The sequence below is a fragment of the Chryseobacterium viscerum genome (assembly GCF_002899945.2).
Lineage (GTDB): Bacteria > Bacteroidota > Bacteroidia > Flavobacteriales > Weeksellaceae > Chryseobacterium > Chryseobacterium viscerum.
This window is the reverse complement of the sequence record NZ_PPEG02000002.1, coordinates 57,672-115,342: the sequence shown is the minus strand read 5'-3', so window position 1 is coordinate 115,342 and position 57,671 is coordinate 57,672. Positions and strand designations below refer to the sequence as shown.

The following is a 57,671-nucleotide window of genomic DNA, read 5'->3' as shown; positions in this document are numbered from 1 at the left end:
TCTCAAAAAAATCAATTGCCTGTTTTTTGGAACGAAGAATAACAGTCTCCGTAACAGGGACTATGCTCTGTGTATCCAAAAGATTTTTCAGATAATTCACAGCCAGCAGCTCATCTTCTATAATGGCAATTTTCATAACGGTGCAAAAGTACAAAAAAACCGCTAAAACAATTAAGTTCAAGCGATTTCCTCTGTATTGAATTTGATATGAAGTCCTATAAATTGGGGTTATTCTTCTTCGCACTCATCGGATATTCAATGGTATATCTCGGATCATTCTGCTGAAGAATATATTCTTTGCCACTTATTGTATGGCTTATTTTTTTCTGATTTGCTCTTCTTAAGTCAAACCATCTTTGTCCTTCCAAAGCAAATTCTCTGAATCTTTCATCCATGATAAAGTTCATGAATGCTGTAGAATCCATTGAAGACACTGTATTTTGTACTGAAGTATACCCGTCCGGAGTATATCTGTTTTTCAACACTTTCAGAAGTGTTTCTTTAGCTTCAGTCAGTTTGTTCAGCTTTAATAATGCTTCAGATTTTATAAAGTACTGCTCTGCTGTTCTGAAGGATACTTTGAATTCTAAGCTTCCTCCTTTAATGACTTTATACTTACTTCCATTTTTTTCAAAATACATGCCAAACCTTTTATCTGCGGTAGTATTGTATGAAGAAATTAATTCCGGAGATGCAAAAGATAAGTTCTTTATAGAGTTATCCCAGGTATTGTCCAACGCCATGATAGATTCCGGGGAAGCATAATGGTTAGGTGGAGTACTTGCTGTATTCAAATTGCTCAAATCTCCTTTTACTGCTAATACCTGATCTGCATAGTTTACCGCTTTATTCCAGTCTCCTTCATAGAGAGCTGTTCTTGCTTCAAAAGCCAGCAATACTGTCTTTGAGAATCTGTAGCTTGTTCCTAATGCCTGCTTCTGCTCCACCATCAGATCTTCTGCTTTTTTAAGGTCTGAATGAACCTGATTGTATACTTCCTGCACGGAAGATGGCTTCAATACCTCCTCAAGATCAATTTCAAGATTGATTGGAACTCCTCTGTCTGTAGAAGCTGTAGCACTGTTGTATGGTTTCCCATATAAATTCACCATATCAAAATACAGGTAAGCACGAAGCGCATATGCTTCTGCTAGAATCTGATTCCTTTCCGGAGAATCCTGCATTGTTTTACTTCCTTCGTTGATAATTTGATTCAGGTAGAAATTCACGTTATAAAAGCTTAACCAAGGAAGCTCCGCAGAGTTAGAGTCATAATTCGAATCCTTCCACATCGCAATTTCACGATAAGAAATAAAATCTACTCCATTGTCATCAATACTTGTCTCATCGGTACGAAGGGCTACCAGCGATTTGTGAACAGGATATTTTGAATAGGCTGATGTAAGTACTTTTCGGTAGTCTTCAGCGGTAACAGGAATAACCTTTCCTTCCGGCTGAATATCTAAAAACCTATCACATCCGATACTGATAAAGCTGATTGCGGCAAGCGCTATGATTGTTGTAATTTTTCTCATTTTTCTCAAGTTTTAAAAAGAAACATTAAATCCTACAGTCACCGACTTGGTGATAGGCTGTGCATAAATATTACCATACGTTTCCGGATCGAAATATCCGCTATATCCATTACTGAATACAAACAGGTTACGCCCTTCAACGCTCAGTCTCAAACTGCTGATCCCCATAGGATTTGTAAACTCTTTAGGAAGTGTATACCCTAAACGGATGCTGCTGATTCTAATATAGCTGATCTCTTTTGCCCATACATCAAGCAGATTGTATGCGCTTGAGCGATTGCTGGCAAACCATTTATTCGCCATCCATCCGTCCGGGTTAGCATCCATATCAGGACTTGTAATTCCCGGAAGCGAGCCTCCTGCTTCATAGATATCTCTTGTATAGTTTCTTCCTCTATCCAGATCCATACCTCGGTAAGAAGGTGTTCTCATTACCGTCTGCTTCAGGTTGAATGTTGCAGAGATGGTAAGGTCAAAATCACTTATCTTAAATGTATTGATAATACCTCCGGTAAACTTCGGATCTCTATCTCCTACATAGGTAAACAGGCTTCTCAGCTCAGCGTTTGAAAGTTTCGTATCTACAAGCTGTCCTGGAAGAAAATCTGCATACACATCATATAATTTGAAGAACTCTGCTGCTGAAATCTTTTGGTCTCCTTTCCAGAATAATGGGTTTCCATGTTCATCCATTCCTGCCGTTTTCAAAGCAAAAACAGCATTCACAGGAAGACCTTCTCTTGAAGGAAGGAAAGAGTTGTCACGAGGCTGCTCGCTTAATACTCTACTCTTGTTATGTGCAAAGTTGATCGTAGTAGTCCATTTGAAATTATCATGATTGATGTTTCTGGTAGATATTGCCAATTCAAAACCTTTGTTGGTCAAGCTTCCCCAGTTCATCATCGTGTATTCAAACCCTGTTTCAAGAGGAGTTTCTCTCATACTGATCATATCTGTTCCTTTTCTGCTGTAAACATCAGCGGTAAGGCTAACACGGTTATTGAACAATCCTAAATCAAGACCAACGTTGGTGTTGGTCGTTTTTTCCCATCTCAATTTATCATTCGGTGGGCTGATCACATTGATGACTCCTTCTTTCATTCCCGGAAGAATCGTTGCATCATTGTATTCACCAATAAAGAATGGCGATGTATTTCTGTCGATATTTCCCTGAAGACCATAAGATGCTCTTAGTCTAAGGTTAGATACCGCAGAAACATTTTTCATGAAGTCTTCCTTCGTTACCAACCATGATCCTGAAAGGGCCCATATTGGAAGGTATTTATATTTTTTATTCACCCCGAACAGGTTCGTTCCATCATATCTCACACTTCCGAAGAATGTATATTTCTGATCGTAGGTGTAAGATGCCGTAGCAAACATAGAAGCATAAGCATTCTCTATAGGAGCTGCCTCACGGTATGTTTCATATCTTTTATCTGCCGCAAAACCTGAATTCGGGAAAACAATTGCCGTAGCTCTTCTGGTCTTTGGATCATACCCAAAAGCTCTTGTAATGGTCGTATTATCCTCTGTTTTACGGATTTCCGTTCCTGCCATCAAATCAATTTCATGTTTTGAGTTGATTTTCGTGCTGTACGCCGCCTGCAATTTCCAGTTGTACTGGAAGAAATCATTATCCCAGTTTTGTTTTACAGCACCAGCTGGTAGAAAGTAATTGTATTTACCGTCTTTGTAATAACGGGTATTTTCTCTCATTTTTCTGGTGAAGTAGGTATTCTCTGCAGCAAATTTCTCTGTTTTATTGGTATCATACTGAAGACCTAACTGAGAGGTAAATCTTAAACTTTTTGAAGCTTTATATTCTAAATCTAAAATCGCTTTCAAAGAGTTGTTTTTCAGTGAATAGTTTGTATTTTCTCTTTCTTCAAGGAAATTGAAAGGAACATAACGATCCTCATAACCATCCATATCTTTATCATAGTTGTAGCTTCCGTCTGCATTGAAAGGTTTCAGATAAGGATTGGCATTTCTTGAGTAATTAACAGGGTTTATTGAAGCATCAGCATCCGTTACAAAAGATGTACGTTCACTCTGCGTTCCAAAAATAGAGATTCCTGCATTTAACTTATCACTTAATTTATAATTGTTTTTTAAAGTCAGGTTGTAACGTTTAAAACCTGTACCGATAGTTGTTCCTTCTTCATCATAGTATCCCAGAGAGAAATAGTAATCTGCACGATCACTTCCTCCTGAAACACTTAATCCATATTGTTTGTTGATGGCATTTCTGTACAACAGTTTGCCCCAGTCTGCATTATTGTTTCTTAAACCGTTAATTTGCTGGCGTGTGAATGAGTTCAACGCATCAAAACCCCCGTTTCTGAAAGCATCAAGCTGACTGTTCTGAGTCAGAATTCTCATCACTTCTCCTTTATCTGCGCGGTAAGTAAGGTCTGCACGCTTAGCAAGCATAAGCTCCAGATCTACTTTTTCAGAAGCGTTCATAAGATTAAGTTTGCCAAAATCAGGACGTGATGTAATGAAAGTATCTGCTGAGAAGTTCAGTTTCAGGCTTCCTTTCTTTCCTTTTTTGGTAGTAATGGAGATTACTCCGTTCGCTGCTCTTGCCCCATAAATCGCTGTTGCTGCTGCATCTTTAAGGATGGTAATATCTTCAATATCGTTAGGGTTCAGCCCTGCAATAGAGAAGTTCTGAAGCTGGTCAATATTATCTTTATCGGTAAAATTCGGAACATCATTTCCTTCTAACGGAAGACCGTCAATTACCCATAGCGGATCCTGAGGACCAGAAAGAGAAGCTGTACCTCTGATTCTGATCTTCGCAGGACTTCCCGGAGCCCCTGTTTCAGGAGTTACTGCCACACCCGCAATCTGCCCTGCCAGCATCTGGTCTACACTGGCAACACCAGCCTGGCTGATATTATCCATTTTTACGGTAGAAACCGCTGAGGTCTGCTTACGTTTTTCAATTTTCTGATATCCGGTGATAATAACTTCCTGGATCTTATTTTTATCGGTAACTTCAGAAGTCAGTCTTATTGTATAATTGGTCTGCCCCTCATTAAGTTGAATCACTCGGGATTCATAGCCCGGGTAGCTTACCAATACAGATTTTGTATCTTCAGGGATTTCCAATATAAATTTTCCGTCCTTATCAGTTACTGTACCTACTGATACACTTTCGATAATTCCTTCCAATTCTGTTTTTGAAGAGACAGATTGAGTCTCTATTTTTATAGATGCACCGGTAATGATATGAGAAGTATTTCCATCTTCTATTTTCCCGGTGATTGTTTTCTTTTGCTGGGCCATTACAATATTAGCAGCCAAAAGAGGTAAAAGTATTAGAGTTTTTTTCATAGCTGTTTATTTGTTTAAAGCCTCTTGAATACGAATAATTAAATCTGTGTAATGCGCTCTGGAAGCATCATCACCTCTGTATCTTGTTCTGTTCAGTAAGTCCAGAACCTTCTGAAGTTCTGCTCTTTTGTAAGTAGTGACTTCAGATACTCTTTTCATGGATGAATAATTGATATTCCTCAAACTATGGTCATCTTCATGGAAGTTGCAGATGGTTGGGATATTCAGTGTATCATCTACTTTCAATCCTTTCACAGCCGTTTTTTCAAATAGTTTGTTTACCGAAACGATCAGAGCATCCACATAATTTTTCTGAGTCATCTTCTCAAGCATCGTCAGGCTTCCTTTTTTATTGAAAATAGCTGTTCTTACCTGATCAAATAGGTTTTCAACCGTGTAGATCTCTTCTTTAGAACCAGAAACCTGATGTTTCAGTTCATTTTCAAGCAATCTCAACAATCGGTCATCCATCAACAGAGAGTAGATATTCGCGTACTGCGTTCCTCTTGCAAGGGTATACGGTGTCTGCTCGAATGGTCCCATGGGTGAATCTTTAACCGGGTACGTTTTTTCTGTAATCGGGTTGAAGAATAACCATTCCGGAAGGTTGATCGCATTTTTAATAAGATAATCAACGGCTCTTCTCTGTATTTCTGCAGGAACTGCTTCGTAAGCTTTCTTCTTGTTACCAAAAACAGTATTGTTCAGATAGATCCCTCCCACATTAGCCATCACATGACCTGTATACAGATCCCACTGTCCGATAACTCCGAGATACAATTTTCCAGCATCCGTATATTCTTTACCATCTTCATACGTCCACTTTAAAAGGTTATTGATGACAACTTTCAGGTTTTTTATTCCGTACTCGCTGGCTTTCATCGCATCATCTCCTAAATCTTCTGACTGCGAACGCGGATCGATGGTTTCAAGGTAGCTCTGCTGCTCACCATAGAAATACATCGGATCATTCTCGTGTTTTTCAATTAAGCCTTTCAACGCTTTTTTCTCAGCAAACTCATCCGGATACCAACGGTACCCCCAATCTATTGCATACTTATCGTAAACCCCAATTTTCGGGGTAATCGCCGTCACACCATCTTCCGGCTGTGCCACATAATTGTAACGTGCATAATCCATAATGGAAGGTGCCGTACCCCCCATTTTGTCTGTAAATTCTTTTGAACGAAGCGATTCTACAGGAAAAGCAAAAGAAGCTCCCATATTGTGCTTCAATCCGAAAGTGTGACCTACCTCATGAGATGAAACAAAACGGATGGCTTCACCCATATGTTCATCACTGAATTTATTTCCTCTTGCTTTCGGGTCGATAGGTCCTGTCTGAATTCTCATCCAGTCATGAAGAGAAGTCATTACATTATGCCACCAGATGATATCTGCTTCGATAATTTCACCACTTCTCGGATCTACTACAGAGGGTCCCATCGCATTTGACTTTGGCGAAGCGGCATAGGTAATCACAGAATATCTTACATCATCAATATCAAAATCTTCATCTTTTTCATCCGGCATTTTCGCAATCACTGCATTTTTGAATCCTGCTTGCTCAAACGCCGCCTGCCAGTCATGTACTCCGGCAATGATTTTCTCACGCCATTGTTTGGGTGTTGCCGGGTCTATATAATAAATAATAGGTTTCTTAGGCTCTACTAATTCTCCTCTCAGATATTTTTCTTTGTCTTCATCTTTGGGTTCAAGATTCCATTTGGTAATGAAAAACTTTTCGTCCATTTTCTGCTGATTGTCATTGAATGACCAATGTTTTTCGGAGAAAAATCCTACTCTTGAATCAGCTACTCTTGGTTTCATCGGTATTTTAGAAAGCAATACAAGATTTGTCGTAACACCAAGTGTTACCGGCAGATCTACCCCACCTTCATTCACAGAAGTTGACAATTGAGACTTCACGACAAGATTCTTGGGGAAAGTCTTCACTCCTTCTATGTAAGAAAGGCTTGATTTCACAGATCCTCCCAAACCTACATTCGCCAAAACATCATTAAAGCTCTTTTGATTTCCATCAAAAACTTTGTTGACTTTAATGGCTACAGCTGTAGAGTCACTGTTTTGTGCTTCAATATCAAAGACTTCAATTACAGATTCTGAAAAGTTGTCTTTCACAGATCTTGTAATGGCATCATTTTTTGGGGATGATACTTTAGGAACCACCGTTTTTACCCATACCTTTTTAGCTACAGGGTCACGGTGGAAAGAGATGACCTTATTTTCATAATTCATTCCTTTGTTCAATCCTGCCTCATTGACCTGCATTGGCACCTGAGAAAGTTTGTTCACCACCAAAAACTGACGTCCCATCAAACTGTCAGGAATTTCAAAATAAATATCCGTTTTTACCTGGATCGTATTAAAAAGTCCCTTTTTATAGGTTCCTTTTTTAATCAGGTCTTCAATTTTTTTTGTTTTCTTTGATGAGGAAGCTTCTGTTTTATCAGTTTTGTCTTTATTGATCTTCACAGTATCTTTTTTCTGTGCCATTGCCATTGGTGAGGCCACAGCAAGACCTAAATACAGTGCCAGTCTGTAATTCTTCATTAAAATAGTCCGATTCATTCCAAATAGTAAATATCTTAGTTTCAGCTAGCAAAGCTATAGGTATAGTGAATTATATAAATAATGTTAGGGAGTGAACGGTGATTATTCGGGAGTGAATGGATTTTTATTTTCACTTCATTAACGGTAAAAAACATATGAAATATTCACCATCTACAGAAATATGAAGAAGATTATTCTTAAAATACTCATAAACCTGATTCAAATAATCAATTCCGAATTTCTCTCCCTGCACCGGTTCAGTTTTTAGCTGCCAGGTGTTCTTTACTGTGATCCCATCTGTATCAACAATAATAGTAATTTCCAGAGGCTGATCTATCGTGGCAATATTATGCTTGATAGCGTTCTCAGTAACAATCTGCAGTGATAAATACGGAATCCGTTTTTCCAGGCTTTCAGGATCATTAATAATCATTTCAAACCTTATCTCTTCATCAAACCTGCTTTTCAGAAGTTCCATATACTGCTGTATAAATTTAATTTCCTGCGAAACCGGAACAATATTTTCTTTTGGAGGCACAATAAGATACCTGTAGATCTTCGAGAGATTCATGGTAAATTTCTGTGCATTCTCTTTATTGATCCCGATCAGCATATAAAGGGAATTCAGAGAGTTGAAAAGGAAATGCGGATTGATGTTATTTTTAAGCTGCTGAAGCTGATTGATCACTTCGGCTTTGTGCATCTTTTCGTTCTCTACCAACAATAAATTCTTTTCAGACTGTATTTTTTCTTTTTCCTGATACGCCAGATTGGTTGCCCGCTGGAATAAAATGAAGACTGTGACAATAAGGAATAAGGCTGCCAGAAAAATATAAACGGTGTAGGTTTTTATCTTGCTGATATTTTCATCAATAATGAAATTAACATGGTTTACGACTGTGTATCCGTCAAAATTATCAGTCTTCAATGGTTTTATGAAACGGGTTACTTCCACTCCCAAATACTCTGAAACAGCTGCTCCTTTAGTATATCCCGCTTCAGTTTTGCTGGCCAGCGTATCATGAGGTTTAATATCTGTAAAATCAAAAATATTCTTCCCGATGTACTTTTTTTCAGGATGGGTAATGCAGATTCCTTCTTTGGTAAAGACATAGGCGTAGGTATTGGAACTCTTATCTACATTGATAAAATATTGATGGAGGTCATCCAGGCTTACGGTAGAGCCATAATACAGTTTGTTTTTATCAGGCAGCACCAAAGAATCATAGCTTATCCAGTACATACTGTCTTTTTTAGTAATCAAAAGATCTTTGAAATGCCCGGGACCATTATTTTTAATAACAATTGATTTTTCTTTATTCTCTATATTCTTGAAAATATCCGATAATGGATTGTTGCTCTCCGACTTTCCTGAAATAGTATTCTCGTAATAATACCAGCTGTAAGGCAGCAGATTTCTTTTTTTGTTTAAATCATTTAAAACTAAAGAATAGTCCTTATAGTTCTTCAGACCGTCTTTCTGGATCAATGCACGAAGCAGATATTGATAGTCCTCAATATTTCTGAACTCATGTTCTATCGACTCATATTTTCGGAAGAATGTTTTCTTCGCAAAATCATCCGTGTTTTTACGACTGTCTTCAGTGATCAGAAGACTCAAAACGGCAAATGCTGCCACTGCAATCAAGCAGGCAGACAAAGCGGTGATGTAAATGGATTTTTGGGATAAGGCGTGTTTAAAATTAATAATCAACTTTCTCTGAATTGTGGGTTCCTCTACATATAAATTATTCGTTTGCAAAGATATAACAAAGATTTCAGGACCGTAAAGTGAATTAAATTTAGATGTTGTCTTTTTTTAAAACAAGCAATATCACGCAATAATTGAGAGTCTTTTTAATGGAAACAACAGCTGTTTTTTCTATTATTGGCATATTTTCTTCTTTTTCAGGAAAGGAATACAATCGAAGTTTCATGTCTTTTTTAAGAATATAAAGCCATGATCAGGACCTTCATTCCTTAGCTGAAAAATGACAGTAATCACCTGACTAAGTCTTAAAGTTCGTTAATATCATCATTCTAACAACAGATTCAGCGTTCTATATTTTGAAAATTAATTATCTTCGCCTACAAATCTTATTTGAAAATGAAGAAGATCATCTCCGTGATATCTATTTTTTGTACCATCGCTATCTCAGCTCAGGAAACGATCCAGTTTCAGGAACTCCCTTATAAAGATATTATTGCCAAAGCCAAAAAAGAAAAGAAATTGGTTTTTATCGATGCATATGCTTCCTGGTGTGGCCCCTGCAAAATGATGGAGAAAAATGTTTTCACACAGAAATCGGTGAGTGATTATTACAATACCAACTTCATTAATGCAAGATTTGATATGGAAAAAGGAGAAGGTAGAGACATTGCTTCTCAATTTGGAGTACGATCTTATCCTACTTATCTTTTCCTAAATGGCGAAGGTGAGCTTGTTTCCAGGAATACAGGTTATATGGAAGAGAGTATGTTTGTAGCCATGGCACAGGATATCAATTCACCCGGAAACAAAAAAGGTTCTCTGAAAGATCGTTTTGCGAGTGGTGAAAAGGATCCGGAATTCCTGATCAACATCATGAAGCTGAACGCCAACACAGACTATGACTTTGCTAAAAAAGCTTCTGAAAGATATTTCCAGAACAAAAAGAAAACGGAAGAACTTACAAAAGACGAAATTGGCTTTCTTCTCTATTTTGTAAAATCATCCGAAGACACTAATTATAATATTTTTGCTTCCAGAAAAGCAGAGATCATTAAATTTCTTCCTGAAGAAACTTACAGAGAATTTGATGCACAGTTAAAACTAGGAAAAATAGTAGAACAATCTATTGATGATAAGAACAAAAAAATCAATGATGATTATTTCCTGAAAACTGCTGAACCATTGGTAGGAAAAGAAGCCGCTATAAAAAAGCTGAATCAGACTAAGCTTAGTTATTATGAGCAAAATACTAACTTCCCTGAGTATGAGAAAGCAGCTTTAGACTACTATAAAAACTCTGATACTTTTGACCCTAATGAGCTTTTGAGAGCTGCCTGGATATTTGCAGATCATGTGAAAACACCAGCTTCATTAAAGAAAGCAACTGAATGGGCAGAAAAGTCTGTGATGAGAGGGGAAACTTCTGAAAACACTTATATTCTTGCTAAGCTTTATTACCTTACCGGAAATAAGGAAACAGCAAAAAACTATGCTGAAATGTCTAAAAATATGGCAGCTCAGAGTAACAAAGATTCTCAACTAGCAGATGAATTATTAAAGCAAATAAAATAAACATTATATACCGGATGAAATATAAATTAGCAGCAGCAGGCATTTTAGCTTTCCTGTCAGTAAGTACATTGAATGCTCAGGAACAGGAACAAGGAGGACAGGATAAAAGTTTATACATAAAAGGAAATGCGGTATTTGCTCCGTTAGGAATCTTAAATGTAGGAGTAGAAAAACAAATCGCTCCAAGATATACGCTTCAGGGAGATGTTTTCATTTCACCTTGGAAATCTTTTTCAGGACACAAACTACAATTCTATTCTGTATCTGCAGAAGGAAGATACTACTTCAATGAAGCTTTCAAACATTGGTATGTAGGAGCCAACGTTGCTTTTGCTGCTTATAGTGCTTCGAAATGGAATTATTGGAATGACAAAACCTTTGAAAACTGGAATGGAGAAATCCTTACTAACTCCAATCTATACCAAAAAGGATACTCCGTCATGCTGGGGGTTACAGTAGGATATCAATTCCAGTTAGCTGAACGATGGAATCTTGACATTTATGCAACAGCAGGAACATCACAAGGTTTTTATAAAGGGTATGATAAGACTACGGGAAGACGCTATGACTCTGCTGAGAAATTTAATAAAAGTGGTGAAATTATTCCTTACAGAGGAGGTATAATGATTTCCTATAAATTAAAATAAGACAATGAAGCTATTCGGAAAAAATCATATTATCATTTTAGTGATCACTTTTGTGATCCTTTTTTTAATGAATTATATAGGGAATGATCTTCCTGATAAATTGCAAAGAGCTTTATTGACTGCTTTTGCAGGAGTTGTTGGATTAACGGTGGGGCTTTTTATATTAAATAAGGGCAAAAATGATAAAAATCCGCCCCAAAATTTTGATTAATTAATCTTCATACATTACATATTGGATTCTGATCTTTTCGAAGTTTTCCAACTCTTTTTTCCATGAATTTTTAATTTCCGGAATTGATTTTCCAGCGATGATCTGCTTTCTAAATTCATCAGTTCCGGATAAGGTATCAAACCACAGGTTTTTCAAAAAGAAATCCTGCTGAGGGTTTTTATAATTCTGATAGGCTTTGATCACCCATTCAAGATTGAGTTCTCTTAAATCTTTATGATAATTGGAGAGATTTTCGCCATAACATAATTTCCCGTTCAGGAAAGGATCTTTAGCTCCATAGCTTGGCTTTGGAGTAAACTGATAGGGCAGGTTTTCCGTCCATGGAGAACCATAAATCTGAAAAGGAAGATCTGTTCCTCTTCCTACTGAAACCTGAGTTCCTTCAAAAAAGCACAGACTTGGATATAAATTGATCGCTTTATCATTCGGTAAGTTAGGAGAAGGTTTATCAAGTATCGGATACCGCTGCTTCTTATGATAGTTTTTCATCGGGATAAGCGTGTATTTAACCTGCACTCCATTTTTTAGCCATTTTTCACCATTAACCATCTTTCCATACTCTCCTATGGTAAGCCCATATACTACAGGAACCTCATGCAGTCCTACAAAACTGGCCCATTTTTTTCTTAATACCGGCCCGTCAGTGTATCCGTCATGCGGATTGGGACGATCCAATACCATTACCTCAACGTTATTTTCAGCACCCGCTTCCATCAGATAAGACAAAGTGGAAATATAGGTGTAGAACCTCACCCCCACATCCTGAATATCGAAAACAACAATGTCAATCCCGGCAAGCTGTTCCGGCTTTGGCTTTTTATTATTGCCATAAAGAGAAACAATGGGAATCCCGGTTTTCACATCTACTCCGTTTTTCACTTTTGCACCTGCATCGGCATCTCCTCTGAAACCATGTTCAGGAGCAAAAATAGATTTGATCTTAATTCCGTTTTTTACCAGAAAATCTACCAAATAAGTCCTGTCACTCATCAAACCTGTCTGATTGGTAACGATCCCTATGGTCTTACCTTTTAATAATGGTAAATAAATTTCAGGTTGGTCTGCTCCGGTTTTGAAATCAGATTGAACTTGAGTCTGAGAATAATATTGATTGAATACTCCTAAAAAAATTAGGCAAATCAGAAGTAAATTTTTAATTTTGAAATCTAAATTCATAAGCTTGAAATTTCCTTTATATTTCTCTAGAAAAATAGCATTTTCCAAAGATAACAAAAATAACCTTTCAAGGGTTATCATCTTCATTGGCAGGCTTTCCGTAGCATTGGGGATTATTGTTTCTTTAATTACCGTCGCCACGGGTTTTGGTTCCAAGAAAGCTATCAAAGAGAGGCTGGCAGATTTCAGCGGACATATTACCATAAGATCTACCCGATCCAATTCATCCTATAACACCTCAGTACTTGATAATCAGGGACTAAATATTGCAAAAATCAAAGAACTTCCTGATGTAGAAAGTACCCAAAAATATGTAATGGTTACCGGGATTATGCGTAATAAGCACAATTTTGCAGGAATTATATTTAAAGGAATCGGAAAAGATTTTGACAGTTTAAGATTTAAAAAATTCCTGATTGCCGGTACAACTCCGAAAGTGACTGAGAAAGGCTTCAACAATGATGTTGCTGTTTCACAAAAAATAGCGAATGACCTTCATCTTAAAGTAAATGACAGCATTGTTACTGTATTTTTAAAGACCGATCAAAAACCACTTTACCGTAAATTCAGAATCATCGGTATCTATAGAACTGATATTAAACTGATCGACGAGCAGTTTGTTATCGGCGGGATCAATCATGCAAGAAAAATTCAGGATATGAAACCTGATGAAATTGGCGGAATAGATGTTTTCTTCAAAAATGTAAATGACATCGACAAAGATTTTCCTGAAATTGAAAAACTGATTGGCTATAAAAACTACGCTGAAAAAGCCACTGAAAAGTTTCCGCAAATTACCGACTGGATCAGTATTTTTGACACCAATATCGCTTTGATTATCATTATTATGCTGATTGTAGTGGTCATCAATATCATTATGGTTCTTCTGATTCTTATTATCGAAAGAACCAATTCTATTGGTCTTCTTAAAACTTTAGGAGCAAGCAATTCACAGATAAGAGCAACCTTCATCAATTATACCCTGATCATTATGATTCCGGGACTTTTATACGGAAATGCTATCGGATTGGGACTTATTTTAATCCAGAAATTCTTTGGTGTGATAAAGCTTAACCCGGAAAACTATTACGTAAGTACCGTTCCGGTAGACCTTAATCCTGTAGCCATTATTTCTATCTCAGTGGGAATTCTTATTATTTCAGGCTTGGCATTAATTATTCCTAGCTACCTGATCAGTAAAATTTCTCCTGTGAAAGCTATTAAGTACAACTAAGTTGATCATTAATTATTGATAGGTTATGAGTTGTTTTTCAATTCATTCCAGTTTTATTCACAACTTATCCACACGTTATCCACAGCGCAGATAATTTTAAAAGCCTTATCTTTGCGCCGCATATAAACCATTTATGAAATACGCAAAAAATATCCTTGAAACGATAGGTAACACACCGCTGGTAAAGCTTAACAAAGTATTAGGTGAAGACTTCCCGGCATTAGTATTGGCAAAAGTAGAGACTTTCAATCCTGGAAATTCAGTAAAGGACAGAATGGCTCTTAGAATGATAGAAGATGCCGAAAAAGACGGCAGACTAAAACCTGGAGGCACCATTATCGAAGGGACTTCCGGAAATACAGGAATGGGACTGGCATTGGCTGCGATCATCAAAGGCTACAAATGTATTTTTGTAACCAATTCTAAGCAATCAAAAGAAAAATGCGACATCCTTCGTGCTGTAGGTGCTGAAGTAATCGTTTGTCCTACAGATGTAAAACCTACTGACCCTCGTTCTTATTATTCAGTTTCCAAAAGACTGGCAAAAGAAACAGAAAACGGATGGTACGTGAATCAATATGATAACTTATCCAACAGAGCTGCTCATTATGAATCTACAGCTCCTGAGATCTGGGAACAGACTGAAGGAAAACTGACTCACTTTGTTGCAGGAGCAGGAACAGGAGGCACTATTACAGGATGCGGAACGTTCTTCAAAGAAAAAAATGCTGATATCAAAGTAATTGGGGTTGATACTTACGGTTCTATTTTGAAGGAATTCCACGAAACTGGAGAATTACATTACGACCACGCCTATACTTATATTACAGAAGGTATTGGAGAGGATATCATTCCTGAGAATTATGATATGTCTGTGATTGATCACTTTGAAAAAGTAACTGATAAAGATGGTGCCATCTATGCAAGAAAACTGGCTAAAGAAGAAGGTATTTTCTGTGGATATTCTGCCGGAAGTGCAATCGCTTCATTGATTCAAATGAAAGATCAGTTCACAAAAGATGATGTAATTGTTGTTCTACTTCACGACCATGGTTCAAGATATGTAGGAAAAATCTACAATGATGAGTGGATGAAGGAAATGGGCTGGCTGGAAGAAAACAAAGAAGGCTAATAAAGCAGAGACGATAAATTGGCATACCTGTTAAAAGACAAAAATGCTAATTTTCAGATAAAAAAAACGGAGTAAAATTATTTACTCCGTTTTTTTATTTATTGATATTCTCTTTCAATACATTTTTGAGAAAGCTGTACTCTCTCTCAGTCATTGCTTTTCTTGGAAACATATAATTGTATTTTCCTTCAAGAGAAATAAATTCATTATTACTGTCAAAATATTCAAAATCTTTCCATTCGCTGGTTTCTTTTTCTCCATCAATATTTACAATGAAAAAATTCTTATCAAATCTGATGTCGTATACTTTACACTTTTCCAGCCCATTTAAATAATGATTCACCTGCTTCTTCCATCTTGACACTTTATTGACGCTTACGGATAGAAAAACAGCACATAGTAAAAATATAAAACTCAGAAAGTACAAAATACCTGCATTTTCTTTACTCAGACTATCTTTTAAAAGAAATACAATGAAAACGATCACTGCAGCTACAATGGTGGTAATTGTTTTACTTTTCGTTGTAGGTGAAAAAAGCAGGCTGCCCTGATTACCGCTAAAATAAATATCTTCAAAAATCTTTCTGTCCGATTTTAGTGTAATCACCTTTTCTTCATTCATAATTATAGAGTTTGCTTTAAAAAGCTACAAAACTAAACTAAATATCTTCATATTGATCACTTATTGCAGAAAGTTTGTTCATCAGTTCTCTGTTTCTGCGGTTCAGCGCATCCAGCTTTTTCAGCATATTATGAATCACTTCAAGACCCGGAAGATTAACTTCGAGATCATAATGCCAGTTGGCAAATTTTTCCAGATCAGGCAGGTCTTCATACATCAGATAATGAACATTCTCTTCAATCTGTATATTCAATAGCCCATAGTCTACAAGCTCATCAAAAAAAGTGATTTCTATGTTATAGATTCTTACGAGTTCTTCCCGTGATATTCTTTCACTCATAGCTTAGGAATTTTTTAGTTGTTCAAAAAGTTCTTTCTGCTTTTCAGTAAGATTGGTTGGCAGTTTCACTTCATACGTTACAAAAAGATCTCCATGTTGTCCCTCTTTTTTATAAACAGGAAAGCCTTTCCCTTTAAGTCTTACGGTGGCTCCGCTTTGGGTTTCAGGTTTTACTTTAAGATTAACGCTTCCGTCCAGTGTATTTACATTCACTTCTCCGCCTAAAACAGCAGTATACAGATCAATCGCTACTTTGGTTTTCAAGTCATTTCCAATTCTTTCAAAATCTGGATCTACAGGAATATTAAAAGTAATATATAAATCTCCGCCTGGACCTCCGTTTACTCCCGGATTTCCATGTCCTTTTAATTTGATCTGCTGTCCGTCATATACCCCTGCCGGAATTGTAATTCTGACTTTCTTCCCATTGATATCAAAAGTCTGCGGATGAGTTTTTGCAGCATCTCTTAAGTTCAGATTAAGCTCAGCCTGTATATCCTTTCCTTTGAATTTTCCGGAAGCTCTTCCTCTTGAGTTCCTGCCGAAGCCGCCTTCTGCCCCACCGAACATGCTTTGGAAGAAATCTGAAAAATCTTCTCCTTCACCAAAGTCTGCCCCGGAATTTCCTCTGCTGTTGCTTTGCTGTTGATATTGTCTTTGCTGTTGCTGTTGAGCCTTTTCATATTCTTCACCATGTTTCCAATTCTCACCGTACTTATCATACTTAGACCGGTTTTCAGAATTGCTGAGCACTTCATTGGCTTCGTTCAGTTCTTTGAATTTCTTTTCTGCTTCCTTGTCATCAGGATTAAGATCGGGATGAAGTTTCCTGGCCAATTTCCGGTAGGCCTTTTTGATATCATCCTGGGTTGCGCTTTTATCTACGCCTAAAGTTTTATAGTAATCTATATAAGCCATAGAAATGAGGTTTACTCAAATTTATGAAATTTAGGTCTGAAAATTGTATAACAGAGTGTTAAAAATAAACTTATCTTTGATAAAAAGCGCTACATGAAAGAGGTATTAAAAAACTACTCCGGGATCATATTTTTACTTTTGGGAATAACAATCGGAAGCATCATAGGAATCGTTGCTCCAGGTTTTGTGGAGTACATTAAGCCTCTGGGAGATATTTTTCTTAATCTTCTTTTTGTAAGTGTGGTTCCTTTGGTATTTTTTGCAGTATCCAACTCTATTGCCTCTTTAGAGCAGCAGTCTAAATTTGGGAAGATCATCTTTGTGATGGCTCTTACTTTTTTATTCTTTATTCTTACCGCAGCTGTTTTTACGATCTGTGCTGTATACCTGTTTCCGGTTTCTGGAGTTTCAGGAAGTTCTGATATGATTACAGAAGCAGCTAATGATGATACTTGGGGCAACAGAATTGTAAGCTTCTTTACGGTAGGAGAATTCACAGAGCTTTTTTCGAGACGAAATATGCTGGCACTTTTAGTATTTGCATTTATGACAGGATTTGCTGCCAGAAAAACAGGAGAACAAGGACAGCCTTTCAGGGCTTTTATTGCTTCGGGTTATGAAGTCATGAAAGAGCTTCTTTTGCTGGTTATGAAACTCGCTCCAATTGGTCTGGGAGCTTATTTTGCGTATCAGGTAGCCACTTTAGGACCACAGCTTTTCGGATTTTATGCTAAACCTTTGGGGCTTTATTATATCGCAGGAATTATTTACTTTTTGGTCTTCTTTTCCATTTATGCTTTTATGGCAAATGGAAGGAAAGGAGTGAAAAGCTTCTGGACCAACGCTATCTATCCTAGTTTAACAGCAATCAGTACCTGCAGCAGTTTTGCGACTATGCCAGCCAATTTACAGGCAGCCTCTAAAATCGGAATTCCAAATTCTATTGCTAATCTGGTGATTCCTATTGGGACTACGCTTCATAAAAATGGATCTTCCATGTCTTCTATCATTAAGATCTATGTAGCATTTTTAATCATTGGAAAGGATTTCTTTGATCCTGCCAACCTGCTATTAGCTTTGGGGATTACTGTTTTCGTCAGCATTGTGGCTGGCGGTATTCCTAATGGTGGATATATTGGGGAAATGCTGATGATCTCGGTATACAAATTACCTCAGGAAGCTATTCCGGCTGTCATGATCATCGGTACTCTGGTAGATCCTTTGGCTACAGTTCTGAATGCCGTAGGAGATATCGTCGCAGCCATGTTTGTCAACCGGTTTGTGAAGGTCTGACCAGTTTTAAATAAATTCTTTACAAAATTAAACTCAATATTACTCGCTTCGTTTCACCGGTTCCAGGTTTTCATATTCATCGGGTGTGAAAAGTCTGTAGTGAACTTTAAAGGTTTTGCCTAAAGGGGTTTCCAAAGAGAAGCCTCCGGGACCAAAACCATCTGTAACATCCAATGTGAAATGTGAGTATTTCCAGTATTCAAAAAGATCGCGGTCTATCCAGAACTCATATCCATTGATTGTTCCGATCATGGCATCATTCATTCTGGGAAAAAATCCTCCTTTTTCAAAACACTGTGGCTGCGTTCCTTCACAGCATCCTCCTGCCTGATAAAACATCAGAGGTCCATATTGGTCTTCAAGCTTTCGAACAACTTCAAGAGCCTGTTCTGTTGCAGAGAGTCTTGCTATTTTTGCTTCCATTGTTTTTGTTTGAGCTTATACAAACCTTATCATTATAAAAAGATCCCGGTACAATATATTCTAACCGGGATCAGCAACACATCATCAATTAATTTGATCCGGCAATATCCAAAACGATTCTGCCGTCAATTTGTCCTTTTTTCATTTTATCAAAGACGTCATTAATATCTTCCAGCTTTGCAGAAGTTACGGTGGCTTTCACCAAACCTTCATTAGCAAAATCCAATGCTTCCTGCAAGTCTTTTCGGGTTCCTACAATAGAACCTCTTACAGTGATTCTTTTTAAAACCGTTTCAAAAATAGGGAGTTCAAAAGATCCGGGAGGGAGTCCGTTGAGTGCAATGGTTCCTTTTCTTCTCAAAACATCTATTCCCTGTTTGAATGCGATGGGTGAAACTGCTGTAATCAATGCACCGTGCATTCCGCCAACTTCTTTATGCAGATATTCTCCGGGATCCGTATCTTTTGCATTGACTACAAGGTCTGCTCCCAATTTTTTCGCCAATTCAAGCTTATCATCTGCCACATCAATAGCTGCCACATGCATTCCCATTGCTTTTGCATATTGAACTGCGACGTGTCCCAGTCCACCAATTCCTGAGATAGCAACCCATTCTCCAGGTTTTGTTTCTGTTTCTTTCAATCCTTTATAAACAGTTACTCCGGCACATAATATAGGAGCAATTTCCAGGAAGTTTACATTTGATTTTAAATGTCCTACATATCTTGAGTCTGCAATCACATATTCTGCAAATCCTCCATCTACACTATACCCTCCGTTTTTCTGTGCTTCACAAAGGGTTTCCCACCCTGTGATACAGTAATCACAGCATCCGCAGGCACTGTACAACCATGGAACTCCTACTGCATCTCCTTCTTTTACAAAAGCTTCCGGTCCACAGGCTACCACAATCCCAACTCCTTCATGTCCAGGGATGAGAGGCATCTTTGGTTTTGCAGGCCAGTCGCCATCTATAGCATGTAAATCTGTGTGGCAAACTCCACATGCTATCACTTTGACAAGGACTTCATATCTTCCGGGGGCTCTTACGGGTACTTCTTCTATTTTCAGAGGCTGGCCGTAGCCTTGGACTACTGCCGCTTTCATAGTTTTTGGAATCATATTTTATTTTTTAGATTGAGTTATTGAGGGTTATTAGATTTTATCACGATGTCTGAACAGGTCAACTGTAAATGGTTGGGATTGCCTTTATAAAGTCAATAATTATATAGAATATTTATATCAAAAGACATATTTTTCCCTGCGTGAGGGATAGTAAGGGCGGCGAGGAACGAGCCGGTGCGGAATGAAATGGAGCACCGAAACGAAGTGCAGCCCTGCATAGCCCGACCGTTTTGCCCTGGGAAAAGCCAAGGCAATCGGGCACGTCCTAAATAATATTAAAAGAAACCTAACTTATTCTTGTTATAAGAAATCAGCATGTTTTTGGTTTGACGGTAATGGTCGAGCATCATTTTATGATTTTCTCTTCCTATTCCTGATTGTTTGTAGCCTCCGAAAGGAGCTCCTGCAGGATAAGAGTGATATTGGTTCACCCATACTCTTCCTGCTTCAATCTGGCGTGGAACATTATACAGCTGGTGGGCATCTCTTGTCCATACTCCAGCTCCAAGTCCGTAAATGGTATCATTGGCAATTTTCACGGCTTCTTCTTCATCTTTGAAGGTTGTGAACGCCAGCACAGGACCGAAAATTTCTTCCTGGAAAATTCTCATTCTGTTGTTTCCTTTGAAAATAGTAGGCTGAATATAGTATCCGTCTTCCAGGTCTTCACCCAAATGGTTTACCGCTCCTCCTACCAATACTTCGGCTCCTTCTTCTACTCCTAATTGGATATAGGAAAGGATTTTATCTTTCTGAATCTGTGAAGCCTGTGCTCCCATCATGACGGTTTTATCCAGTGGGTTTCCTACTTTGATGGCTTTTACTCTTTCGATCACCCTTTCAATAAAGGCATCTGCGATATCTTCCTGAACCAGCAATCTTGAAGGGCATGTACAGATCTCTCCCTGGTTAAGGGCAAAAAGAACAGCTCCTTCTATTGCTTTATCTAAAAATTCATCATCAGCATCCATCACAGAGCTGAAGAAAACGTTAGGTGACTTTCCTCCCAATTCCAGGGTTACAGGAATGATATTTTCTGTTGCATACTGCATCACCAGACGCCCTGTAGCTGTAGAACCTGTAAAGGCTGCTTTGGCTACTTTGGGATTGGTCACTAATGCTCTTCCAAGCTCAGCTCCAAATCCGTTAACAATATTGATAACGCCCGCAGGTAAAAGGTCTCCAATAAGCTCCATCAAAACCATGATGGAAACAGGGGTGCTTTCTGCTGGTTTCAACACCACGCAGTTTCCTGCTGCCAATGCCGGAGCCAGTTTCCAAACAGCCATTAGTATCGGGAAATTCCAGGGGATGATCTGCGCGATCACGCCAAGAGGTTCGTGAACAATCAGGGATACGGTATCTTTATCCAGCTCATTGTGCGATCCTTCGTCAGCACGGATTACGGAAGCAAAATATCTGAAATGATCAATGGCCAGTGGTAAGTCTGCTGCAAGCGTTTCTCTTACCGCTTTACCATTATCTATTGTTTCTACTATAGCCAGATATTCTAAGTTCTGTTCTATCCTGTCTGCAATTTTGTTCAGGATAATACTTCTTTCTGTAGACGAAGTGTTTTTCCAGGTACGAAATGCTTTTTCTGCAGCATCTACAGCCAGTTCCAAATCTTCTTTGGAAGAATGGGCAACCTGGGTAAAGTTTTTTCCATCCACCGGAGAGACGACATCAAAATATTGTCCTTTAACGGGTGGCGTGAACTTTCCATCAATATAGTTATCATATCTGCTTTTGAACTCTGGACGCTGTAAAAGTGTCGTTGATCTTGGTTCTGTAATAGTGCTCATATTAGTCTTGTTTTTATTTTTCGATACTGCCAAATTACACTGAGAAGCCCAAAAGAGTATAGCACAATCCTATAAAAAAAGTGTAAAATAGTGCAAGGGGTTCAATTTTAGTATTTTATTAACAGCAACGTACTCTCAAATTTTCTATATTTGAGTTACTCCCTTTTCAAAAAAATTTAGAAATGAATAACAATAGTAAGATTTTATTAAATACTCCTGAATTACGTAAGGAAAGCCAACTATTGAGTCTTGTTGAAAACCAGACGAAATTCAATCTAAACAATTGTGAGTTCAGTATTTATGAGACCCATAAGGCTGCTTTTGATGTAAAACTTCATTTTGAAAACATTGCATTTACAGCCATGCTGAGGGGCAAGAAACATATGAAACTGGATAAGAAGACGAGCTATTTTGATTATTATCCGGGGGAAAGTATTCTGGTAGCTCCGGGAGAAACCATGGTTATTGATTTTCCTGAGGCAGATGAAACTCCTACACAGTGTATTTCATTAAGCCTTAATCCGGATTTTATTGAGGATTCTCTCAACTACCTCAATTACCACCTTCCGAAAGTGGACGAAACTTCGCAATGGAATATTCAGCTGGATGAATATTTTCTGTTTAATAATAAAGCGCTTGCCTCTGCTACTAACAATATTATGAGAATTGCCATGGATGATAATTCACAAAAGGATATCATGGCAGATTTTGCACTCAAGGAGCTCCTCATAAGATTGATGCAGACCCAGGCAAGGAGTATGGTGGAAAAGAATATTGTTAAGAATAAATCCAGGATAGGTTTTGTGGTAGATTATATCAAAAGGAATCTACATCAGAAATTGTCTATTGACAGTATTGCCAAGCTGGCTTATGTAAGTAAGTCGAATTTCTTTAAAATGTTTAAAGATGAACTGGGAACTTCCCCCAATGATTTCATTTTGCAGGAAAGAATAAGCCGTGCAAAAGAATTGCTTGCCAGCCAGACCAGCATCAAGGAAACCGCTTTTCAGACCGGATTTTCAGATACGAACTATTTCACAAGGGTATTTAAGCAATTGGAAGGAGTAACTCCGAAAAGTTATCAGGACAGGATGCTTGTGAGGTAATTTTATTGACAGACTCAAGATAAGCTATAAAAAAAGAGCCCCATAAATGGGGCTCTTCTTAATAAATATATTAAAATTAAATCTTAATAATTATCATTCTGCTTAACGTTCGGGTTCGCAGAGATTTCCTTAATTGGAATAGGTAATGTATATCTGTAATCACCATTTGGAAGATTTTTCACATCGATAATATCATCAGTCTTATTTCTGTCCATAGATGCATTAGCTGCTACTGCAAGTCTCTTAAGGTCAATGAAACGGTGTCCTTCAAGTGCTAGTTCAACTCTACGCTCTTTCAAGATATCAGCATAAGCTACTTGTGTTGATCCATAAGTAGGTGTCACTGCTGCTCCCTGGAAGTTTCTCGCCACTCTCACTTGCTGAATTCTATCATGAGCTGCAGTAAGATTTCCTGCTGCTACTTCAGCTTCCGCTATAATGAAGTACATTTCTGACAATCTGAAAACTTTTACGTCATTTCTTGTAGCTGTACTTGTTTTACCAGGATATTTGTCGATAACCAATCCATCAGTTCTCGTATTTCCAGCTGTTGCAGAGGCATAATTAGCGTTTGGTTTTGATGAAGGATCTACATAAGCATATTTTCTAATATCTCCAGGAGTATTTTTAAATATGTTATATAAGTTTCTTCCCCAGAACCACATTGGCGCTCCACTAAGGTTAGACTGGTTTGTATTCCATTTTCCACCCATAGCAGCCCCAGCTCCTAATGGAAGTCTGTTAAGAGAGAAAATAGCTTCTCCATTATCAGTGTCAGCCCACATTCTTCTATATGGATTGAAAGACCCTCCTGCAATACCGTTTCCAGTGTTCTCATCAGTTGTCCCTCCATAGAACGCAATATTCCATTTAGGAGTAGGATCTTCAGTGAAAGGTCCAGATTGGAACACAGAACCATCAGCTTCAGTTACAGGAACTGCAGCATTGGCACCTGTAATAGGTGAAGCAACTGTAAGAGAAAGACCAGAACCGTTGATTACGAATTCTGCATTTTGCTTAGCTAATGCCATTTCACCTCTGTAAAGGTTAAAACGAGCAGCAACCGCGTTTACAAAATTCTTATCTACCTTATATCTTCTCGGAGTTGTAGAGTTTCCTAAGATCCCTCTCGCATAATCTAAATCAGCATTGATAAAATCATATACATCCTGATTTTTAGCTCTTGGCAATTGCGCTTCTGTAGAAGGAACATCCTTTAGAAGAATAACTCCCAAAGCGTTAGGATTTTTCATATCAGGAGAGAAATAAGCTTCCAGCTGTACATAGCAATATGCTCTGATCGCTCTTGCCTGCGCAAGAATAGCATTGTATGTATTCTTCTCGTCGGTAGTAGTAGGTGTAATATTTTTTGCTCCTTCAAGAAGTCTGTTAACTCTGTTGATTACTCTATAATTGTTTAACCAGATTCCATCGCTACCAACAGTACCTACGGTACCTCCTGCTATAATAGCACTAGACGGATCAAGGAAATGTCTGTGTAGAGAATATTCCTGTCCTCCACTACCAGATCCAGGTTTTACTTCGTCTGTAAATACAGCCGTAAAATAGATTTCATCAATTGGATCTAACTGAGCGTATACAGATCCGTTTAAAATTTCATTAAGGTTAGCAACACTTGTATACAGGTCTTGCCCTTCTAATTGTCCTGCCTGCTTTATATCTAGTGCATCCTGACAGCTGTTCAGCGTAAATACTGCAGATGAAAGGGTTGCTACAACTAATATTGTATTTATAATTCTTTTCATAATTCTTCTTTATTAAAAATCAACATTTAAACCTACAGATACGGTTTTTGGGTTAGGATAAACATTTAGTGAATATGAAGTAATCGGCTCCGGATCAAATCCTTTCCAATCTGTCCAAGTATAAAGGTTCTCTGCCTGAACAAATACTTTGATTCCTTTTACCGGCAGTTTACCTAATTGACTTTTGCTAAAGTTATATCCAATAGAAATATTCTTAAGTCTAATAAAATCAGATTTGTGTAAGAATCTGTCTGAAGAACCTAAGCTTAAGTTACTAGCTTTTAATGCAGGAACATCAGTATCTCTGTTATCAGGAGTCCAGGCGTTCAATAAATCAGCAGAAAGGTTTCTTGTTCCAGCTGCACTTGGGTCCATAATCCATGATTGTAAGTTATCATAGATCCATCCTCCTTGTTGGAAAGAGAATAAAGTATCAAGGAACCAACCTTTGTGCTGTACGTTGAATCCAAAACCTCCTGTAAACTTAGCATATCTTGATTTTCCTGTCAATACTCTGTCTGCAGATGTTGGAGCTTCAGTGACATTTCCGTTTTTATCAAGGAACTCTAAGTTTCCGTTATCACGATTTACACCTACATACGAATATAGCTGATATTGACCAGCAGGACCACCAATAGCATTTACCACATCCCCTGAAAGATTTTCACTTCCCATTGAAACAATCTTATTCGAGTTGTATGAACCGTTAACGAACACCGAGAATCTTGTATTTTCATTTCTGATCACGTTGTATTTGATCATTCCTTCAATACCTTTATTATCAAGAATCCCATCATTCCCTCTGAATGCATAAGTACCTGTAACAGCCGACAATTGAAGGTCATTAAACATTCTTGTTGTTCTTTTCTGGTAGTAATCAAAGCTACCTTCGATTAATCCTTTATAATTAAAATCCAATCCGATGTTGCTTTGTTTTACCTGTTCCCACTCCAGGGAAGGGTTTGACAAGTTTACAAAGTTATATCCTAGTAAATTCTGGTATCCTGAAACACCGTTATAAAGATTAAGGAAGTTATTTGGAAGAAGTGCTAATGGGTTTTGGTTATCACCAGCAATTCCTAAGTTTTGGTTACCTGTAGTACCGATTGAAGCTCTTAACTTAAGCAATCTGAATCCGGAATCAGCCATGAATTCTTCTTTATCAACATTCCATCTTGCCGCTACTGACCAGAAAGTCTCCCATCTGTTTGTTGGAAGGAAACGGTAAGAACCATCTCTTCTTACAACTCCACTTACTCCGTATTTATCTTTGTAATCGTAGTCTACTGTTGCAAAATAAGCTAATGTACCAGCAGTTACCTTCGTAGCACTGTTAGAAGGTCTGTAAATGTTTGGAGTATCTGGGTTAAATGGAATATAACCAGTTCCTGCACCAAATTCCCACTGTAATGGGTTCAGACCGTTTTGTCTTTGTGATGTTGAAGTTACATGAGCTTTAATATAATCCAAGTATGCAGCAGCACTAATCGTATGATCTCCAAAAGATTTATTGAATGAAATATTTGTAATACTGTTGAAAGTAAGATCTCTTGTTGTTGAGAAATCTTCGAATCCTCCATATGTAGATCCATCTCCTTTAGCAACACTGATAGCAAGGTATCCTAGTGGAGATCTTGCAAAATTTCTTTCGTATTGTTTGTACTCAATACCTGTTCTGTTTCCAACGCTTAAATAATCTGTAATTTTATAGTTTACGTTAGCATTGGCAGAGATACTTAGTTCAGTAAATCTGTTTCTGATTCCTCCATTGATGTTATCCTGAAGAATCCATTGTCTGTTGTTCGTTGCATCTCCTTTAATAGCATTATATAAATCCAGTCCATTTGCATATGGAGAAGGCGCAATATATGGTAATGAAAGGACACCTCCGAATAAAGGATTCTGAAGGGTATTGTTGGAAATACCTGTATTCGTTTCATCATCCAGCTGATTTCTTCTGGAATATCCTAACCCCATGATAGCACCGAAAGTCAGTTTCCCGTCTTTAGTCTTACCATTAAGGTTGTTTCTCATTGTAAATCTCTTAAAGTCTGTAGATCTTACAGTACCTTCACTATCAAGATATCCTAAAGAGAAAAAGTTATTGATGTTTTCTCCACCCCCTGTAATTGAAAGGTTGTGCTGCTGAGAAATACCAATATGGGTAAATTGCTTACTCCAGTCTGTATTAGTACCCCAATTGTTAATTCCGTCTTGTGTTAAAGTACCCCCTTTACCAGTTCCCAAAGTCTTTTGAATCTGTAAAAGTTGTCTAGCATCTGACATGTTATAGTCAGAAGTAGGTAATTTACTGAAAGAAGTTAATGCATCATAAGACACCTTCAGTCCAGAGTTAAATTTTCCTCCTTTAGTCGTAATTACAACAACCCCGTTCGCAGCTCTGTTACCATAGATCGCAGTTGCCTGAGCATCTTTCAGGATACTGAACGTATCAATGTCATAAGAGTTCAGGTTTCTAAACTGAGAACCGGAAGTAATTACCCCATCCACAACATACAAAGGATCTGTAGAACCATTAAGGGAACTTGTACCTCTGATCAAAATATTGAATTTTCCAGAACCTGGAGATCCAGATGCTGAATTCACTACAATCCCGGGAGCTGTACCCTGAATAGAGTTCAGTACCGAGATATTAGGTCTGTTTTCTAAGGTTTCAGCACCAACTGTTACTGAAGATGAAGTTGTTTTAGCTTTAGTAGCAGTCTTGCTATATCCTAAAACAACAACTTCCTCAAGTTTTGTCTCCTTGTCCTTACTGTTCTTAGAGTCCTTTTCCTGAGCTAATACAGTCTGTCCTGTAAAAAACAAAACACCGACTGTCAAAACGCTTAATTTCACATTCATATTAACAGATTTTAATATATTCAAGTGACAAATATGTCAATAAATATCTGTAACATCAATTCATTAAACTCTGAAAACGGGCTTCTGGAAAGGGCAGATTCACATCCATACTTAAAAAATGATGGAGAATCATTTTAATTATATTTAAAAAATTAACAAAAAATAAGTCAATTTTAATATTAACGGAATTTTAATAAATTTAAAAATTAAAATCAATTTTCATTTATTTAAAACAAATGATAAAAAAAATAAACCCAAACAATCAATATATAAGAAAAAAATAAAACAAACCAATTCTTAATTTGGGGCAAAATGGAGAAAAAAACACCTTATTTTCTTAATTTTTATATAAAAAATACACTCTTACAGGCAGAGAACCCCTGTTTTAAGAGAGTCTCGCTGAGATAAAAATTAAAAAACTATTAATATACTATATTCAGAATTCGGTTGAAGTCCCCAATATTTTCACTGTTATTCTCTGTATTTTTTTAACCTTTTCACCATTAAAATTAAAAATAATTCAACTTTAAAAATGATAAAAATTCACCCTGTTTTTACCTTGATAAAAAAGTAAAACACCCCAAAATATGAGGTGCTTTTTATATTAAATTCAGGATCATTTTACTTCTGAAAGCTATAATATCTGGCTCCGATCAAAACAGGATTTTCAGTCTCAATAGAAACAAGCCCGAAACCTTTATACGCTCTGTTTACAGATTCTTTCAGTTGTTTTCTGTGAAGTTTTTCATAAGTTTCAAAATCAACAGCTGTTCTTTGGTTCAGATTTTCGAATAAGTTCCATTTTTCTGCTACTTTTCTCCAATTGCCAGAAACCTTACCTGCAAAAACTTTTGATTTTGAACCACTTCCATAGCCTACAAAGCCAATTTCCTTTCCTGAAAGTTCTTCATTTTCATTAAAAGCTATTTGTAATGCGGAAAGAAATGCCATAAAGATGGACGCTGTATACATATTTCCTATTTCAGAAGAGGCTCTCTGGGTCTTTTCTATTTTATCATTGATTAATTTCAGATAATTTTCAGATTTTGCAACCGCCTTCTGTTCATCTGCAGTTTCATAGGAAAGATTATTTTCAAGACTATAAATTTCCGTAAACACTCTTTTTCCATGGAAAGCATATGGAAGATGGAAAATAATATACTTCCAGTTTTCATAAGGTTTTTCCTGTCCGGTTATTTCTTTATAATGATAATAAGCTTCTTTTATTCTATCCTGATAGCACTGATTAGAATATTGTCCATCAAAAACAGGTTCATCCGTAAAAATTTCAATTTTTTCAGGGTATGTTTCCGGCGCACCATTCAAGTTCTCTTTATTATACAATCTTCTCGGTTTGAAAAAATCAAAAACACTTTCAGAAGCTACTCCCCAGTTATTTTCAATTTCAAGAAGATCTGGTTTTGATGAAACCAAAAGAGATACAGCTCCTCCTCCCTGTGTATATTCTCCTGAAGAGGCTAACTCATATTTGGCGTAATCACTGGCAATTACTACTGCTTTTTTATCAGGATTCACTCTTACGAAATCCAATGCATTATGTAATGCATCTACCCCTCCTACACAAGCAAAGGTCATATCCAGAACATCACAGTTTTTGAAGCATCTTGCTCCAAACTCCTCTTCCAACACCTTTTCTACCATCTGTACCGCATAGGAAGCTGTAGGTTTTGCTGCATCCACAGCACTTTCTGTTCCAAGATATACTCTTGCTATTTCTTTAGGATTGATATCGTAATCTTGTATAAGCTTCAGTAATGCTTCTGCTGCAAAAGTTGCCGCGTCTTCATGAACATCAGAAAGTCCCATTTTATGAAGACCTAACCCTTTTTCCAATTTCGCTGGTTCTATTCCTCTTTTTTCTGCTAAATCCTTCATCTCCAAATATAAACCAGGCACATAATAGCCCGCTGCTTCAATTCCAAAACTCATAATTGTCTAAATTTTAAACGAATTTATGAAAGATAATGCAAAAAACAGTGGTAAAAAATGCTGATTTTTGTAATATTACTAAAAACAACATCCCTTACATTATATTTCAACAAACTGGTATTGATCCCGAATAAAAAGAAAGCCAGCAAAATCTGCCGGCTTATCTACTTATTTATAATTTTCAATTGCTTTATTGATGACATCAATCTGCTTGTTGATGCTTACTGCATTTTGTGGATTTTGTTTCAGTAACTCCATCTTTTTGCTTAAGCCATCTTTCAGAATCTGAACCATCATCATTTTTGCCTGTGGGTTATCTGCCATCTGGTTTTTGGCATATCCCGCAATTTTTGTGACGCTTTCAGTTGCTTTCAGGTTATCTGAAGTCATAATCCAATTGAATCCTTCTTCTGCTGCTTTTCCTAATTCCGGATTCTGGAATTTAATAAATGGATAAAATGTTGCAAGTGGTGTAATATTTTCCATTTGAGAAGTAATTTTATTCTTCACAATAATAGGAAGCAATTGTGCCTGTAGCTCATCCGAAGCTCCTTTCATATCAATTTTATCAGCCAGATTATTAGCTCTTGACGGATCGATTGAAAGAATGGCACTCATAGAACTTCCTTTCACCGCATTTGAAACAGCATTAACTCCTTTTTCAAATAATGGAATGTATTTCTTATCTTTTGTCTTTCCTAAAGCGGCAATAGCAGCAGCCTGAGTTAAGGTTTTAGGATCATTTGAAGCCAGTTTTTCAACATCAGCACCTAGTGCTTTCATCTGCTCAGGATTGGTAAGATCTATTAATCCTAATGCTTTTATTCTTATTCTAAAGAATGGATCTTTCAATGCGGCAGCTAATAACTTTACTGCAGCAGGACTTTTTCCAACCTGATCTTTTATTCCTGTTAAAGCATTATATCTATTTTTGAATTCCTTAGAGTTGGTAAACTGCATCAGGTTCTGCTCCGGGGTTTTAGTATCGGTAATATCTGCCAATAAAACTCCATCTGCATTAATGTTTACCAGATCCGGAGTCTTAGAAACATCAAAGTTGAATGTATTCTTTGCCTCTGCATTTACCCAGACATTGTATCTTTTTGGCTTTCCGTTGTCATATACATCTATTGCCAGAGGGAACTCAAACGGCTTTTCCTGAGTTTGATTAATAGTTACTGACACCTGCTTTTTCACAGGTTCAAATGTAGATGAGTAATTGATTTTTGGGTTTCCGCTTCCGAAATACCACTGATTAAAGAACCAGTTTAAATCTTTTCCCGAAACTTTTTCAAAAGACAGTCTCAGCTGATGTGCTTCTGCGTTCTGATATTCGTTGGTTTTCAGATAATCATTCATTCCGGCAAAGAAGGCATCATCTCCAAGATAGCTTCTCAACATATTGAGAATTCCTCCCCCTTTCTGATAGGTTACCAGGTCAAAAACATCTTCACGGGAATCATAATTGAACCTCACAAGGTTTTTATTGAAGTCGGATGGATTGTGAATATACTGATTCACGTCTGACATCAGGTGATAATCTGCCTGGTCTTTTCCGTACTTATATTCGTTCCAAAGGTATTCGGAATAGTTGGCAAAAGATTCATTGACGGTAAGATTACTCCAGCTTTCTGCAGTAACCAGGTCTCCAAACCAATGATGGAACAATTCGTGGGCAATGGTATCTTCCCATTTATTTTCATCAATAAGCTGTCCTGGTTTCTGAAGGATATCACTTCCGTGAAGGGTCGCTGTGGTATTTTCCATCGCTCCACTCACATAATCCCTGCCGGAAATCTGAGCGTATTTGGCCCATGGATAGTCATAGTTCAGTCTTTTAGAGAAAAAGTCGATCATTTCCGGAGTATTACCGTAGATCTGCTTGGCATAAGGCTCGTATTCTTTTTCGATGTAATAATCAACCGGAATATTTTTCCATTTGTCTTTTACAATAGCATATTCCCCTACCCCCATAAAGAAAAGATAGGTAGAATGCCTTTTATCCATCACCCAGTGATCAGTTCTCAGATTATTGGACTCCTTTTTAGAATCTTTCAGAATACCGTTGGAAAGGGTAACATATTTATCAGGAACGGTCATGTAGATTTCCTGTGTTGTCTTTTGATTCGGTTTATCGATAGTCGGAAACCATGCAGAAGAAGATTCCGTCTCTCCCTGAGTCCAGATCTGTGTCGGCATATCCGGATTTGTCCCCTGAGCATTGATGAAGTAAAGACCTTTCGCATCATTGATGGCCATACTTCCTTCCTGTTTTACTTCGTTCGGGCGGGATGTGTATTTGATATAAACTGTATAATCCTGATTTTTCTGGTATGTTTTATCCAGAGTAATTTTCAGGACATCACCTTTGTATTCATACTTTAGAGGAGATTTTTTGCCGTTATTATCAAGAGCTACTTCATGAATCAGCATTCCTTTTGCATCAAGTGTCAGTTCGTTTGAAGCATAAAAATAGGGTGAGGCAGTAAGCCATTCTTCTCCATTCATTTGTTCTTTCTGATAATCGAAATCTACTTTCAGCTTCGTGTGTTTGAGTTCTGTTACTTTGGTATGGGTAGCTCTGTACACTTTTTCCCTTCCTGAAGTTTCAGTTTGTGCTGATACATTTGCGGAAAATAAAATCCCAAGTATAGCAATTGATAAAATGGCCTTTCTCATCGGTCTACTTTATTATTTTTTAGATTTATTTTTTTATGATAATATCGAAAATATCATTGACTAAGGTTTCATAGTCTCCTTTTTTAAGTTGTTCCTTCGTTTTTGCAAAAGCTTTTTTCAGTTCACTTTCAGGATTTTCGTCGTCAACTATTTCTACTGAAGCGACTCCTTTCAACTGAAGTACTGCATTTTTCAGTGCTTCAATGTCCGCATTTTCTTCAATATCGATTTTTAAATACTTCATGATTTATTTTTAAGCATTTGAAATTTATGATCTACCCCCGGCCCATTTATCTTCTTTCACAAAGATTCAATAAGCAAGCTGGAGTTGTTCTTTCAAATGTAAGAAACAATTATTAAAGGAAAGCCTGATTACGTTTTTATATCAGGATAAATTGAAGCATAAGCTACTTCGTACGGATTATTTTCCCGTCTTTGTAAGAAAACCTTATAGTACAGTTTGATTCTCTTTCTATGCTGTAAACATGAATCTTTTGAGGATACAATAATGTTCCGGCCAGCAAATCAGGCACAGGTCTAACGGCCCTTATATTCCAGAACTTATGACAAAAGTAATATCTCCTATTAAAGTGAAAATAATAGAAGGATATTGATAAAAAGGATTAGATAGCTATAAAAGGATATCAAATGGCTACAGGAGCCTTAATCCCCGGATGCGGATCATAATTCTCCAAGATAAAGTCTTCAAAATCAAAATTAAAGATGTCTTTAACCTCTGGATTCAGCTTCATTGTCGGAAGTGATCTGGTTTCTCTAGCAAGCTGTCTGTTGACCTGTTCAAAGTGGTTGTTATAGATATGAACGTCTCCGAAGCTGTGAACATAGTCTCCTACTTCCAAATCACAAACCTGCGCTACCATCATCAACAGCAATGCATAGCTTGCAATATTGAACGGTACTCCAAGGAAAACATCAGCACTTCTCTGATAAAGCTGCAAGGATAATTTACCATCTGCTACATAAAACTGGAACAGTGCGTGACAAGGTGCCAATGCCATATTGGGTATTTCCGCCACATTCCATGCAGATACAATGAGTCTTCTGGAATCGGGGTTCTTTTTGATCTGGTCTATTACTTCTGTGATTTGGTCCACAATTTTTCCGTCTGCTCCATTCCAGCTTCTCCACTGTGCTCCGTACACGGGTCCCAAATCTCCATTTTCATTCGCCCATTCGTCCCAGATGCTTACTCCGTTATCTTTAAGGTATTTGATATTGGTATCTCCCTTCAGAAACCAAAGCAATTCATAAATAATAGACTTCAAATGCACTTTTTTAGTCGTCACCAATGGAAATCCTTTTGACAGATCGTATCTCAACTGATATCCGAAGACACTTCTTGTTCCAGTGCCCGTTCTGTCGGTTTTATCAGTTCCGTTATCTAAAATATGCTGTAAAAGATCCAGGTAGTTTTGCATTTTGAATGGGATTTTAAGTTTTCAAATTTAGTAAAAACCATCAAAAAAAGCACTCCTTTTTATGAATGCTTTTTATAGAGACTATCTCTATTTTCTATTAAACAGCTGTTTATCTGCGATCTAACATCTTATATTTTTACCATATATTTTCAATCGTCTGGCTAATGGTGTTTACAGTGAATGATTCTCCTGTTTTTTTACCATACATCACTTTTACCAAAGGAGATTCAGCCGAAACGGTCATGACTTTCTGATTGTCAACAGCAATTTCTCCCATTGAAACAGAGATATAAAACAATCCTTTATTGGTTTTCACCAATGCTCCGTTCTGAACTTTTTCTGAAGGGTCAGACGTTATTTTCTGCAAAACAGCCTGCTGGTTCAAAACTTCATTAAGCTGTCTCTGAAGATTATTAATTTCCTGCTGAAGCATTTCTCTTCCGGTTTCATATTTATCACCCATTGAGCTTTTCGTATCATTATTGGAAGCTCGTGTTTCTGCGATAAGGTTTTCAAAAGACTGGATTTTGTCCGTCGCTTTTGCTTTAATTATATTTATTATTTCTTGTTTGTTCATGGTAACGCTGGGATTTTTTATTATGAATGGTAGACCACCCCGTCAAAATCATAGATTTCGACACCCCTCCAGCGGAGTGGAATTGAGCACCGTTTAAAGACTATTCATTAAGATTTTACAATTTCAGCCAAAATTTTATGGCTTTCATTTTTGAAATACAGCGTATTCTGAAACCTGGAAACTGAAATCTTTTCCAGCATTGAAATCTCTTTTTGTTTTATCGAAAACATTTCCGAATGTTCCTGATACATGTTCGTCTTCAATTGAAAAGTTAACAGCTTCTTTCGACATATTCAGAACTACCAGTACTTCATCTTTTCCATTTTTTCTTACATACGCCAGAATCTTGTCATTGGCTGTAGTATTTAAAAGATAGGTAGTCACATTGGAATCTCCTCCTCTTAGTGCCGGATTGGAAGCTTTTAACTCCAGTAATGTTTTATAGAAATCTGCTGCCAGGTAAGTATTACTCCATTTGATAACATCTTTTTCGAAAAACTCCAGTCTTTTCATGTTGGGAAGTTCCTGACCTGAATATAATAACGGAACTCCATTCCATGTTGCTGAGAATACAGCCATAGGTTTTGTGATGACTCCATATTTTTCATATTCGGTTCCGTTCCATGAGTTTTCATCGTGATTTGTTGTAAACCAAGCTCTCATTGAAGCATCTCCAATATTAGAGTATTGTTTTAAAAGGTCTTTAAGTTCCTGAAGAGGTTCATTTTTTTTATAATAGTCGGCAGATTTGTGCATCCACTTCCAGGAATAACTGGCATCAAAAACTTTTCCATATTCGGGACTTTCCAACTCATCAAATTCCCCCAGCCAGAAAAGGGGTTTTATTTTTTCTACTTCAGGGCGTGCCTGTTCCCAAAAATCCACTTCTACCCATGAAGCAAGATCACATCTGAAACCGTCAATTCGGGTTTCCTGCACCCAAAATTTCATAGCATGTATCATCGCCTGGCGCATTTCCTGGTTTTTATAATCCAACTCAATGATATCATCCATTCCTGAAGCGATATGGAATTTACCGTCTGGATCTTTCAAATAAAATTCGGGATGTGTTTTGGTCCACACATGATCCCATCCGGTATGGTTGGCGACCCAGTCTATGATCACTTTGAATCCCAATCTGTGCGCCTCATTTACCATATCTTTAAAATCCTGCAGGGTACCGAATTCAGGATTAATGGAAGTATAATCTGCAGCGGCATATGGGCTTCCCATACTTCCTTTTTTATTCTGCTGGGCAATGGGGGTAATGGGCATAAACCAGAGTGTTTTTACTCCCATAGATTTCAGGCGGGGCATTTCTTTTGCAAATGCTTTGAAAGTTCCTTCCTGAGTATATTGTCTTATGTTTACTTCGTAAATATTCGTGTTATGTTTCCAATCTTTTGGCAGTTCTGTCATCTTCCGTGTATTTTTTTGAGTGGTACAGGAAACAATTCCCAGACCAATTACAGCTAACAAAATTAATTTTTTCATTAAACTATTTTTAACAAAAGTAAGGATTGTTTTTTGAGAAAAAGTAAAAGGGAAAGTGAAATCATTAAAAGGTTAATGGGTGAATTTGCGAATCGGCTTACTGGCACTAAGCAGATGAATAACTCTTTTTGATTTTTTTTTGCCATAAAAAAGCCCCGGATCAAAACCCAGGGCTCATTATATTGTGTTGACTATCTTTCTTCGTCATTGTCATCCTCATCATCAAAGACATCATCGTTGTAGTCTTCTTCTTCCTCATCATCGAAGCTATCATCATCTTCATCTGAAAAATTTCCTCCTGCTCCAAAATCATCATCAAAACCGAACTCATCATCTGCCAGAGGCATTGCTGATTTTCTTTTGGATCCTCCAGCAGTTCCATTTTTGCTAGGTGCTTTCAATGGAACATTTCCAAATCTGTATACTGTGATTGGATAGTTCACGCCTTTTGTTTCTTCAATGACTTCTACAAGCTCACAGAAGAATTCCCAAAGGTCTAGCAGCCCATACTGAAACTGTGCTTTGTCACCTGCATTTGCAAAGGCCTCATCAATGTAAACATCTGACATAATTTCGCCATCACCATCATCACTCATATCTTCCAATGGGACACTTTTTACGATCGTTCCGTCATCTTCTAACAGATTAAAAGTAGAAAGCTCATCTCCCTGCAGACTGAATGCACTTTTAATTCCTAAATGTAAGTTCCATAACGTTTGTTTTCCCTTAACTTCGATATCTCGGAAAATATCTTCTTTCGCATCTAATATTACGCGGATTTTGTAAACCATATCAGTTTCTTAAATTACTTTTTTGCCTTTATAATTATGATAAATCTCTGGTGCAAATATATAATAAATGACATGTGACAAAAAAATATTTCAGGATTTTTTAAAATATTTTTTTTTCTTACATTTTGCAGGAATTATTTACTTTTTTCGAGCATAAAACTGAATTTCGTTCCTTCAAGGTAGACACTTTCTACAGTAATATTTTCGTTATGAGCTTCAAGGATGTGTTTTACAATCGCCAATCCTAGTCCGGAACCGCCTTCTCTCCTGCTTCTGCTGGTTTCTACACGGTAAAATCTTTCGAAGATCCTTGGAAGAAGTTCAGATTTTATTCCCATTCCGTTGTCTATTACCTCTATCAGTACTTTATTTTTAAGGACACTGGTCTTTACAATGACTTTCGCTTCCTGCCTGTTGGCATAATGAATGGCATTGGAAATAAGGTTAATGAAAACCTGAGAAATTTTCTGTTTATCCGCTTCCACAAAAATCTGTGGATGAAGGGTCTGTATTTGTAAGGTGGTATTTCGTTTTTCAGCTTCAAGATCAAGCAGATCAAAGATTTCCTTGATCAGAAGATTGACATCAAATTTTGAAACGGTAAGGTTGATTTCGCCTGCTTCCAGCCTGTTGATCATATCCAGGTCTGTTACAATAGCAATAAGTCTTTCTACGGATTTGTCTATTCTTTCCAGATATTTATCCCGAATGGTAAGGTTGTCTACCCCACCGTCTCTTAAGGTTTCCACATATCCCTGGATAGAAAATAAAGGTGTTTTCAATTCGTGGGAAACATTTCCGATGTATTCTTTACGGTAGCTTTCCATCTCTTTCATCATATCAATTTCTGATACCTGCTGCTGATTGAGGTCTGAAAACCTTTCCCCTAATTCTTTGATCGTGATATTCTCATCGTGATTCTGAACTATTTCCTGCGGAAGAAATCCGGAAAGACCTTTTACCTGTTTTCTGCTGTAGTAATTGAAAAGAAGTTCCAGCACTACAGAGTTAATCAGAAAGATCAGGATAATACAGATCAAAAGACCCGTTTTGAACAAAGGGGTCTCATAATAGATATCTTTCAGTGAATCGAATACGACTACTAAAAGGAACATTACCAGTGTCAGCAGACAAGAGGCAACGAGGGTAAGTCTGTAAAATTTCAATTTTACAACATTTTAATGATTGAACGTAAAGGTAAGATTTCTAAATAATTAAACGATCAGTTTATATCCAATCCCTTTTAATGTCTGAATCGTATTGATTCCTAGTTTTTCTCTTAGCCTTCTGATATGAACATCGATTGTTCTTTCTCCTACAATCACATCATTACCCCAAACTTTTTCCAGAATCTCTTCTCTTTTGAAAACTTTCTCAGTGTTGGAAGCCAATAGGTAAAGCAAATCAAATTCTTTTTTAGGAAGAAGAAATTGCTGTCCGGCTTTGGAAACTCTGAAGTTATCTTTGTCGATAACAAGGTCTCCGATTTCAATTAGTTTTGCATTATCAGAAACCTGAGAGGTCAACTGTAATAATGCATTCACTTTAGAGATAAGGATTTTCGGTTTGATCAGTTTTACGATGTAATCATTGGCACCCGCCTGAAAACCTGCTAATTGAGAAAATTCTTCGCTTCTTGCAGAAAGGAACACGATAAGTGTTTTTTGAAGTTCTTTCACTTTACGAAGTTCCTGACAGGTTTCTATACCATCTTTCTCAGGCATCATGACATCTAGTAAGATAAGGTCCGGAACAATTTCCTTTGCTTTTTCTATACCTTCATTACCATTGGTCGCTGTATAGATATCATACCCTTCCTTTTCCAAATTGTAAGACAGAATCTCTAAAATGTCCAGTTCATCGTCTATTAAAAGAATTTTTTTGCTCATCTTCTAGTTTAAGAATTCCCACAAAATTAATTATTTCAATTGATTTTATCTATCCGTCAAATGTTAACTAATTATTAAAAAACAACATTTTAACTTAAAATTACAAAATCAATAAAAAAATTAAACATTAAATACACATAAATCAAATATACGAAACAATATTGAAAATTAAAACAAAAAATATAATTAAAAAAATTAAACATCAATAACCGCATGTACACCTCATTCGTTCATACAAACTTCACAATTAATTAAGATTATCCTAAAGTTTTCTTAAAAACTTAGCCCTTATTTTGCCCTTGAAAAAGAAGTAAAAGAAGTAAAATGAAAAAACAACTCCACAAGAGCATTATGCTACTTGCCTTGTTTTCTGCTGGCTATGCCTTTGCACAGAGTCAGATTCTGGAAGGTAGGGTATTGGATGAGAAAGACAACACTCCTATAGAAGGAGTAAAGGTAAAAGTAAATGGCCAGGAAGTAACCACTGACATTTCCGGATACTACTCTATCAACCTATCCCCTGGTGCCAATTACATTGTAACGGTAAGTTCCAATGGGTATAACAGAAAAGAGATCAGTGAGGTTATTATAAAGAATGAAGGTAATACTCATCTTGATATCGTTCTGGACAAGCCATCTACTAAGGAAAAAGAAATTGAGGGAGTTGTCATAAAATCAAACGCCAGGAAAGAAACTATAGCCTCTACAATCGGTTTACAGAAAAATGCCGGTGTAGTTTCTCAGGTTATTGGGGTTGAAGCTATTAAAAGAAGTCCGGACAGAAACACGGGTGAAGTTCTGAAAAGAGTTTCAGGGGTGAGTTTATCTGAAGGAAAATATATCGTAGTAAGAGGGTTGTCAGACCGTTACAACCAGGCGATGTTAAATGGTATTCAGTTATCCAGTACGGAACCAGACAGAAAGACCTTTTCTTTTGACCTTTTCCCGGCAAACGTTATTGAAACTCTTGTTATCAACAAAACTTTCATTCCTGAATATACCGGAGAATGGGGAGGAGCTTTGATTCAGGTAAATACAAAGGATATTCCCAATAAAAATTTCTTCAATGTTCAGGTAGGTGTAGGAGGAAACACAGCTACTATGGGACAGGAATTCCATATGCAGAAAGGTGGAAAATGGGACTTCTTAGGAATTGATGACGGTTACAGAAAGCTTCCTACTAATATGCCTGCAAAAAATGGATTCAGCATTCTCACTGAAGGTCAGAAAACAGATATTGGTAAAGGATATACAAAGAACCTAGGATACAACAGTATTGGATATCCTGAAAATTTAAGTTTACAACTTGACGGAGGTTTCAATACAAAGCTTTTCGGAAAAGATTTAGGGGTAATTGCAGTATTAAACTACAGTAACAATAAAAGAAGAACCGAATCTACCAACCGTTTCTTTACCATCAACGACCAGCTTGCTGACACCAACTTCGATTATTTCACAGAAAAATACAGCAATGATATTATTTTAGGAGGGATGTTGAATCTTTCTTTAAAATTAAACAACAACAATAAAATTTCCTTAAAGAACATCATCACCAACAATACGGTGAACCATATGTCTTTCAGAACAGGAAAAGATTTTGAATTTGATCCGATCAACGGAACAAATATTATGGCAAGGGAAATTGGATTTAAAGAAACTACTTTCTATAACTCAACCCTTACCGGTACTCATAAAATTGATGCTCTTGGCGGATTTACCGTAAACTGGTACGGAAGCTTCGGGATCCTGGACCAATATATTCCTTTGCTACAGCGTTTGCAGTATAACCAATACACAACCATGGAAGGAAGCCCTTATTTGGCATTGATTTCTAATGGTCTTTCTCAAAAATCAGGAAGTGTATTTTATTCTACTCTAAGCGATTATCTCTATAATGCAGGGGGTGATATTTCCAAGTCATTTACTCTATTTGGGCAAAAACAAACCATCAAAGGAGGTTATTTGTTCCAGGTAAAAGATAGAATATACAACTCAAGACCTTTCTCTGTAAAACTTGAAAACTTCAACCAGGGATTACTTTCTCAACCTTTCGAAACGATCTTCAATCCTGGTAATTTCGGAGGTAACGGAGGATTTACATTTGATGAAATTGCAGGAAATCAGTACAGATATATTGCCAATACCATCCTTAACGCAGGATATTTACAGTTTGACAACAACTTCACACCATGGCTAAGAGCGGTATGGGGATTAAGAGTTGAAAACTTTGACCAGTTGGTAGGAAGCACAAAAAGAAGTGATGACCGTTTTGTAAATACTCGTGTTACTGACTTTTTACCAGCCGTTAACTTGACATTCAAGGTAAACCCTAAAATGAATATCCGTCTTGCAGGTTCACAAACTGTTGTAAGACCGGAATTTAGAGAGGTTTCTCCTTTAGCATACTATGACTTTGATTTGGGAGCTACCGTAATCGGTAACAAGTCTATTGAAAGAACAAAAATAACGAGTGCTGACGTTCGTTGGGAATATTACCCAAGAAACGGAGAAATTATATCCGTAGCAGGTTTCTATAAAAACTTCAAAAAACCAATCGAGCTATACTTCAACCAATCAGGGGTAGGAACCAGTAACACCTTCAACTATCTTAACGTAGATAAAGCTGATGCTTATGGTGTGGAAGTAGAAGTAAGAAAAAAACTTGATTTTGTAAGTGCTCTTAAAAACTTCACGCTAGGTGGAAACGTAGCTTTAATTAAAAACAAAGTAACAGACGAGGCTACTAAGATAGACAGACCAATGCAGGGACAATCTCCATATACTGTCAACGTAAGTCTTCAGTATGATACTGAAAAATCAGGATGGTCTTCTACTGTACTATTCAACATGATCGGAAGAAGAATTCTTTATGTAGGAAACGATCAGGTACCACCAATCTGGGAAGCACCAAGACCTCTTTTAGATTTCCAGCTTGCTAAAAAAATATGGAGCAACAAAGGAGAGATCAAGCTTAATGTTTCAGATATCCTGAACCGTCGTGCTAAATTCTACCATGACCTGAACGATAACGGTAAGTATGACAGTAAGGATGCTCTTGCTATTGAAAGACTTACAGGAACCAATATCAGTTTAACACTGGGATACAATTTTTAATTCATTCAACAAATAATCTAATAAATAATTTAATTCTTTATAACATGAAAAAGTTCGTTTTATATTCTTTAATGCTTGGCGCTCTAGTATCTACTACCGCATGTAGAAATATAGAAGAAGATGGACCTACCATTATTCAAAATGGAGGTAACGGAAACGGAGAGACTGAAAACCTTATTCTTTCAGGAAAGATCACTTCCAGCCTTACGCTTAAAGCTAATAAAATCTATAAGCTAAGAGGGCTAGTATACGTAACTAACGGAGCTACTTTAACTATCGAGCCAGGTACAAAGATTGTAGGTGAAGCTGATAAAAACGGAGCTTTGATCATTACAAGAGGAAGTAAAATCATGGCAGAAGGTACTGCTGCCAACCCAATTATCTTCACTTCTGAAAAACCAAGTCCTAAAAGAGGAGACTGGGCAGGGGTAGTAATTTTAGGAAATGCTCCTACTAATGCTTCTTTCGGTGGAGCAAACGGAGTTGGAGAGATTGAAGGAGGTATCAACAACTCTGATGGTCTTGGACTTTACGGTGGAACTAATGCTGCTGATAACAGTGGTGTATTAAAATATGTAAGAATAGAATATGCTGGATATGCATTCTTACCAGATAAAGAGATCAACGGACTTACATTCGGAGGTGTTGGTAACGGAACTAAAGTAGATTACGTAGAAGTTGCTTACGCTAATGATGACAGTTTTGAATGGTTCGGAGGAACGGTAAACTGTTCTCACCTTATTTCTTACAAAGGTCTTGATGATGATTTCGATACAGATAACGGTTTCGCAGGAAATATCCAGTTTGGTATCGCAGTAAGAGATTCTCAGGTAGCTGACGTTTCAGGTTCTAACGCATTTGAATCTGATAATGATGCTAACGGTTCTACTTTGACACCTCAGACATCCGCTACATTCTCTAACATGACGATCATTGGCCCAATCAACTCTGCGGCTCCAGGAACGATCAACGCATTATTCCAGAATGCTTTACAGATCAGAAGAAACTCTTCGATCTCTGTATTCAACTCTGTATTTACAGGATTCCCAGTTGGTTTATTCGTTGATGCTACCAAAGGTGCTCCAACAGATAACAATATTGTAGGGAACAAATTATTCTTTGAAAACAACGTTTTAGCAGGAAATACAACTCCTTTAAAATTCGGACCATCTACATCTACTCCGACAACTTATACATTAAACGATCTTACGACTTGGTTTAATGCGAAAGGAAATACAATCCTTGCTTCTACAGCTGATGTAAAACTTGCTGGCGCATGGGCTCCTGCAGGAACTACACCAAACTTCACTCCTAGTGCTGGTTCTCCATTATTAACAGGTGGAGCATTTACTAACCCTAAATTAGCTGCTTGGTTTACACAGGTAACTTACAGAGGGGCAGTAAAAGATGCCAACGATACTTGGTATGCAGGATGGACAAACTTCAACCTATAACACAATATAGCAGTTAGATTCAATTTTTAAAAGCCTTCGGAAGTATTTTCCGAAGGCTTTTTTTTATCATTATTATCTGATTTCACTGAAGTCTGACGATTTCAACATTAAGGGGTGTTCATATTGTAAAAAGGAACATTCCAATTTGAACAGCTGTTTTTTCATCGAATCCCAGATTGTCACAGATTCCCATATATGTTTATTGAGAAGTTTTGGCTAAAGCCAGGAGAATTTATTTTTATTAAGTTTAAACGGGCTAAAGCCCATTCCTATTGAATATAAAAATTACGAAATTTATAATCCGAATTACGTATCTCGGATCTCTGATCTTGCCCCTCGCCCCCCCAACCCAGAAACTCATTCAAAAAAATGCCCTCAGGAAAAAATCCCGACGGCATTCACAAAAAAACAAGTGTATAAAAAATATATACTTCAATTAATTTCTCCAAAATAAATTCCCATCATTCATCAGGGCTTTTATTTCAGACATTCTGGAAACGGCTTCTGCAGAACATGAAGCATCTGTCAGAACAATCGCTGCTTCATCCCCTGTCTTAGGCCATTGCTGCTTCCCTTTTTCATCCAGAGGAAGAATACTTTGAGTGGCAAACTGCAGGGCTCTTGATAAGGCATATTCTGTTGCATAACCATACAATTCAGCAATCAGATTGGCTTTCTGAAGCATATTTCCGGACCCGAATGTACTCCAATAGTCTTGTACATTATCATTTCCGATGAGTACATTTACTCCATATTTCTTCAGGGTTGGGATAGGCATTACCGTTCCTTTAAAAGGTACAGAAGAAGCAATTCCCACTTTTCCTGCAGCCAGTCTTTCTGCAATCTGTTCTGTTTCTTTCGGGGAAAGGTGAGCCAAAGCAAATGCATGGCTTACAAATGTTTTCCCCTGAAGGTCCGGATTTTCGATCGCTTTATCAATCAGATAATTGATCGTTTTCATCCCGGACTCTCCTACTTCGTGCAGGTGAATATCAATTCCTTTATGATGGTCTAAAGCCAGCTGAACTGTAAAATCCATTACTTTTTCAATGCTTCCGTCAATGCTTAAAGGATCCAATCCACCGATGAAGCTTACGCTTTTCAGCTGCGCGGCTTCTTTCATTAAAGGAGCAGATTCTGTATAGTAAACCCCATGTTGCGGGAAAGCTACCAGTTCAGCTTTAAAAGAATCTTTCTTATTTTCAAGAGCCTGTTCAAGATGTTCAAGGGACTTCAATCCTGATGTAGGATCAATGTTGAAATGTGTTCTTGCAAAGTGAGTTCCGTAATGTTGCTGCAGACTGATCAGCTGTTCTGCTCTGCTTACGGAAGTTTTCAATAGCTCGGGAATGATTTCCTGTTCATAAGTAATCATGTCTTTCACCGTTCTTCTTTTTGGAGAAAGGGCCTGCCACGGAAGTCCGTATAATGTTTTATCCAAATGGATGTGCATATCTCTGAAAGCAGGAAGCATCAGATATCCTTTTGCATCTATTGCTGAAGATGTAGGATCGTTTGCTTTTATTGATTTGATCTTTCCCTCTTCAATTTCAATACTGAAAAGGTCAGTTTTTGTTCCGGTTACCTCTTCATTTTCGTATTCAAAACCTGTTTCCAGGCGGACATTTTTCAGGGAATAGTTTCCTTTTGCAGTTAATTGATAGGGAAATTGCATGATTTAAAATTTTAACAATACAAAATTAGCCCGGCTTCAGGATAAAACCGGTGTATCAATTATGTCTTGTTTTGTACAGATTATTCTTTGAATTGAGATGGCGTCATTCCCGTCTGTGCTTTAAAGAATTTTGAAAAGCTGGCATGATCGTAGAAGCCAAGATCATACACAATATCCTTCACCGACATTTCGGAAACTTTCAATAGCCTTTTTGCTTCCAGTAAAATACGATCCTGGATAAGAGATGAAGCGGGAGTATTGAGATTTTTCTTGCAGACGATATTCAGATAATTGGCAGAAATATTCAGTTTATCGGCATAAAAAGAAACAGACCTTTCTGTTTTGAAATGTTCATCAATAAGATTCAGAAACTTTGAAATAATAGGATTCGAATTATAGACCTCAAAATCTTTAAAAGCCCCTTCCACAGAGGTGCTCACCAGCAGACCGATCAGCTCACTTCTTTTTTGAATGAGTTCCCAAAATATTTTTTCTCCGTTCAGTTCTTTCTGAATGGCTTGAAATTCATACCGAAAAGTCGCAAAGACTTCTTTGGAAAGATTGATAACCGGATGATTCTGGTAATAAGATGCCGAAAATCGTAAGGAAGGCAGAAAGCTTTCATACCAATCCCTGCTGATCATCAACTGATATCCGATGGTTTCTTTTTCAATCACCCATTGATGCACCTGCTCTGGAAAAACCAAATGAATCTGAAGGTCTTTCACCTGATATTCTGTAAAATCTATCGTATGTGAGCCAAGTCCGTGCTCAAAAAGATTGATGATAAAAAAATCATGCTTATGGGGATCGTCAATAGAGCGTGCTCCGTTGAGTTCATTAAACAGCAGGTGACAACCAGACATCTGATTTTCACTAAATTCCTTAATTCCTAAAATAGGAAAATGATCTGTATGGTAACCCATTTTGCCTGATTTTCTCTTAAAATTAATAAAAATAATGAGAGAAAAAATTAAAATAGCCACAAAAAGAAAACCTATTCCTTTTGTGGCTCAAAAACACACTGACTAAATATATATTGATCTAAGATTATTACCTGTTTTTCATTTTGAATTAAAAAACAATATTTCCCTCATGTACTAGTGATTCTACCTCTGAAATTCTTGATACAGCCTCTGCTGAACAGCTTGCATTGATCAATACAAAGTCTGCTTTATCTCCTGCTTTTGGCCATTGCTGAGTGCCTTTATCATCTAGCGGCAGTATATTTCCTGTTGCCAGTTTTAAACTTCTCGACAGTAAAAGCTCTGTTGAATAGCCATATAATTGAGCCATTAAGTTGGCTTTTTGCAATACACTTCCTGTTCCGAAAGTATTCCAGTGATCTACGATACTGTCGTTTCCTGTCAGAACGGTTACATTATGCTTATAAAGGGTTGGTATTGGCATGATCATTCTACCAAAAGGGATTGTAGAAACAATTCCAATTTGAGCTTCTGCTAATTTTTCAGCGATTTCTTCCTGTTTTGCAGCTTCTAATTTAGCTAAGATAAAACAGTGGCTTAAATAGGTTTTCCCTTTCAGAGAAGGGTTTTCATTTACTTTTTTAATAAGGTATTCTACCGTTTTCAATCCGGAATCCCCGGTTTCATGCAGGTGAATATCTATTCCTTTTTTATGATCTACCGCAAGCTGAACAGTGAAATCCACCACTTTTTCAATGTTCCCATCTATGTTGAAAGGGTCTACCCCACCGATAAAATCAATATCCATCTTCGCCGCTTCTTTCAGATAAGGCGCAGAATCAGTATAAAATACTCCATGCTGTGGAAATGCTACCAGTTCGGCTCCAAAACCTTTCTTTTTATTTTCTAAAGCTTTCTGTAGATTTTTTAATGATTGAAGTTTTGAAGTCGGTTCAATATTTACATGACTTCTAGCATAGGAAGTTCCTTTTGACTGTAGCAGTTCAATCAGTTTTTCGGCCTTGAAGGTTGAATTTTTCAGCATTTCCGGAAGCATTTTCTGCTCCAGCTCTATCATTCCTTTGATCCCTCCGGTTCTTTTTCTAACGGCCTGCCATTGATCCCCATAAAAAGTTTTATCCAGATGAATATGCATGTCTTTAAAGGCGGGAAGCATCAATAATCCTTTTGCATCTACTGCTTTAGCATTAGGCTGATTTGTAGTAATCTTTGTAATTTTTCCGTTTTCAACTTCTACACAAAATAGATCTGTTTTGGTAGACGCTACTTCTCCTTCCTGATATTCAAAACCAGTTTCCAGACGAACATTTTTAAGGCTTATTTTTCCTTTTGCCAAAATATTGTTTTCATCAAAGAAAGGCGATGCCGTCATGATAGTAGGTATTAAAGTGAATCCCGCCACAGCCAGTGCTGAATTTCGGATAAAATCTTTGCGGGAGATGGTATTGTCAGAAGTCTTCATTTCCAATCTATTTATGACAAAATTAAAAAGAAGTCTCCTGAACGAGGTGTACGGTTTATTACAAAATCTGTATGATTTATGCTTTGTGAATATGCATGTTTCAGATAATCATTGTAAAATAAAATTCCCCGTCAGATTGAGGTTACATTTTTGCATAAAAAAACCGGATATAAAATCCGGTTCTATTTATATTTACTTATTGGAATATTCAAATTTTCTTACGGCTTCCAATGTCATATCAATCTCTTTATCTTTGATGGCATCACTGATGAAGTACGTTTCATAACCACTTGGTGGAAGATACACTCCATTCTGAAGCATCTGGTGGAAGAAGTTATTGAACAATGAATGATTAGCTTCCTGAGCCTCATCAAAGTTTGAAACCCTGTTGATATGGAAGAAAACAGACATCATAGAACCTTTTCTGTTGATCTTATGAGCAATTCCTTTTTCATTTAAAATTTTTCCAATTTCAAAATCTAAGGTTTCTGTTGTTTTATGGAGTCTGTTGAAAAATTCCGGATCATTTTTAATAAGCTGAAGGGTTTTTAATCCCGCTCTCATTGCCAAAGGATTTCCACTTAATGTTCCTGCCTGGTATACTCCTCCTTTTGGAGCCAGGTGATCCATAATTTCATTTCTTCCTGCAAAAGCACCCACTGGCAGTCCACCACCGATTACTTTTCCATAAGTCACCAAGTCTGCTTTTACATCGAAAAGCTCCTGAGCTCCTCCGAAAGCCAATCTGAAACCGGTCATCACTTCATCAAAAATTAACAAAGCTCCATTTTCATCACAGATCTTTCTCAGGTTTTGTAAGAAGTTGTTTTCGGGCAGTACACACCCCATATTTCCTGCAACCGGCTCTATAATTACGGCTGCAATCTCGCCCTGATTATGACGGAACAAATCTTCAACTTGTTCAAAATCATTATAACGGGCTAGTAATGTATCTTTAGCAGTACCGGCAGTTACTCCCGGAGAATTTGGGTTCCCGAAGGTAGCCGCACCGCTTCCTGCTTTAATTAGAAATGAGTCTGAATGTCCGTGGTAGCAGCCTTCAAATTTTACGATCTTATCTCTTCCTGTGTATCCTCTTGCCAGTCTTACTGCGCTCATACATGCTTCTGTTCCTGAAGAAACCATTCTGATCTGGTCAATGTTCGGAACATTTTCGACGATGAATTTTGCAATTTCTGTTTCCAGTTCTGTAGGAGCACCGAAAGAAAACCCTTTCTCTGCCTGGATTTTCAGTTCTTCCAATACTTCAGGATGTGTATGTCCTAAAATGGCTGGGCCCCATGAGTTGATATAATCGATGTAAGTATTCTCATCTGCATCGGTAAGGTACGCTCCTTTTGCCGATTTCATAAAAACAGGCACTCCTCCTACGGATTTGAATGCTCTTACCGGAGAGTTTACTCCTCCCGGAATGTATTTGTAGGCTTCATCAAATAAAGCCGAACTTCTTTGATACTTCATATATACTTGGTTGCTGTCGACAGCTGCTGGTTGGCATTTGACTGTCAACGGTAAACTCTCAACAAAAAATTAAATTAGTTTCGTGGTTTTTTGTCTATTAAATAAATCAGCTGTCCTGCAGAGGGCTGCTGTCCTTCATCCATTCTGTTTTTAGCGTATAATTTATGTAATTTGATTCCGAATTTCTGGGCAATATCATGCATATCTTCACCAGATTCTACTTTATAGGTCGCTGTATTTCCTGTAGAATTTTTCGATTCAAGGAAAACAATATCATTCTTTTTTAAAGTTTCATTTTCCAGTTCATTCCATTTCATCAGTCTGCTTTCGCTCACTTTGAATTTGTTGGCAATGAATTTCACATCGGTATCTTCAGGAATGACAATATATTTCAGCCCATCGTTCGGATGACTTTTGATAAGAATAGAATTCAGAATTTCAGCTTTCGTTTTGATTCTTTCTACTCTTTTTTGCTGTTGTGCGTAAGAAGTCTGTTTGTAAGGAACTTCTACCGTAACCGGTTCTTTAGCTTTTCTGGTTGCCTTTGAGGGCTCCAGCTGTGCCATGAAAGTTCTGTCGTCTTTCAGGTCCGGATACATTTTAAGAACAGCGTACAATACTTCATTGGAATTGGTATTGTCGTATTCGTATAACTTGTACTTTTCAATTTTGGTGATAAGAATGGAAGCATAACGTGGATTGGTAGCATACCCTGCTTTTTTTAACCCTGTCGCCCATGCTCTGTAATCTCTCATATCCAGTTTGAAAAGGTTGGTGTAATATTTTCTGGTGGATAAAAATATAGAATGGTCTTCATAAGACTGTTTGGGATCGTCATACACGCGGAAGCATTCGTTGGGTGCATCATCGGTATGTTTCATCGTTTTACCGGTCCAGTCTTCTTTACATTTTATTCCAAAATGGTTTTTACCTTCCTGTGCCAATCTGCTTTGCCCGCCTCCGGTTTCTAACAACCCTTGTGCAAGCGTAATAGAAGCTGGAATTTTATATTTTTCCATTTCTTCTACGGCATATTTAGCAAACTTCTGAATATACTGATCTTCGGTTGCCCAAGACTGGGCAGAAAATTTTGATAAAACTAAAAGGCTTATGGATAGGAAAAGTCTTTTCATCTTATAATTTTTATTGTTTTAAAATGAAAGATGGAACACTAAGTGTTTCATGTTTTTCAATTTTACTTATATAATTAAATTTCTGTTCTGTTTTTCTAAAAGCAGATTAGCCCCCTCAATTCCCTGCAATCCACCTGTGTGAAAGCATAAAATCCTGCTGTTCTCAGGAAAAAAATCTTTATCTATCAGTTCAAAAACTTTCTCCATCATTTTTCCTGTATAAATCGGTTCTAAAGGAATACCATATTTCTCTTTGAAATCATTGATAAAACGGATGTTTCCATCATTTATTTTACCGTAACCTCCAAAACATGAATCTATTAGATTAAAATTCTGTCTCAAAGTTAATTCAAAAATTTTATTTTCAAGTGAAGCATCATCTACCACCTTACATCCTATAACTTTCTGATTATCTTCACAAAATTTTGAAATTCCTGCAATGGTTCCTCCTGTTCCCACTGCGGTGCAAAGATAGTCAAAATCTTTTGTTTGTTCGTTGAGCATCATTTTCACCCCTTCTACAGCCTCTTCATTAGTGCCTCCTTCAGGGACTATTAATGCTTCGGGAAACTCCTGCTGAAGGAATTCGGTCAGTTTTTCTTTGTGTCTGTATTCTTCCCGGGTGACAAATTTCAGGTTCATGCCATTTCTTTTGGCAAAAAGTAAGGTAGGATTGTCACGCCATTTATCTTGCAGTTCTTCTCCACGGATGATTCCCAATGTTGGAATACCGGCTAAGTTTCCTACTGCTGAAACTGCTGCTATATGATTGGAAAAAGCCCCACCAAAGGTAATAATATAGGGGTTCTCAGGATTTTTTTCCAGATAGTGATTCACATTATAAAACAGCTTCCAGTATTTGTTCCCTGAAATCTGCGGATGAATCTGGTCTTCCCTTTTAATGAAAAGTTTTACATTTTTATGAATGAGAATTTCCTGAATGGGAATAGGTTCTTTGGGAAGTTGTAATAGCATTTCAGTTTTGACTACTCAAGGTTTATTGTTTGCAAAAGTAGGAAAAGATTTAATGTTGTATAGAGTTCTTATTTTATGAACTCTCGTTCGTTGAGTTTTTCCCGCAGATGACACAGCTTTTCGCAGATGATTTTATGTGATAATGTGCTAAAGCCCACCCCTATTGAATATTCAATGTTGAATGTTGAATGTTGAAAATTACAGTCTAAAATATGAAATCCAAAAACCAAGTTTCCAAGCCTCGAATCCCGAATCCCCGAAACTCGAAACGCAAAACTCATCATTCACAACTCTACAGATATTTTCTAAAGTTCCAGAACTTTCTTTTTTTAAGGTAACTCAGGTTCTTTTCATTGGTATAGGCTTCTCTTTCAAATGAAATCCTTCTGTAGGCAAGATAACCGTCTTTGAGTTTGAAGAACCAATAGTAATATTCAATAACATAGAAAATATAAAAGAAAATGATGAGCATTTCCAATTGTTGCTGTAAATGAATTTTTTCGTGATTGATCAATATATTATTTTCCTTATCTTCGGGTTTCCTAATGAAGATAAAGGGAAAGAGAGCAATGCCATTAATTTTTAATTTTTTTAAAGGCTTTTGGCATACAATTATCATAGTAACAAATATAAAAAGTTTTTTGACAAGCATTTAACTTATGGCCCATTATGACATCAAAGAAGGTGAAGACTTCTACTATAATGAACAGGGGTACAAGGTTTTTACAGAAAAATTTCATCTGAAAAGAGGTCATTGCTGTAAAAGCGGTTGCAGACACTGTCCTTACGGGTACGATAAAAAGACTGATACATTCATTAAAAGCGATAAAAAAAAATAAATAAAATGAAAAAATATATTTTTATTTTGTTGGCGTCTGCTACATTAGGTTTAACTTCTTGTAGCCCTTTTCAGGTACGTTCAGATTATGCTGAAACAGCCAATTTCAATTCTTACAAAACATATAAAATAAGAATTGATGATCTAAAATTGAATGATATTGATAAAGACAGAGTGCTGAATGAACTGTCGAGACAGCTTCAGAGCAAAGGACTACAGTCCGGAGAAAATCCTGATCTAATTATCAACGTAAAAGCAAATCATAAAAAGGTTACCGATATTAATTCCTCTTCACCTTACGGAATGTGGGGATGGGGTGGACCATTCGGATGGGGAGTTGGCATGAACAGAACATGGACAACAAATTATAATGAAGGAGCACTGATTGTTGACCTGATTGATGCAAAAAGCAATAAATTGGTTTGGCAGGGTATTGGAAGCGGAATTTCTGTAGATTCTCCAAAAGCGAAACAAAGACAAATTCCTGAAATTATGGCTGAGATTATGAAAAATTATCCGCCACAAAGAAAGTAAAATTAAGTCATCCATTATATGAGCCAGTACGTTTTGTACTGGCTTTTTTGTGGTGTATGTTTTTCCCACAGATGCCACAGATGATTGTTGAATATGATCTTTTATTCTTTAAGTTTTGGCTAAAGCCGGATGAAAATGGTTTGTATTGTAAACCGAAACCGGGCTAAAGCCCGGTCCTATTGATAGAATAAAGAAACGCTGATATTTAATCACAAAATAATTCATAATTCATAATTCATAATTCATAATTCATAATTCATAATTCTTTCCTCATTATTTCTTACATGCAGTGCATTTTAAAATTAACGATTCCTTAATTTTTTATTCATAAAAATGTAGTAATCTTGTTGAAACTTGTATTGATATGAAAAAAATCATCTTATTTTCAGTATTTGCAGGACTTGCCCACGCACAGGCTCCTGCAGGATACTACAATTCTGCGAATGGACTGAGTGGTGCAGCGCTGAAAACTTCATTAAGCAGTATCATCACCAGCGGTCACCAGGATAAAGGCTACAGCGGATTGTGGACTGCCTATAAAACCACAGATATTGATAAGGACTATGAAAATGACGGATCTATCCTTGATATTTATTCTGAAAAACCTTCAGGAGCTGATCCTTATAAATATACTCCGGGAACCAACCAATGCGGTACCTATTCTACGGAAGGGAATTGCTATAACAGAGAACATATTATTCCTCAAAGTCTCTTTAATGAAGCTTCCCCAATGGTTTCTGACATTAACTTCATCAGAGCTACGGATGGAAAGGTAAACGGAATGAGAAGCAATTATCCTTTCGGAAAGGTAGGAAGTGCTTCTTTCACCTCAAAGAACGGTTCAAAACTTGGAACTTCAGCTTCCTCAGGATATGCGGGGACCGTTTTTGAGCCGATTGACGAGTTTAAAGGAGATGTGGCCCGTATGATTTTCTATTTTGTAACCCGCTATCAAAGCAAACTTTCTAGTTTTTCATCAGGAGATATGTTGGGAAGCTCTACTTTCCCGGGATTGCAGACATGGGAACTGAATGTTTTGTTAGCTTGGCATAATCAGGATCCGGTTTCTCAGGCTGAGATCAAAAGAAATAATGCTTCTTATACTTATCAGGGGAATAGAAATCCATTTATTGATAATCCTAATTACGCTAATCTTATCTGGGGCTCTCAACAGCCTTCAAGCGACACTCAGGCTCCTACCACAGCGACAGGACTTAATGTTTCAGGAAAAACATCCAGTAGCATTTCTCTTGCATGGAATGCTTCTACAGATAATGTAGGAGTTACCGCTTATAACGTCTATATGAACGGAATCCTGAAAACTACAGTAAGCTCAACTTCTACAACTATTTCAGGACTGACTCCTTCAACTTCCTACAGCTTTTATGTTGTAGCAAAGGATGCGGCAGGAAATTCTTCATCGAACAGTTCTACCGTTTCCGGGACTACCAATGCCGGAACGACGACTCCTGCTACCAATTGTGCTAATGAAAGTTTTGAAACCATTCCTGCAGCCAGCGCTACTTATTCCAGCAGAACCTGGAGTAACGGAGGGTTCTCATGGACTGCAACGGATGCAAGAACTGACCAAACTCTCAATAATAAAGCGATTACAGTAAGAAGCGGTTCTTTAACTTCTGGCAGTTCTGCTAATGGTATTGGATCTCTGACCGTAACTACACAACTTAAGTTTACAGGGAGTAATGATACTTTTGATGTAAAAGTGAATGGAACAAGTGTAGGAACGATTCCTTACAGTGCTTCAGCAGCAACTACGACTATCAACAATATCAATATTTCCGGAAATGTAGTGATAAGTCTGGTGAACAATTCAACAAGTAACAGAGTTGCTATTGATGATCTTTCATGGACCTGTTATTCCGGATCAACGGCAAGAATGGCTCAAAGTACGGCTTCAGAAACAACTTCTAACAGTTTTAAAATCTCGCCCAATCCCATTACCAATCAGGAAATTTTTGTAAAAGGAGAACTTCAGAAGGTAAAAAAAGCAGAGATTTATAATCTTCAGGGGAAGGTTCTTCAGACCATTGATCAACCTTTCAGAAGTGGAAATTCTATCAAAACAAGAAATCTTGAGCAGGGAATTTATATTTTGAAACTGGATCAAACTACGATACAGTTCATGGTAAAATAATTCAAATATTCATTTCATATAAAAAAATGCCGGTCTATGAGAAGACCGGCATTTTTTATTTTTAAAGCTCCCGCAGATTTTGCAGACTGAGCGGATGTTTTTTAACACAAAGGTTTTATTTTTTCTGCCTTATTTTTAGAAAGCGAAGAGGAATCAGTAAACTGATTTGACTAAGCGAATGTTTTAATTTTTTTGTTTGTTTTTATCTTAATTCAATAAAGTTTGTCCATATCCGGATATCCTGATCCTTTCAGAAAATCTTTCCATTCTTTATTTTTGAAGACAAAGAGATTACAACGGTATTCATCGGGTCTGTTATCTACTTTTGTTTCACAGTAATAGTATAGCAGATCTTTGTTTTTCCAGATGGCTACTTCCTGTCTGAGTTTATTATGAGTCTGAATGACCTCGTTATCTTTAATCTCAGATTCAAAGCTTTCCCGTACGGTATCAAAGCTGGGTTTCTGAAGTGTTTTATTTAGGTTTTCAAAAAGAGCCATTTTTTCCTGCTCTGTATAGATATCAATCTGATACATTCCCAACTCGTCTTCTTTTTCATTGCCCAGAGGGCCAATTTCCTGGTCTACTTTTCCGTAATGTAAAAGGACTTTGTTGGTATTTTTATTATTCTTTCCTTCTAAATCTATTCCATTGAAGTGTAATAGTTCTTTTGAAGCAAACGCCAGTCTGTCATTTCCAATCAGCGTAACTTCACTGGTACGTACAGCATCTTTGGCAGTTGCTCCGGCAGATTTTAAAATTTCATTGATGTTTTGCCCTGCTTTAAGCTTAGCTAGATTAAAAGGTTCTGTCTGAGTACTTCCCTGCGTTTCCACCAAAGCCCGGGTGCTTTTATTTTTCTGCTTGTTACATGATGCAAGTCCCAGGCAGATCAAGGGTATTAATATGTAATTCAGATTTTTCATAATGTTAGTGTCTGGTTATAAAGAATAAAAACAGAAAAAACGATTCAAGTCTCCAGAAATTGTTTTTTATGTATTTTACTCTTGCTTCTATTTCCTATTTTGAATATATGAGGCCTTCTGTAATGATTGCAGCTCACCTTTTAATTCATATACTGATACCACGGAGATCCTTGAGGTGTCGGATATTTTAATCCAAAAACCGCATTATTACGGTAAGCATCTTTGGTAACAGAAATGTATTTATTTCTTATTTTTCCATCATTTTCAATAGAAATACTCAATATGGAGTAATTTTTTCCGTCGTCCCAGAAGAAAGAGGTAGGATAGGTAAAAGTATTTTTCTCGTTTTTAATCCATGAAACTTTTTCCGGGGACAGTTTTTTTAGTTTTTCAAAAATAGATTTTACAAGTTGTGCCTCTACGGTTGCTTTATCTGTAATAGCCGCTGTAGGATTTCCATGTTTTTTCACTATTTTTTCTACAAATTCCAGAGCATATTTTTCGTCAGCATTGGTATCAAGAGCACCTACCTTTCCTTTATAAACGGTAATTCTTGTACCCATAGTATTGTCTAATGCAATATTTCCGTATGATAATCCTTTGTTTTCATCAGCATAATATTGAATGATATCAGGTTTTGCTTCATCTTTCAGAAATAAGTCTTTGTTTTCAAAATCATATTTTTTCGCATCATCACCTAATACAACCGATGACAGATCAAATGCTTTACTTCCACAACACACATTGATTAAAACAATGAAAATCAATATAATAATCCTTCCTATTTTCATTCTAATTAAAATTTTCCCTGAAAAACTGACTGCATTTCGGGTTATTGATTTTGTTTTTCTTTTATGATCTTAGACCAATCTGTAAACATCTTGGTAATGGTATTGGCATTGATTAAACTGAAAATAAACATTCCCGTGAAGACCGTAAGCCAGCAGTAAGCCAGTTTTACCCCATTTTTATCTGTGATAAAGAAAAGTACAAATATGGTAATAGCTCCCAATATAAATGTAAAAAGCAAGGTATACAGCAGTACATGAATGATGTACATATTGAATTTAAGCTTTCTGAAGATCCAGCCTATCAATGCAATCGGAATAACCAACACAACCGGAAGGAGCATAGCTCCGAAAATGGTAACTTCCGGGTAGTCTGCTATTTTGTCTTCTAATCCGAAAAAGGTATTAAAACTGAACTCCATTATATTGTTTTTCAGCATCTGTTATCTCAAGTAATGTTTTGTCTTTATATGCAAGCATTTTTGCCAGTATAACATTTGGAAATTCATGAATTCCTATATTATAAAGGTTAACGCTATCATTAAAAAATTCTCTTCTGTCCGCTATTCTGTTCTCCAGTTCGGAGACTCTTTTCTGCAGCTCAAGAAAATTATTATTCGATTTCAGCTCGGGATAGTTCTCAGAAACAGCAAAGAAGGATGATAAGGCTTTTGAAGTTTCATTTGCCAAGGCTGTCCTTTGGTCTGCATCTGTACTGTTGTTATAAAAAGTTCTGAGCTCTGTAAGGCGTGTAAGGAGCTTTTCCTCGTAGTTCATAAAGTGTTTGGCTACAGTGACCAGATTGGGGATTTCATCTGCCCGCTGCTTCAGCACCACATCAATATTTCCGTATGCTTTTTCAACGTTAAATTTGAGCATGACCAATTTGTTATACAGATTGATAAGAAAGCTGATGATAACAACTCCCAACAGGATAAGTAGTATGATTGCGACCGTCTGATTCATTATTGTATGAGTATATAAATAATTATTAAAAGGATAATGGAGCAGGTAAACATAAATGACCTCAGCAATGGCTGATACTTATTCCAAACGGTGATTCCTGATGCTGAAGTAATCCCAAGGATTTTATAATAGTCATCTTTTCTTATGAAAGGAACTCCGTTTTTAGAATCTGCATATCCTACCAACAGCATTTTCTGACCCTCTTTCAAAAGAGTTTCTGTATATCTTTTGCTGCCATGACTGCTTCTATTGGTTTCTCCCAACAAAACAAGCTCTATTCCATCAGGTTCTACTTCTATGGCTCCGGTATCATCTTTTATCTGAAAAAGATTACACTGCGTCTCCCGGTGAACTGTGCGGTATGTTTCTTTACCGTCAGAATCTCTGTCTATATTTTCAATAGTATAATAATATCCGATACAAACTTCATTTTTCACCGGTGAAAACAAAGGATTCTTCATCATTAAAGTTCCTTCAACCTCTACCAATCCCTTGGCCACTGAATGTATCTTTGATGTGGGAAGGGATGACTGTAAACGTAAAAACCGTTTAGCAGCATTAGGCTTCATTAAAGCAATAAAGATGAGTACAAAAATCAATAGCGGAATAAAAATGATTGCCTTTTGTGCATAGCTGTCATAATTATTGGCAATTTCAAAAGCATATTCATGCAGTGGCATTTTTTCTTTGAAAATAATCCACAGTATAAAATAAACAAAGCATGATATTATTATTCCCAGAATAATATAGCCTATATATGATCTTTTTTTGTTTTCCCCCATGTACTTTTCCTGAATACCTTACCTTCCAAAATCTCTTACGTAAAGGTATAGTATTTAATGTCTTATTTCTCCCTTATTTTTTCTAAATGACTTCGAACTCTTCTTTTCCCTGTGGAATATGGAACATCAGTTCCAGCATCAGTTCTTCCCTTGTCTTTTCTTTAAAAAGAAAAAATGCAGGTTCTCCATTTAGTTTTTT

Annotated in this window: 48 protein-coding genes (2 of these 48 cut by a window edge); 12 read left to right on the top strand and 36 right to left on the bottom strand. The window is 37.0% G+C overall.

Going from position 1 to position 57,671, the window contains the following annotated elements; all coding sequences use genetic code 11:
- The 5 genes from C1634_RS04160 to C1634_RS04140 all read right to left on the bottom strand — a co-directional run.
- Nucleotides 1-136: the 5' end (the start) of a LytR/AlgR family response regulator transcription factor gene (locus tag C1634_RS04160; RefSeq protein WP_103233598.1), read on the bottom strand. 626 nt of this gene lie to the left of the window's left edge; only the first 136 of its 762 coding nucleotides appear in the window; it begins with the start codon at nucleotides 134-136; its stop codon lies off the left edge, out of view.
- A 79-nt stretch (nucleotides 137-215) separates the two neighbouring features.
- Nucleotides 216-1,535, bottom strand: coding sequence for a RagB/SusD family nutrient uptake outer membrane protein (locus C1634_RS04155; protein ID WP_103233597.1), 1,320 nt, complete (start codon nucleotides 1,533-1,535; stop codon nucleotides 216-218).
- 12 nt (nucleotides 1,536-1,547) lie between these two features.
- Nucleotides 1,548-4,880: a SusC/RagA family TonB-linked outer membrane protein gene (locus C1634_RS04150; protein ID WP_103233596.1), complete on the bottom strand. Its 3,333-nt coding sequence runs from the start codon at nucleotides 4,878-4,880 to the stop codon at nucleotides 1,548-1,550.
- 6 nt (nucleotides 4,881-4,886) lie between these two features.
- Nucleotides 4,887-7,472, bottom strand: a complete 2,586-nt coding sequence (locus C1634_RS04145; RefSeq protein ID WP_109737935.1) for a zinc-dependent metalloprotease — start codon at nucleotides 7,470-7,472, stop codon at nucleotides 4,887-4,889.
- Nucleotides 7,473-7,584: 112 nt separating this feature from the next.
- Nucleotides 7,585-9,216, bottom strand: a complete 1,632-nt coding sequence (locus tag C1634_RS04140) for a histidine kinase (RefSeq protein ID WP_228409976.1) — start codon at nucleotides 9,214-9,216, stop codon at nucleotides 7,585-7,587.
- A gap of 345 nt (nucleotides 9,217-9,561) precedes the next feature.
- Here C1634_RS04140 and C1634_RS04135 point away from each other — a divergent pair, with 345 nt between their 5' ends.
- The 3 genes from C1634_RS04135 to C1634_RS04125 are packed head-to-tail and all read left to right on the top strand — an operon-like array spanning nucleotide 9,562 to nucleotide 11,595.
- Nucleotides 9,562-10,737, top strand: a complete 1,176-nt coding sequence (locus C1634_RS04135; RefSeq protein ID WP_109737934.1) for a thioredoxin family protein — start codon at nucleotides 9,562-9,564, stop codon at nucleotides 10,735-10,737.
- Nucleotides 10,738-10,751: 14 nt separating this feature from the next.
- Nucleotides 10,752-11,384 carry a DUF3575 domain-containing protein gene (locus C1634_RS04130; protein WP_103234829.1) on the top strand — a complete coding sequence of 211 codons (633 nt, stop codon included), beginning with the start codon at nucleotides 10,752-10,754 and terminating at the stop codon, nucleotides 11,382-11,384.
- 4 nt (nucleotides 11,385-11,388) lie between these two features.
- Complete coding sequence (locus tag C1634_RS04125; protein ID WP_109737933.1) at nucleotides 11,389-11,595, top strand: hypothetical protein; 207 nt, start codon at nucleotides 11,389-11,391, stop codon at nucleotides 11,593-11,595.
- Here the strand turns inward: C1634_RS04125 and C1634_RS04120 are convergent, their stop codons facing one another.
- Nucleotides 11,596-12,792, bottom strand: coding sequence for an exo-beta-N-acetylmuramidase NamZ family protein (locus tag C1634_RS04120; protein WP_109738083.1), 1,197 nt, complete (start codon nucleotides 12,790-12,792; stop codon nucleotides 11,596-11,598).
- 4 nt (nucleotides 12,793-12,796) lie between these two features.
- Here C1634_RS04120 and C1634_RS04115 point away from each other — a divergent pair, with 4 nt between their 5' ends.
- Nucleotides 12,797-14,026, top strand: coding sequence for an ABC transporter permease (locus C1634_RS04115; RefSeq protein WP_109737932.1), 1,230 nt, complete (start codon nucleotides 12,797-12,799; stop codon nucleotides 14,024-14,026).
- A 133-nt stretch (nucleotides 14,027-14,159) separates the two neighbouring features.
- Nucleotides 14,160-15,158, top strand: coding sequence for a PLP-dependent cysteine synthase family protein (locus C1634_RS04110; RefSeq protein ID WP_103233292.1), 999 nt, complete (start codon nucleotides 14,160-14,162; stop codon nucleotides 15,156-15,158).
- A gap of 94 nt (nucleotides 15,159-15,252) precedes the next feature.
- Here the strand turns inward: C1634_RS04110 and C1634_RS04105 are convergent, their stop codons facing one another.
- From C1634_RS04105 to C1634_RS04095, 3 genes are read right to left on the bottom strand one after another with little or no spacing between them, the layout of a single operon-like run.
- A complete protein-coding gene (locus C1634_RS04105; protein WP_103233293.1) occupies nucleotides 15,253-15,780 on the bottom strand; it encodes a hypothetical protein in 528 nt (175 codons plus the stop codon).
- 37 nt (nucleotides 15,781-15,817) lie between these two features.
- Nucleotides 15,818-16,120 (bottom strand): chaperone modulator CbpM, encoded by a 303-nt coding sequence (locus C1634_RS04100; protein ID WP_103233294.1) that lies wholly within the window; start codon nucleotides 16,118-16,120, stop codon nucleotides 15,818-15,820.
- Nucleotides 16,121-16,123: 3 nt separating this feature from the next.
- Nucleotides 16,124-17,038, bottom strand: a complete 915-nt coding sequence (locus C1634_RS04095; RefSeq protein ID WP_109737931.1) for a DnaJ C-terminal domain-containing protein — start codon at nucleotides 17,036-17,038, stop codon at nucleotides 16,124-16,126.
- A 93-nt stretch (nucleotides 17,039-17,131) separates the two neighbouring features.
- Between C1634_RS04095 and C1634_RS04090 the strand changes: the two genes are divergently transcribed.
- On the top strand, nucleotides 17,132-18,331 hold the full coding sequence (locus tag C1634_RS04090; protein WP_103233296.1) for a dicarboxylate/amino acid:cation symporter: 1,200 nt from the start codon (nucleotides 17,132-17,134) through the stop codon (nucleotides 18,329-18,331).
- A gap of 39 nt (nucleotides 18,332-18,370) precedes the next feature.
- Here C1634_RS04090 and C1634_RS04085 read toward each other — a convergent pair whose 3' ends face one another.
- From C1634_RS04085 to C1634_RS04075, 3 genes are all read right to left on the bottom strand, one after another.
- Nucleotides 18,371-18,754 (bottom strand): DUF779 domain-containing protein, encoded by a 384-nt coding sequence (locus C1634_RS04085; RefSeq protein WP_103233297.1) that lies wholly within the window; start codon nucleotides 18,752-18,754, stop codon nucleotides 18,371-18,373.
- Between the two features lie 88 nt (nucleotides 18,755-18,842).
- The gene (gene adhP / locus C1634_RS04080; RefSeq protein WP_103233298.1) at nucleotides 18,843-19,877 is read right to left on the bottom strand and encodes an alcohol dehydrogenase AdhP; all 1,035 of its coding nucleotides are present in this window, start codon (nucleotides 19,875-19,877) and stop codon (nucleotides 18,843-18,845) included.
- 278 nt (nucleotides 19,878-20,155) lie between these two features.
- The gene (locus tag C1634_RS04075) at nucleotides 20,156-21,685 is read right to left on the bottom strand and encodes an aldehyde dehydrogenase family protein (protein ID WP_103233299.1); all 1,530 of its coding nucleotides are present in this window, start codon (nucleotides 21,683-21,685) and stop codon (nucleotides 20,156-20,158) included.
- A 182-nt stretch (nucleotides 21,686-21,867) separates the two neighbouring features.
- On the opposite strand from C1634_RS04075, the gene C1634_RS04070 reads away from it, so the two are divergent.
- A complete protein-coding gene (locus tag C1634_RS04070) occupies nucleotides 21,868-22,791 on the top strand; it encodes a helix-turn-helix domain-containing protein (RefSeq protein WP_109737930.1) in 924 nt (307 codons plus the stop codon).
- An 83-nt stretch (nucleotides 22,792-22,874) separates the two neighbouring features.
- Here the strand turns inward: C1634_RS04070 and C1634_RS04065 are convergent, their stop codons facing one another.
- From C1634_RS04065 to C1634_RS04015, 11 genes are all read right to left on the bottom strand, one after another.
- Nucleotides 22,875-24,557: a RagB/SusD family nutrient uptake outer membrane protein gene (locus C1634_RS04065; RefSeq protein ID WP_103233301.1), complete on the bottom strand. Its 1,683-nt coding sequence runs from the start codon at nucleotides 24,555-24,557 to the stop codon at nucleotides 22,875-22,877.
- 12 nt (nucleotides 24,558-24,569) lie between these two features.
- Entirely contained in the window at nucleotides 24,570-27,422 is a 2,853-nt protein-coding gene (locus tag C1634_RS04060) for a SusC/RagA family TonB-linked outer membrane protein (protein ID WP_103233302.1), read from the bottom strand.
- A gap of 621 nt (nucleotides 27,423-28,043) precedes the next feature.
- On the bottom strand, nucleotides 28,044-29,372 hold the full coding sequence (locus C1634_RS04055; protein ID WP_109737929.1) for a hydroxymethylglutaryl-CoA synthase family protein: 1,329 nt from the start codon (nucleotides 29,370-29,372) through the stop codon (nucleotides 28,044-28,046).
- 168 nt (nucleotides 29,373-29,540) lie between these two features.
- A complete protein-coding gene (locus C1634_RS04050) occupies nucleotides 29,541-32,051 on the bottom strand; it encodes a M1 family metallopeptidase (protein ID WP_109737928.1) in 2,511 nt (836 codons plus the stop codon).
- A gap of 25 nt (nucleotides 32,052-32,076) precedes the next feature.
- A complete protein-coding gene (locus C1634_RS04045) occupies nucleotides 32,077-32,295 on the bottom strand; it encodes a hypothetical protein (protein ID WP_103234222.1) in 219 nt (72 codons plus the stop codon).
- A gap of 400 nt (nucleotides 32,296-32,695) precedes the next feature.
- A complete protein-coding gene (locus C1634_RS04040; RefSeq protein WP_109737927.1) occupies nucleotides 32,696-33,490 on the bottom strand; it encodes a thymidylate synthase in 795 nt (264 codons plus the stop codon).
- A gap of 136 nt (nucleotides 33,491-33,626) precedes the next feature.
- Nucleotides 33,627-34,067 (bottom strand): GreA/GreB family elongation factor, encoded by a 441-nt coding sequence (locus tag C1634_RS04035; protein ID WP_103234224.1) that lies wholly within the window; start codon nucleotides 34,065-34,067, stop codon nucleotides 33,627-33,629.
- A gap of 144 nt (nucleotides 34,068-34,211) precedes the next feature.
- Nucleotides 34,212-35,561: an alpha-amylase family glycosyl hydrolase gene (locus C1634_RS04030; protein ID WP_103234225.1), complete on the bottom strand. Its 1,350-nt coding sequence runs from the start codon at nucleotides 35,559-35,561 to the stop codon at nucleotides 34,212-34,214.
- Nucleotides 35,562-35,752: 191 nt separating this feature from the next.
- Nucleotides 35,753-36,352 carry an IS1096 element passenger TnpR family protein gene (locus C1634_RS04025; RefSeq protein WP_103234226.1) on the bottom strand — a complete coding sequence of 200 codons (600 nt, stop codon included), beginning with the start codon at nucleotides 36,350-36,352 and terminating at the stop codon, nucleotides 35,753-35,755.
- Between the two features lie 134 nt (nucleotides 36,353-36,486).
- Nucleotides 36,487-37,518, bottom strand: a complete 1,032-nt coding sequence (locus C1634_RS04020) for a sensor histidine kinase (RefSeq protein WP_103234227.1) — start codon at nucleotides 37,516-37,518, stop codon at nucleotides 36,487-36,489.
- A gap of 48 nt (nucleotides 37,519-37,566) precedes the next feature.
- On the bottom strand, nucleotides 37,567-38,241 hold the full coding sequence (locus C1634_RS04015; protein WP_109737926.1) for a response regulator: 675 nt from the start codon (nucleotides 38,239-38,241) through the stop codon (nucleotides 37,567-37,569).
- Nucleotides 38,242-38,565: 324 nt separating this feature from the next.
- On the opposite strand from C1634_RS04015, the gene C1634_RS04010 reads away from it, so the two are divergent.
- Both C1634_RS04010 and C1634_RS04005 read left to right on the top strand, forming a co-directional pair.
- Nucleotides 38,566-41,355 (top strand): TonB-dependent receptor domain-containing protein, encoded by a 2,790-nt coding sequence (locus C1634_RS04010; protein WP_109737925.1) that lies wholly within the window; start codon nucleotides 38,566-38,568, stop codon nucleotides 41,353-41,355.
- 44 nt (nucleotides 41,356-41,399) lie between these two features.
- The gene (locus C1634_RS04005) at nucleotides 41,400-42,809 is read left to right on the top strand and encodes a hypothetical protein (protein WP_103231506.1); all 1,410 of its coding nucleotides are present in this window, start codon (nucleotides 41,400-41,402) and stop codon (nucleotides 42,807-42,809) included.
- A gap of 436 nt (nucleotides 42,810-43,245) precedes the next feature.
- Here the strand turns inward: C1634_RS04005 and C1634_RS04000 are convergent, their stop codons facing one another.
- From C1634_RS04000 to C1634_RS03970, 7 genes are all read right to left on the bottom strand, one after another.
- Entirely contained in the window at nucleotides 43,246-44,484 is a 1,239-nt protein-coding gene (locus C1634_RS04000) for an amidohydrolase (protein ID WP_103231507.1), read from the bottom strand.
- An 80-nt stretch (nucleotides 44,485-44,564) separates the two neighbouring features.
- Nucleotides 44,565-45,410, bottom strand: coding sequence for a helix-turn-helix domain-containing protein (locus tag C1634_RS03995; RefSeq protein ID WP_103231508.1), 846 nt, complete (start codon nucleotides 45,408-45,410; stop codon nucleotides 44,565-44,567).
- A gap of 148 nt (nucleotides 45,411-45,558) precedes the next feature.
- Nucleotides 45,559-46,893 carry an amidohydrolase gene (locus tag C1634_RS03990; protein WP_109737924.1) on the bottom strand — a complete coding sequence of 445 codons (1,335 nt, stop codon included), beginning with the start codon at nucleotides 46,891-46,893 and terminating at the stop codon, nucleotides 45,559-45,561.
- Nucleotides 46,894-47,085: 192 nt separating this feature from the next.
- Nucleotides 47,086-48,375, bottom strand: a complete 1,290-nt coding sequence (gene hemL, locus C1634_RS03985) for a glutamate-1-semialdehyde 2,1-aminomutase (protein WP_103231530.1) — start codon at nucleotides 48,373-48,375, stop codon at nucleotides 47,086-47,088.
- Nucleotides 48,376-48,449: 74 nt separating this feature from the next.
- Entirely contained in the window at nucleotides 48,450-49,508 is a 1,059-nt protein-coding gene (locus tag C1634_RS03980; protein ID WP_103231510.1) for a glucosaminidase domain-containing protein, read from the bottom strand.
- Between the two features lie 66 nt (nucleotides 49,509-49,574).
- Complete coding sequence (locus tag C1634_RS03975; RefSeq protein WP_103231511.1) at nucleotides 49,575-50,483, bottom strand: 1-aminocyclopropane-1-carboxylate deaminase/D-cysteine desulfhydrase; 909 nt, start codon at nucleotides 50,481-50,483, stop codon at nucleotides 49,575-49,577.
- Between the two features lie 292 nt (nucleotides 50,484-50,775).
- Complete coding sequence (locus C1634_RS03970; RefSeq protein WP_103231531.1) at nucleotides 50,776-51,102, bottom strand: hypothetical protein; 327 nt, start codon at nucleotides 51,100-51,102, stop codon at nucleotides 50,776-50,778.
- Nucleotides 51,103-51,142: 40 nt separating this feature from the next.
- Here C1634_RS03970 and C1634_RS03965 point away from each other — a divergent pair, with 40 nt between their 5' ends.
- The 3 genes from C1634_RS03965 to C1634_RS03955 all read left to right on the top strand — a co-directional run bounded on the left by C1634_RS03965 (nucleotide 51,143) and on the right by C1634_RS03955 (nucleotide 54,010).
- Nucleotides 51,143-51,322 (top strand): DUF5522 domain-containing protein, encoded by a 180-nt coding sequence (locus C1634_RS03965; RefSeq protein ID WP_089690100.1) that lies wholly within the window; start codon nucleotides 51,143-51,145, stop codon nucleotides 51,320-51,322.
- Nucleotides 51,323-51,327: 5 nt separating this feature from the next.
- Nucleotides 51,328-51,855, top strand: a complete 528-nt coding sequence (locus C1634_RS03960) for a DUF4136 domain-containing protein (protein ID WP_103231512.1) — start codon at nucleotides 51,328-51,330, stop codon at nucleotides 51,853-51,855.
- Nucleotides 51,856-52,219: 364 nt separating this feature from the next.
- On the top strand, nucleotides 52,220-54,010 hold the full coding sequence (locus C1634_RS03955) for an endonuclease (protein ID WP_109737923.1): 1,791 nt from the start codon (nucleotides 52,220-52,222) through the stop codon (nucleotides 54,008-54,010).
- Between the two features lie 212 nt (nucleotides 54,011-54,222).
- On the opposite strand, the gene C1634_RS03950 is transcribed toward C1634_RS03955, so the two are convergent.
- From C1634_RS03950 to C1634_RS03925, 6 genes are all read right to left on the bottom strand, one after another.
- Complete coding sequence (locus tag C1634_RS03950) at nucleotides 54,223-54,936, bottom strand: hypothetical protein (RefSeq protein WP_103231514.1); 714 nt, start codon at nucleotides 54,934-54,936, stop codon at nucleotides 54,223-54,225.
- A 140-nt stretch (nucleotides 54,937-55,076) separates the two neighbouring features.
- Nucleotides 55,077-55,727: a hypothetical protein gene (locus tag C1634_RS03945; RefSeq protein WP_103231515.1), complete on the bottom strand. Its 651-nt coding sequence runs from the start codon at nucleotides 55,725-55,727 to the stop codon at nucleotides 55,077-55,079.
- 41 nt (nucleotides 55,728-55,768) lie between these two features.
- Complete coding sequence (locus C1634_RS03940; protein ID WP_123921378.1) at nucleotides 55,769-56,146, bottom strand: hypothetical protein; 378 nt, start codon at nucleotides 56,144-56,146, stop codon at nucleotides 55,769-55,771.
- Nucleotides 56,130-56,690 (bottom strand): LemA family protein, encoded by a 561-nt coding sequence (locus C1634_RS03935; RefSeq protein ID WP_103231517.1) that lies wholly within the window; start codon nucleotides 56,688-56,690, stop codon nucleotides 56,130-56,132. Before C1634_RS03935 ends, C1634_RS03940 begins: the two co-directional genes overlap by 17 nt.
- Nucleotides 56,690-57,370, bottom strand: coding sequence for a hypothetical protein (locus tag C1634_RS03930; RefSeq protein WP_123921376.1), 681 nt, complete (start codon nucleotides 57,368-57,370; stop codon nucleotides 56,690-56,692). Before C1634_RS03930 ends, C1634_RS03935 begins: the two co-directional genes overlap by 1 nt.
- Nucleotides 57,371-57,554: 184 nt before the next feature.
- Nucleotides 57,555-57,671, bottom strand: partial view of a hypothetical protein gene (locus tag C1634_RS03925; RefSeq protein ID WP_109737922.1) — the 3' end only. The gene runs 678 nt beyond the window's last position; 117 of the gene's 795 nt are visible here — the last part of the coding sequence; its start codon lies off the right edge, out of view — the gene reads right to left on this strand; its stop codon occupies nucleotides 57,555-57,557.

Bases quoted from the DNA above. Each gene is read 5' to 3' on its own strand.
- C1634_RS04150 (WP_103233596.1), bottom strand. From the start codon at position 4,880: ATGAAAAAAACTCTAATACTTTTACCTCTTTTGGCTGCTAATATTGTA.
- C1634_RS04085 (WP_103233297.1), bottom strand. From the start codon at position 18,754: ATGGAAGCAAAAATAGCAAGACTCTCTGCAACAGAACAGGCTCTTGAA.
- C1634_RS03945 (WP_103231515.1), bottom strand. From the start codon at position 55,727: ATGAAAATAGGAAGGATTATTATATTGATTTTCATTGTTTTAATCAAT.
- C1634_RS03975 (WP_103231511.1), bottom strand. From the start codon at position 50,483: ATGCTATTACAACTTCCCAAAGAACCTATTCCCATTCAGGAAATTCTC.
- C1634_RS04145 (WP_109737935.1), bottom strand. From the start codon at position 7,472: ATGAATCGGACTATTTTAATGAAGAATTACAGACTGGCACTGTATTTA.
- C1634_RS04065 (WP_103233301.1), bottom strand. From the start codon at position 24,557: ATGAAAAGAATTATAAATACAATATTAGTTGTAGCAACCCTTTCATCT.
- C1634_RS04075 (WP_103233299.1), bottom strand. From the start codon at position 21,685: ATGAGCACTATTACAGAACCAAGATCAACGACACTTTTACAGCGTCCA.
- C1634_RS04055 (WP_109737929.1), bottom strand. From the start codon at position 29,372: ATGAGTTTTGGAATTGAAGCAGCGGGCTATTATGTGCCTGGTTTATAT.
- C1634_RS04135 (WP_109737934.1), top strand. From the start codon at position 9,562: ATGAAGAAGATCATCTCCGTGATATCTATTTTTTGTACCATCGCTATC.
- C1634_RS04110 (WP_103233292.1), top strand. From the start codon at position 14,160: ATGAAATACGCAAAAAATATCCTTGAAACGATAGGTAACACACCGCTG.
- C1634_RS03935 (WP_103231517.1), bottom strand. From the start codon at position 56,690: ATGAATCAGACGGTCGCAATCATACTACTTATCCTGTTGGGAGTTGTT.
- C1634_RS04040 (WP_109737927.1), bottom strand. From the start codon at position 33,490: ATGCAAAACTACCTGGATCTTTTACAGCATATTTTAGATAACGGAACT.
- C1634_RS03990 (WP_109737924.1), bottom strand. From the start codon at position 46,893: ATGAAGACTTCTGACAATACCATCTCCCGCAAAGATTTTATCCGAAAT.
- hemL (WP_103231530.1), bottom strand. From the start codon at position 48,375: ATGAAGTATCAAAGAAGTTCGGCTTTATTTGATGAAGCCTACAAATAC.
- C1634_RS04105 (WP_103233293.1), bottom strand. From the start codon at position 15,780: ATGAATGAAGAAAAGGTGATTACACTAAAATCGGACAGAAAGATTTTT.
- C1634_RS04155 (WP_103233597.1), bottom strand. From the start codon at position 1,535: ATGAGAAAAATTACAACAATCATAGCGCTTGCCGCAATCAGCTTTATC.
- C1634_RS03930 (WP_123921376.1), bottom strand. From the start codon at position 57,370: ATGCCACTGCATGAATATGCTTTTGAAATTGCCAATAATTATGACAGC.
- C1634_RS03995 (WP_103231508.1), bottom strand. From the start codon at position 45,410: ATGGGTTACCATACAGATCATTTTCCTATTTTAGGAATTAAGGAATTT.
- C1634_RS03980 (WP_103231510.1), bottom strand. From the start codon at position 49,508: ATGAAAAGACTTTTCCTATCCATAAGCCTTTTAGTTTTATCAAAATTT.
- C1634_RS04005 (WP_103231506.1), top strand. From the start codon at position 41,400: ATGAAAAAGTTCGTTTTATATTCTTTAATGCTTGGCGCTCTAGTATCT.
- C1634_RS04060 (WP_103233302.1), bottom strand. From the start codon at position 27,422: ATGAATGTGAAATTAAGCGTTTTGACAGTCGGTGTTTTGTTTTTTACA.
- C1634_RS04120 (WP_109738083.1), bottom strand. From the start codon at position 12,792: ATGAATTTAGATTTCAAAATTAAAAATTTACTTCTGATTTGCCTAATT.
- C1634_RS04050 (WP_109737928.1), bottom strand. From the start codon at position 32,051: ATGAGAAAGGCCATTTTATCAATTGCTATACTTGGGATTTTATTTTCC.
- C1634_RS04010 (WP_109737925.1), top strand. From the start codon at position 38,566: ATGAAAAAACAACTCCACAAGAGCATTATGCTACTTGCCTTGTTTTCT.
- C1634_RS04035 (WP_103234224.1), bottom strand. From the start codon at position 34,067: ATGAACAAACAAGAAATAATAAATATAATTAAAGCAAAAGCGACGGAC.
- C1634_RS04015 (WP_109737926.1), bottom strand. From the start codon at position 38,241: ATGAGCAAAAAAATTCTTTTAATAGACGATGAACTGGACATTTTAGAG.
- C1634_RS04070 (WP_109737930.1), top strand. From the start codon at position 21,868: ATGAATAACAATAGTAAGATTTTATTAAATACTCCTGAATTACGTAAG.
- C1634_RS03960 (WP_103231512.1), top strand. From the start codon at position 51,328: ATGAAAAAATATATTTTTATTTTGTTGGCGTCTGCTACATTAGGTTTA.
- adhP (WP_103233298.1), bottom strand. From the start codon at position 19,877: ATGATTCCAAAAACTATGAAAGCGGCAGTAGTCCAAGGCTACGGCCAG.
- C1634_RS03940 (WP_123921378.1), bottom strand. From the start codon at position 56,146: ATGGAGTTCAGTTTTAATACCTTTTTCGGATTAGAAGACAAAATAGCA.
- C1634_RS04125 (WP_109737933.1), top strand. From the start codon at position 11,389: ATGAAGCTATTCGGAAAAAATCATATTATCATTTTAGTGATCACTTTT.
- C1634_RS03965 (WP_089690100.1), top strand. From the start codon at position 51,143: ATGGCCCATTATGACATCAAAGAAGGTGAAGACTTCTACTATAATGAA.
- C1634_RS03955 (WP_109737923.1), top strand. From the start codon at position 52,220: ATGAAAAAAATCATCTTATTTTCAGTATTTGCAGGACTTGCCCACGCA.
- C1634_RS04090 (WP_103233296.1), top strand. From the start codon at position 17,132: ATGAAAGAGGTATTAAAAAACTACTCCGGGATCATATTTTTACTTTTG.
- C1634_RS04130 (WP_103234829.1), top strand. From the start codon at position 10,752: ATGAAATATAAATTAGCAGCAGCAGGCATTTTAGCTTTCCTGTCAGTA.
- C1634_RS04095 (WP_109737931.1), bottom strand. From the start codon at position 17,038: ATGGCTTATATAGATTACTATAAAACTTTAGGCGTAGATAAAAGCGCA.
- C1634_RS04030 (WP_103234225.1), bottom strand. From the start codon at position 35,561: ATGAAAAAATTAATTTTGTTAGCTGTAATTGGTCTGGGAATTGTTTCC.
- C1634_RS04100 (WP_103233294.1), bottom strand. From the start codon at position 16,120: ATGAGTGAAAGAATATCACGGGAAGAACTCGTAAGAATCTATAACATA.
- C1634_RS03950 (WP_103231514.1), bottom strand. From the start codon at position 54,936: ATGAAAAATCTGAATTACATATTAATACCCTTGATCTGCCTGGGACTT.
- C1634_RS04045 (WP_103234222.1), bottom strand. From the start codon at position 32,295: ATGAAGTATTTAAAAATCGATATTGAAGAAAATGCGGACATTGAAGCA.
- C1634_RS04000 (WP_103231507.1), bottom strand. From the start codon at position 44,484: ATGCAATTTCCCTATCAATTAACTGCAAAAGGAAACTATTCCCTGAAA.
- C1634_RS03970 (WP_103231531.1), bottom strand. From the start codon at position 51,102: ATGATAATTGTATGCCAAAAGCCTTTAAAAAAATTAAAAATTAATGGC.
- C1634_RS04025 (WP_103234226.1), bottom strand. From the start codon at position 36,352: ATGGTTTACAAAATCCGCGTAATATTAGATGCGAAAGAAGATATTTTC.